Origin of the sequence: Syntrophomonas palmitatica JCM 14374 (genome assembly GCF_001311885.1) — a bacterium.
GTDB lineage: Bacteria > Bacillota > Syntrophomonadia > Syntrophomonadales > Syntrophomonadaceae > Syntrophomonas_A > Syntrophomonas_A palmitatica.
Map to the genome: position 1 here is coordinate 1 of NZ_BBCE01000008.1, position 57,671 is coordinate 57,671.

Below are 57,671 nucleotides of genomic sequence, written 5' to 3' on the forward strand. Positions count from 1 at the left end.
AAACAAAGAAACTGAGCATCAGCTTGTTTCTGATTTTGAGTTTATAAAACCAATGCACTGAAAATCCTCTCCTCCCTCATCTCATTAACGATATACATTATTGCTGCTGAAAATCGGCATATTCACTGCTTTCAACAATACGTTCGCAATCCAGTAAGAGCTTGACTTCATTAGCACTTTTGCCAATGCCCTTGATGTATTTGTGAAAACTCTTATTTAAACGAGGCGGCGGTGATATTTCTTCATCGCTAATGCTGGTCACTTCACTGACGCTGTCTACAACCAAACCCACTGAAATATTATCTTTATCGACAACTATTACGCAGGTCCTATCATCGTAACTGCGCGCTTCCTTACCAAAACGCAGTCTGATGTCCATTACCGGAATTATTTTACCCCGAAGATTTATAACCCCTTTAATATATTCCGGTAAATCGGGTATGGGAGTTATGGATTGAATTCCTATTATCTCGGTAACAAATTTAATTTCAATGCCATATTCCTCTTTATCTACCATGAAGACCAGGTATTTGCCCTTCATAGTATCTTCAATATCAAGTTCATCTGGGTCCATAATATCTTGCATAATTGTCCTCCTTTCCTTGTCGTTTATATCCATTAAAGTTTACTGTGCAAGGATGCAATATCAATTACCAGGCTTATACTGCCATCCCCAAGCAACGTGCAGCCTCCAATACCCTTTAAATTGGTGTTTTGCATTTTAATAAGTTCAGGAAGGGGTTTAATTACTACCTGCTGCTGTCCCAGTAAACTGTCAGCTAATAGACAGATTCCCTTTGAATCATCCTCAACCAGAATTAATATGCCTTCCCCCGGATTAGTGGTGCTGGGCGCAAGTTTGTAGAACTCCTGTAATCTAATCAGGGGATAAAAAGTGCCGCGTATCATCACAATTTCATTACCTTCAGGGTCTTTCATTATTAACTGTTCCTGGCTGCAGAACGATTCTTTGATTAGGTTGACCGGAATAGTGAAAGTATTATTTCCTGCTCCGATAACCATGCCGTCAATTATAACCAGGGTAAGTGGGATTCTAAGAGAAATTAAGGTGCCTTGTCCGGGAATGCTGTCAATAACTACCGTTCCTCCCAGCTTCTCAAGGTTCTTTTTTACTACGTCCATGCCCACTCCCCGCCCGGAAAATTCATTTACTTCATCCTTGGTGGAAAAACCGGGCAACAGTATCATGGAATATATTTCCCTATCGCTTAATTGGTCGGGACTCTTGTTTAACAGGTTTTTTGCCCGGGCTTTATTAATGATTTTTTCTTTATTAAGGCCGCGGCCATCATCCTTTACAGAGATCCATACGTCTCCCCCGGCATTTCTGGCATCCAAAACAATTATTCCGGTTTCATCCTTGCCCGATTTTTTTCTTTCTTCCCTATCTTCAATACCATGATCTATAGAATTGCGAATAAGATGCATGAGGGGATCGGAGATTTGATCAATAATATTTTTATCTACTTCCGTTTCTTGCCCACTAATAACTAATTGAATATTTTTATCTAACTTATGGCTCATATCACGAACCAGGCGGTTCATTTTCTGAAAGGTTGCTGTCAATGGCACCATACGTATAGACATCACGGTATCCTGTAATTCACGGGTTATCTTGCGCAGATGCCGACTGGCCTTATTAAAGCTGTCCAGTTCCATTTCAGCCAATTCAGGATTTCGTGTGACCATAGCTTCAGCAATGACTAATTCGCCAACCAGATCCATTAATATATCAAGTTTAGTAACTCCCACACTGATCATGTTCTGTTTTCTCGTTGCTGGCGAAACATCATTTTTTATTGCCTGTTTGCTCCGGATATCATTATTCATTGGCATCCGGTCAGACCGCATCAAACTTTTTAATTGTTCTATATGCAATTCCTTTATAAATGCGGTTTGGACTATAAATGCTTCTAATTCCTCAAAATCCAGATATGAATCAAATTCTATTTGGAAACCGTATTCTTTAATATAAATTGAGGTTTTTTCATTATCAGCAATGTCAGATGGAAAGAATTCGATATTCACCGCTATTTCCTGTATACGGTGGACTAACAAAAACGCCCTGACATTCTCCATACCGCTATCCGTCTCAAAGAACACAACACATCTGTAACGCCCTTGCATTAAGATTCCCGAATCAGCATTTTGTTTAATGCTCTCTTGCAGAGCGGTATTCTGTGATATTTCTACATCTTTCTGTCTATTGGGAGATGGTATCTTTAATGATTGCAGGTACTCATGACATAATGAAATAATCTGATCAGCACTGTCTGCTTCATTGTGTCCATTTGCTAATGATTCCAATGATGATCGAAAATAATCAATTACCATAAACAAAAGATCGGCTAACCGGGTATAATCAAGCTGTTTGTGGTTTTCTTCCCGCAAGATAGAGAACAAGTCTTCAGCAGCATGTGCTAAAGAGGCCATATTAGAAAAATTCATAACTCCAGCATTACCCTTAATCGTATGCATAATCCTGAATATTTCATTTGTGTTAATATCCATTTTTTGTTCCATTCCTAAAATTATTGCTTCCAGTGATTCGATAAGCTGATTTGTTTCATATATGAATGCATCAAGAAAAAATCCGGATTATACTGACTGCAGATCTTTATCACCTCCTATCATGGAGATTACATGATAATACCAGGGGTCTTTATATTACCAATATATTCTATTTATGTTATTTGGTCCTATGTTTTGCCGGAGCTTCGTTAAAAAAGCTGTTCCAACCCTTTGACAATCAACAAAGCCTATATTATAATGATTTCTGCGTGGAATGCGTTACGCAGCCGATTGGTGTAACGGTAGCACAACTGACTCTGGATCAGTTTGTCAGGGTTCGAATCCTTGATCGGCTGCCATATGGCCCCATCGTCTAGAGGCCTAGGATGCCGCCCTCTCACGGCGGAGACAGGGGTTCGATTCCCCTTGGGGCTACCAGCATATCCGAATTATGGGCTTTATGCCGTTGTTTTGTATATAACTCTTTTCTGGTCGCCATTACGGATATAGTTATACTCCTTTGGGGCTACCAGTGGAAAATTAAAAGGAGAAGGTTTTTGAAGCCTTCTCCTTTTTTAGGTTTCTATAACATAAAAAAACCACCCGCAATGAACGAGTGGTTCAGATATTTATTCTATTATCCTGCCAGGCCGCTCTCTTCGTAATGGGAAAACTCCATATTAAACCCGGCCCTCCCCTGGGTTAGTGAACGCAGTACGGTTGAATAGCCGAACAACTCCGCCAGTGGCACACAGCCTTTGATAACCTGTGTATTGTTGTATAGTTCCATAGATTCAAGACGTCCGCGGCGGTTACTGATATTATTTATAATGCTGCCGGTGTATTCTTCAGGCGAACTAATCTCCAGCTTCATTATAGGTTCCAGAATCCGCGGGGCTGCCTTTTTTAAACATTCCTTGGTTGCCATCATAGCGGCAGTACGAAAAGCCAGTTCTGATGAATCGACTTCATGGAAAGAACCATCTAACAGAATAGCCCTTACATTAACTACTGGATAACCCTTTAATATGCCTTCTTCCAGCCCCTGTTTTATACCTGCCTCTATGGCCGGGAAATACTCTCTGGGGATGGCCCCGCCTGTCACCCGGTTTACGAATTCAAAGCCCTCGCCTTCCTCCAGGCGCAGGACTACATGAGCAAATTGTCCGCGGCCTCCGGTTTGTTTAACATAGCGGTAATTCTGTTCCGCAGCACGGGTAATAGTCTCGCGGTAAGCTACCTCGGGTTCGCCTATATTAAAGTTTAGATTAAATTCCCGGGTCAGTCTTTCCGCCACTATCTCCAGATGCAGCTCACCCATACCGGAAATAAGAGTCTGCCCGGTTTCCTTATTGAAACTCATTTTAAATGTCGGGTCTTCAGCTGCAATTCGGGCCAGGGCTTCAGAAATTTTATCCTGATCCGACTTGTTTTGGGGTTTTATTGCAACCTGAATAACCGGTTCCGGAAAATCTATAGATTCCATTAGTAAAACCCGGTTTTCACTGCACAGGGTGTCTCCGGTCTGGGAATGCTTTAAACCGATTATGGCCACGATATCTCCCGCCTGCACCTGATTGATCTCCTCGCGGTGGTTAGCGTGCATTTTAAGCAGACGGCCAATACGTTCTTTTTTGTCCCTGCTGCTGTTATAGATATTGCTGCCCGATTTAATGGTACCGGAATATACACGGGCAAAAGCCAGTTTACCCACATGCCGGTCACTTACTATTTTAAAGATTAAAGCGCAGAATTCATCTTCAACATCAGGTCTTACTTCTACAATAGTCTCATCCAATTCGAGTTTGGCCTGCACCGCATCTACATCAAGAGGTGAAGGCAGGTAATCAGTAACCGCGTCTAAGAGTGATTGCACACCTATATTGCGGTACGAACTGCCGCATGATACCGGTACCAGATTGTTGTTCAGGGTATTTTCCCGTACAGCCTTTTTCAGAATTTCTGCAGGAACAGTTTCCTCTGCAAAATACATTTCCAGTATCTCATCATTGAATTCGGCCAGTTTTTCTACCATTACCTGACGCCACTCACGAGCTGTCTGCTGATAAACAGGCGGTATATCTCCTTCACGAACTTCCCTGCCATGTTGGCCGGTAAAGTTTAAATAGTTCATATTTATTAGATCTATTATGCCCACAAAGTTTTCTTTTTCATAAACCGGCATCTGCAGAACCAGCGGGATGGCGCCCAGTTGATTTTTAATCTGTTCTACTACCCGAAAAAAGTCTGCTCCAACAGCATCCATTTTATTAATATAGGCAATCCTGGGGATTCTGTATTTGTCGGCTTGCCGCCAAACAGTCTCTGATTGCGGTTCAACCCCGCCGCGTCCGCAGAATATTACGACCGCGCCATCAAGAATCCTCAGGCTTCTCTCTACCTCGGCAGTAAAGTCTATGTGACCGGGCGTATCGATTATGTTTATATCATAGCCATTCCAGGTACACCTGGTAGCGGCAGAAGTCACGGTGATGCCGCGCTCCTTTTCCCAGGCTAGAAAATCCATCACGCTTTCGCCGTCATGGGTTTCACCGATTTTATGGGTTAAACCGGTATAATACAATATTCGTTCGGTGGTGGTGGTTTTGCCCGCGTCGATATGGGCAATAATACCAATGTTTCGCAGGTTCTGCAGCATTATTCTAATTTCACTCCTTAAAAATCCAAAAAATAAGCGGCATAACCACTGGAATGCCGCACTATATGACTATCCTGGCCTTCTTAATCGGATGCTAACTTATAGTAAGCCCAAGTAAGAATTTTACACGCTCTATATTTATTTGTCAAATGAAATAAAAATTATTCCCCTTTAAATTCTGGCTTGCGTTTCTCAAAGAAAGCCTTGATGGCTTCGTTTTGATCATACGTTCCGCAGCAGAAGGTAGATTGGGCTTGTTCAAAAAGCAGCCCTGCCGCGACGCTGCTCTCAGCCGCCAGGTTAATCCCCTTTTTAGCAAAACGAACCGCCGCTGGAGGTAATCCGGCAATTCGCTTGGCCATTTTTAGAGCACGTTCCATTAACTGTTCACGAGGTACTACAATTTCCACCATGCCCATGCGCAGTGCTTCCTGCGCATCTACTTCTTCACATCCAATAATCATGCGCTTGGCCTGCCCTGGCCCAATCAGGTGCGTCAAACGAGTGGTTCCGCCCATATCAGGAGATAGGCCAAACCTGACTTCCGGAATGGCCATACGGGTATCTTCAGCCGCAATCCTTATGTCACACCCCAGGATTAATTCCATAGCCGAACCATAACACAAGCCATGTACGGCTGCAATAACGGGGATGGCCCATTCCTGCCAGCGGCTGTACACCCGCTGCAGCCAGGTCAGTTTATCCATAATAAAGCGAGAATCCACATCATTTACTAGTATATGCAGGTCAATACCGGCAGAAAAATGATCGCCATTGGCATTAATAATTATGGCACGCAAGTCCTTATCCTTCTCAATAACTCCTTGAACTTCGTCTAGCTCTTCCAGGAGCTGCCAGTTTACCAGATTGTAATTTTCCGGGTGGTTTAGAGTTATAATCCCAATACTGCCTTCTTTTTTAAACAAAAGCCAATCACCATACGACATAACCGCTTCCCCCTTAAATACTTCTCTATCTAGTTATTGTATATCTGCTATTTTACCAACGGCGATATGGCTTTAAACTCCGGAGTGCCGGCGCACTTCAGAAGATCAAAAACCACTGTCTCCGTATTAGTAACCACAGCACCCAGATCTCTCATCAGTTCCAGCCCGTTGTGATAATTTTCATCAAAACGGGAACAAACCGCATCATTAACAACTTGCACCTTATAGCCCGCTTCTACCAAATCCCGAACGGTTTGGAACACACAAACATGAGTTTCGGTGCCTGCGACAATATATGTCTGGCGTTTAATGTCAGTTAAAACCTTAAACAATTCATCAATACAGGCTGAAAATTGTACTTTTTCAAAATAATAATAATCTTTCAGTTCATCCTTTATCTCCGGTACGGTAGCTCCTAGGCCGCGAGGATATTGTTCTGTTACTATCACCGGAATGTTAAATTGTTTTGCTGTTGCTATCAGCAGCTTGGTGTTGTTAATCACCCTTTCCCGGTCTTTCATGGCCTTAAGCAGTCTTTCCTGGAGATCGATTATGACGAGTACTGCATCTTCGGCGATTACCTTGAATTTATTCACTTGGCCTAATTCTCCCTTCTGTCAGCTTTGAAAGTATTGTACCATTAAGAGCAACAAATAATAAACAGATAATATTACTAAATATAAAATTACTTTTACGCATATTATTATAACAAACTTGTTTAAATAATAATAATTATTATTTGCAGAGGTAATTTTTCATGCCTAGTATAAATACAAACCGGGCAGGCCTTGACATCTATGCCTGCCTTATACTATAATCTATTTCGCTGAGAGATTTTATGCGGTAGTGGCGGAATCGGCAGACGCGCTAGATTCAGGATCTAGTCTGTGTACGCAGGTGGAGGTTCAAGTCCTCTCTACCGCACCATAGAAAAAACGGGAGGTTGAAGCCTCCCTTTTATATTTTCTGGAGAAGAATGGATTAATTTTATCCAAAGTGCCGATCACTTTTTACCATGCATTAACGATTGTAAAAAGCCCAAGAAAAACCTAGAATTTGAGTATAATGAACTGCAAATAATGTTGAAAGCAGGGTGAGTTATGAAAAAACGCGATTACTTAATTATAATGGCAATTTTCGCTACGGTTTCACTAACCGGGCTTTGGGTAGCCAGGAACAGTACCCGCGTCCAGATTATATACCCTAAAGAAAGCCCAATCCTTTTAGAAAAAGACTTCACCGTCCATATTAATGATGGACATGTATCTATTGGCAAGACCAGTATGGAAGAAGTAATGTCTCTTCTGCCGGTGGTAAAACCCTGGGTATGAGCACCGTTTACAAAACTAGCAGCCCCGAATGCATCTTTACCTTTAATGGTGACAGGACAATATTGAAAAAAATCCATATTCCTAATAATCAAGTATGTACAAACCGAGGTATTAAAGTGGGAGATCCCTTGCAAAAGGTAACTGAGGCCTATGGCCCCAATTATATTTACAGCGGCAAAGGCAGGCAGCTTAAAGATTTTGAAGCTATATACAGCGCAGACAAGAAGCGCAGTATCATTCTTCAAATACGTGATTCAAAAGTGAACCAGATTGTTTTAGTGGAAGAAATGTGGCCTGAAAAAAATAAGCCATAAAGTTGAGGGGACAGGCGGACTGTCCCCTTGTCCCACCTTCTCTTAAAACTCTCCCAGCAGGTTTATCATTTCTATGGCCGTAAGTGCTGCATCCACACCCTTGTTGCCCGCTTTAGTGCCGGCTCTTTCGATGGCCTGTTCTATGGTATCAGCGGTTACCACGCCATATATAACCGGTATGCCGCTGTTAAGGCTCACCTGGGCAATACCTTTTGTTACTTCAGCAGCCACATACTCAAAATGCGGAGTAGCCCCTCTAATAACCGCTCCCAGACAGATTACTGCGTCGTAGCCTTTGCTCGTCATTTTCTGCGCGGCCAGGGGCATTTCAAACGCACCGGGAACCCAGGCCACATCGATATTATCCTCGCTTACATTATGTCTGATTAGAGCATCCATGCAACCAGACAGAAGTTTGCTGGTAATGAATTCATTAAACTTGATACGATAATGCCAATGCGTTGCTTCTCGCCAGTAAGTTTTCCCTGGAATGTTTTTCCCATCATTATTTACCTCCATTTTATATATTGGCCAGCATGTGACCCATTTTTTCCTTTTTGGTTTGTAGGTAACGCTGGTTTTCCGCCTGGCAGGATATTTCAATCGGTACCCGTTCCACTACCTCTAATCCGTATCCCTCCAGACCGTGCAGCTTTTTGGGGTTGTTGGTCATCATGCGCATCTTTTTTACCCCCAAATCAACCAGTATTTGCGCGCCGATACCGTAATCCCGCAAATCAGCAGGAAAGCCTAACTCCAGGTTTGCTTCCACCGTATCCCGGCCGTGATCCTGCAGCTTGTAAGCTCTTATCTTGTTGCAGAGCCCTATCCCCCGTCCTTCCTGCCGCATATAAAGCAGTACTCCCCTGCCTTCCTGTTCTATCATCTCCAAGGCTGCAGCCAGCTGATCCCCGCAGTCGCAGCGCCTGGAACCCAGAACATCACCAGTCAGGCATTCTGAATGAACCCTTACCAAAACCGGTTCATCTTCATCCCATTCGCCTTTAACCAGGGCCAGGTGTTCTTTGTTATCCAGTATGGATTGATAAGCAACGACCTGGAATTCACCAAACTTTGTAGGAAGTTTTGGCATCCGCCACCCGGTTAATCATTTTTTCACGACGGCGGCGGTATTCTATCAGATCGGCAACCGAAACAATTTTCATATTATGGACTTTGGCAAATTCCAATAATTCCGGAAGCCTGGCCATGCTACCGTCAGGATTCATTATTTCGCAAATAACTGCCGCCGGATATAACCCTGCCATTTTGCACAGATCTATCGAGCCTTCAGTATGCCCGGTGCGTCTTAAAACCCCGCCGGGCTTGTAGCGCAAAGGGAATATATGGCCTGGTTTTCGGAAATCCTCAGGCTTGGCGTTTGGATCGATCAAAGCCCGCACTGTATCCGCCCGTTCAAAAGCTGATATACCCGTACTGGTGGTTTTATAGTCTACCGAAACCGTAAAGGCTGTTTCATGATTATCGGTATTGTCCATAACCATAGGTTTGATGTTCAGTTCATCCAGCGTTCGCCCAGCATAGGCACACATACTAAACCTCGGGCATGGGTTACCATGAAATTAATTACTTCTGGAGTAGCCTTTTCGGAGGCTATTATTATATCTCCCTCATTCTCCCGGTCCTCATCATCCACCAGGATGAGCATTTTCCCTTCACGGATATCATTTATTGCTTCTTTAATACTATCAAACAATTAATACCCTCCTTACAGAAACCCGTTTTCAGCTAAGAATTCAAGGCTTACCGGGTTCCTGGTTTTTTGCTCTGAACTAAACAATAGTTTTTCAATATATCGTCCTAGTATGTCGGTTTCCAGGTTGACTAAATCACCTGCTTTCTTATTTCCGAGTATGGTTTGGGCTGACGTATGAGGGATCAGGGAAACTGTAAAGCTATCTTCAAATACATCCACCACAGTGAGACTGGTCCCGTCAATAGATACGGAACCCTTGGGAACAATGTATTTCATAAGATTAAGCGGGGCAGATATGCGAAAAATAGTTGAAATGTCAAGCATATTCTTCTCCATGACTTTTCCAATCCCATCGACATGCCCCTGCATAATATGCCCTCCCAGCCTGTCACTCAAACGCAAAGCACGTTCGATATTAACCAGGCTGCCGGGATTTAAACCGGCCAGAGTAGTCTTAAGCATGGTTTCCGGCATAACATCGGCAACAAAATGCTGGCGGTCAAAGTCTATTACTGTAAGACATACTCCATTTACAGCCATGCTGTCACCTATTTTTAGATCCTGTACTACCAATGAGGCCTGTACGTCAATCTGAGCTGACTTTCCACCTTTGCGAATATGCCTGACCTGTCCTATTTCTTCAACTATACCCGTAAAAATCGTTATCACCCGCCTTAAAGGTAAAGTTCAAAATTAATAGCTTAGATAACATAAAGGTTTATTATTTTAATCTGTGTCCATCTGTGGTAATTCGTTCCTAAAATACCCGCTGATAAGAATGTCTTTTTCAAAGAAGCGGTATTCTATATCGCACAGCATGACCGCATCATTCATAAATTCTACGCCCCTGCCGCCGACCGGGCTGGGAGCCTTGTTCCCGCCTGCAATTTTGGGAGCTACAAAGGCCAGATATTTATCAGCCAGTTTATTTTCAATAAGATTAGCATTAATCTGTGCTCCTCCTTCGACCAGGAGGCTTAATATCCCTCTATGCCCCAATTCATCCAAAACCTTGTCCAGAGGAATCATATCAGTATTGGTTTCTAAACATATCACTTCGGCCCCGGCCTGCCTAATCTCTTCCGCTTTTGCAGTGCTTGCTCCCGTTCCGCAAAAAATAATCGTAGCCTGGCTTTGACTGCTCTGTATGATCTTACTGTTCAATGGTATTTGCAAGCATCTGTCGATAATAACCCGAAGCGGATCACGTGTATCATCTGTATCCAACCGGGTATTAAGTTGAGGATCGTCCTTTAATACGCTGCCTATCCCCAGCATAATAGCATCATAAATATTTCTCAGTTCATGAACATGGCGCCTGGAATCTTCACCGCTGACCCAGCGCGAATCACCACTTGAAGCAGCTATTTTCCCATCCAGGGTCATGGCTGTTTTTACAGTTACAAAGGGTCTGCCGGTTCTGATATATTTAAAAAAGAACTCGTTAAGTTTTTGGGCCTCGTTCTGCAATATACCTGTCTTAACCTCAATACCAGCCTTTTGCAAAATCTTTATTCCCCGGCCCATTACCCTGGGATTAGGATCAACCGTGGCAATCACCGCGCGTTTTATCCCGGCTTTAACCAGAGCATCGGCACATGGTGGTGTACGACCATAATGGCTGCAAGGTTCAAGGCTTACATATACATCGGAGCCGCGAGCTGCTTCTCCCGCTTCGCGAAGAGCATGTATTTCAGCATGGGGAGTACCGGCCTGGCGGTGATATCCTTCGCCCACTATGATACCATCCTTGACTATTACCGCACCTACCACCGGGTTGGGACTGGTCCTTCCCATAGCCATAGCAGCCAGTTCCAGGGCTCTTTGCATGTATCTGCTATCCTCTTCCGTAATAATCCCCCGTCTCAGAAACACAAAAAACCCGATTTTTCCTCGGGTCAAATGGACACAAAGAGCAAATACAGGAGACAATAAACATGCTCCCGCCTGCCTTTCTCCTCCCATCCAGACTTTTACTGTCGGCCCCGGAGTTTCACCGGATCATGCCCCGAAGAGCTAGCGGGCTTTACCGCCGATAGGGAATTCCACCCATCCCCGAAGAAAGCTGTGTTATGTGATTTTAATATATACTAGCATGGTGATATTGCCGGGTCAAGTATTGTACCTTTATTTAGCGTTCAGTGCTGTATCCATAATCTAATTAGTTTTAGTGTTTATGTGTCTCATTATGATGGTGTTCACAACAGCCATCATGGCAGTGATGCGAATGTTGATTGCCCGGTTTAAAACCTGCAGCCTCCAATTGTTCAGTAACCTGCCGGCGAATTGTTGACAGATATACACTATATAGTTTCTTCTGTTCAACAAGTTCATCCGGAGTTAACCCATGGTTTTTCTTCTTTCTGGCCAGTTCATTTATTCGTTGTATTAGTTCATCTGTAATCAATGTTTCACCTCAATCAGAAAAAACTCGCCTTCCGTGCAAGCAGCGGTAGCGTTTTAGCACAGCCAATCGAATTACTCTTTGGAAAAGCTCACGGTTACAGCTGCTGCAATAACCTGACTCTGTCTGCAGGATCAGGGGCTTTGAATATGTATGAACCTGCCACCAGAACATTACAGCCTGCCTGTACTACCGCACGGCCCGTTTCAGCATTAATCCCTCCGTCTACTTCCAGGAAGGCCTTGCTGCCTAAAGCGTCCAGGCGGGATTTAATACTTGCTATCTTCTGCAGGCTGCCTGGTATAAATTTCTGTCCGCCGAAACCCGGATTCACACTCATAACCAGAATCAGATCCAGTTCTGTCAGTACATATTCCAATACTGATTCAGGTGTAGCAGGATTGATAGCTGCTCCGGCTCTGGCACCCAATTCCCTGATCATGTTCAGAGTACGATGCAGATGAGGACAGGTTTCGCTGTGTACAGTAATTAAATCCGCACCAGCTTCAATAAAGGCGGGAATAAGCTTCTCAGGAGATTCAATCATTAAATGCACATCGAGAAATAGACTGGTTTCTCTACGAATATCAGCAACAACCTGCGGTCCAATGGTGAGATTGGGCACAAAATGGCCGTCCATTACATCTATATGCAGCCATTCAGCTCCAGCCGCAGCTACTTTCTTTATATCTTCTCCCAAACAGGAAAAATTAGCCGATAAAATAGATGGAGCAATAATCAACGATAGCACCTCTCATTTTTCATGACTTCTTCCAACAAGACCAGGTAATTCTGATAACGAAAATCAGCTATCTGTCCAGCCTCTACGGCTCTCTTTACTCCGCAATCATTCTCCCGGTGGTGCAAACAATCCATAAAACGGCATCCTGTTCTATGGTCTTGAAAATCGGGATAATAGTCAGATAGTTCACGGCTTTCCACTCCCGGTAAATCAAGAATTGTAAAACCGGGGGAATCGGCAATCAATCCTCCGCAAGGAAGAGCGAATAATTCCACATGACGAGTAGTATGTTTACCACGGCCAATTTTTTCACTTATTTCACCGGTGCGGGTTTTCACACCCAGCAGGCGGTTGATTAAGCTGGATTTTCCGCTGCCTGATGGTCCTGCCAAAACCGCCGTCCGTCCTGCAGCCAAATCCAGTATTTTTTCGATGCCAATATCCTGAGTAACCGAAGTAGATATCAAATCAAAACCTGCTGAAGGATAATATTCACGCAGGCGCACCGTATTCCTGTCTTCTTTTAAATCACATTTATTCAGCACGATACAGGGAACGATATTATGATATAAAACTAAAAAGAGAAGTCGGTCAAGCAAAGCGAGGCTAGGCGCGGGCCGGTCATGGGCCATAACAATAAATACCATATCAACATTAGCGATTTTTGGCCGGTACAATTGATTTAAACGGGGCTGAATACTCTCAATTACACCCTGGCCTTCTTCAGTGGCGGTGAATAAAACGCGATCCCCCACAAGGATCTGATCCTTTATTTTGCCGCGCAGCTTGCATTCATAAAGCACTCCAGGCTGGTCTTTTACATAATAGAAGCCCCCGTATAGTTTTAGAACCAGACCTTCAGAAGTCTCAGCCTTCATATTCTTCCTCCCGGCTCATTGACTCCTCCTTTTAAATAAACAGGATTTAATTTATAAAGTAAAGGTCTTGTAAGTGCGGCCATTTAGCTGCACTTCCGCAGTTCCTTTTCCATAATAACTTGCCACCACGGTAATCGAATCACCGGCTTCGTGCAGTTCGTTATAAATGCTGCGGCTGCCTTTTGCATCGCGAATTATGATTACCACTTTATAATAGTCATTATCTTCAGGCAGTTGAAATTCAAGAGTCTTGGTCTGGGCAACCGGGCCAGGACCTTTGCTTATTACCAGGTTGATAGTAGTCTGTTCCTCTACCATTACACCAGCAGCTACATCCTGTGCCATTACCTGGTTGTTGTAGTATTCGTTGCTTTCCTGCCTGGTGGCATCGCCCAGAACCAGCTTGTTCTCTTCTAATTTTCTGCGGGCCGCCTCCAGGTTTAACCCTAGTAAATCAGGCATAGCTACCTTTTGCGGAGTAGGTCCTTTGCTGACCATTAAGTCAACGGAATCTCCCTTATCCGCCATTTGTCCTGCCAGGGGAGACTGAGATATAACATGGTCCTTTTCATATTTATCATCGTATATTTGATCAATACTGCCAACAATCAAACCGCTGTTCTGAATTCGAATTTCTGCAGTATCCTTAGATAAACCTACTATTGAAGGAACCTTAACTTGCTGCGACCCCTTACTGAGAATAACATTTATTACCCGGTCCTCCTTAACCTTTTGTCCTGCCTGCGGTGTTTGCGATATTATGGTGTCCTTTTCGTATTCATCACTATAATCATAGCCATGAACATTCATACTCAGGTTTACGTCTTTAAGCTGCTGATTGGCTTCAACAATATTCAGTCCTTGAATATTGGGTACCACTACTTCTTCGCCAAAAAAACTATCGCCCATAATATAAAAAATACCTGAGAATAAACCCAATAAGATAATAAGGCTTACAACCATCACGTTTCCATGTTTTTTCTTCGTCGGCGCATATTCGTCACCTTCATTAGAAATAGATGGCATAATAATGGTTTTGCCCCTTTCATGACGGCCATTATAATTACCTTTCTCCAGTTCAATGGCCAGAAGAGAATTGCGCATCTGTTCCGCACTGGCATAACGGCGGGACGGTACCTTATCCATAGCATGCAGAACAATATTTTCCAGGTTCGGTGGTATACGGTTATTAATGCTGCGCGGCGGGGCAGGATCATCGTGGATGTGTTTTAATGCCACAGTAATAGGACTCTCGGCATCAAAGGGGACTATACCCGTCAGCATTTCATAAAGCACACAACCCAGAGAATAGATGTCAGAAGCCCGAGTTACCGGCTCTCCGCGGGCTTGTTCAGGAGAAATATAATGCACTGATCCGACCATACTCTTACCAAAGGTTATAGTTTTAGTGCTGATAGCCTGAGCTATGCCGAAGTCCGCTACTTTAACAATACCGGTATTGGTCAGCAATATATTATGTGGTTTGATATCACGATGAATAATACCCCTTTCGTGGGCATGATGAATGCCGTCACATATCATAATGGAGATATTAACGGCCATTTCTAAACTAAGAGGCGCCTGTTCTGCAATAACTTCTTTTAATGTACGGCCTTCCACATACTCCATTACAATGTAGTATGTGTCGATTTCCTGGCCGACATCAAAAATATTCACTATGTTAGGATGTGATAACCGGGCTGCTGCCTGAGCTTCAGTCTTGAATTTTTCTACAAAACCTGGGGATTCCACATATTCCGGTTTTAATATCTTGATAGCAACTACCCGGTCCAAGATTCGGCATCTGGCTTTATAGACCAGAGCATACCGCCTTCGCCTATCAATTCCAGCAGTTCGTAACGGTCGCCCAGCACCTGGATATCCAAAAACAAATACCTCCTAATTATATCCTGATGAGTATGATACTTATATTGTCAAATCCTCCTCTGGCCAGAGCCTGTTTGAGCAACTCCTGAACGGCTTTCTCCAAATCCTGGCCATGAGTAATCACAATGTCCTTTATTTCATCATCCCATACGATATCACTCAAGCCATCGCTGCATAATAATATGATGTCGCCGGTTTTAATTTCTACCTCAAAATTATCAATATTTACACTGTGCTGAACCCCCAGGGCTCTAGTCAGAATATGATTGTACCCGCTTTTTCTCACATCCTCGCTTCGAAGCAAACCGTCCTTAACCATTTCCTGAGCCAGGGTATGGTCCCTGGTTATTTTTCTTATTTCCTGGTTGCTTATAATATACAAAGCACTGTCGCCAACATTGGCCACAGTGAGATGATTATCCCATATTACTGCCGCAGTCAAAGTGGTACCCATTTCAGACCATTCAGGATTTTCGCGGCCTTGTTCCCAGATCATACGGTTGGCCTTTTCGATGGCGAGGTTTAGTTTTCGAGCTATTTCTGGGCCTGGTAATTTGTGCAAATCATCGTCAATAGACTTTACTGCCATACTGGAAGCCACTTCACCGGCCTTGTGTCCTCCCATGCCATCACAGACTATAAACAGTCCCTGCTCGATACGCACAAGCAGACTGTCTTCATTATCAGATCGCACCAGTCCTATATCAGAAATAGCTGCTGCTTCCATCCCTACACCTCGTCTGCCAGGTTCTAGTACTTGGTTAAATTCCCGTTTTTAAACTCGGCCCGTAATTGCCCGCAAGCTGCTTCGATATCAGTTCCATGCTCTTCCCTTAAGGTAGCATTCAGACCCTCATTAAGCAGCCATTGGTGAAACTGTATAGCCGAATCCCGGGATGGCTTCCTGTAAGGAAGTCCTTCAACTTCATTATAGGGAATCAGGTTTATATTGGCTAGTAGTGGTTTAAGTAAATAGGCCAGCTTTTGTGCATCTTCGTGACGATTATTAACCCCATCCAACAACACATATTCAAAGGTCACCCGGCGTCCGGTTTCCAAAATAAAGTAATTTGCTGCTTGCAAAAGGCTTTTTAAGGGATACTTGCGGTTTAAGGGCACCAATTGATCTCTGAGTTCGTCACTGGTAGCATGCAGTGATATAGCCAGGGTTACTTGAAGTTTTTCCCGGGCCAATCTTTCAATGCCTTTAACCTCTCCGGCAGTGGAAATGGTTATATTCCTTTGCCCAATATTTATGCCGCGGTGGTCATTTATACGATGTATGGAGCTTATAACCGCTTCATAATTAAGCAAAGGTTCTCCCATTCCCATATATACGATATGATTGACCAAATTATCGGGACCGTTTTTAATCTTTTTGGATAACTCACGCCGGGAACTCAAAACTTCTCCGACAATTTCGTAATCTTTCAGGCTGCGCTGGTATCCGGAACGGCCTGTAGCGCAGAAGGCACAGTTGACAGGACACCCTACCTGGGTGGAAAGGCACAAGGTGAAACGGCTGTCCTTTTCGTAGCTCTGGGGAATTAGGACTGTTTCAACCCTTTTCTTGTCCTCAAACTCCATAAGAAATTTGCGGGTTCCATCACGGGAAACCCTTTGTTTTAAAACTCTGGGGATTGATACCACTGCAGTGCCATCTAATCTCTGCCTTAATTCCCGGGGCAGGTCGCTCATTTCGTAGAATGAAGCGGTATTTTTTTCATAAATCCACTTGTGTATTTGCCGCCCCCTGAAACCAGCCTGTCCGATCGAAACCAGATAATTCTCCAGCGCAGACATATCCATTCCCAGCAGTTCAGTTTTGACATTATCCGGATCAGGCAAGACTTGTCCTCCTTAATAAAGCATAGAACATACCATCGGTATCATATTTACCTGGCAATAAGGTTAGCATCCCCTGGCGAGCCCTGGCGCGGTCGGTGCTGTCCAGGGGAAAGAAGTCGATGTTATCAGCAAATCCCTGCAGCTTGTAATTATTATTTTGCAGGAATTCTCCAACTACCTTTTCATTTTCGCCCGGATTAATCGTACAGGTTGCATATAATAACAATCCATCGGTCTTTAAGAATTTTCCGGCCTGGCTTAACAATCGCAATTGCAGCTCTTGTAATTCCCTCAAATCTTCAGGATATTTTCGCCATCTCGAATCAGCCCGCCGGTTTAATACTCCCAGCCCAGAACAAGGCGCATCTAATAGAATCCGGTCTGCCTGGTCATTAAGCGTCAGCTGACATATGTCAGCAGCTCTCGCTTCTACTATAGATACCCGCAATCGCTGACAATTTCCCTGCAGAACATTTATCTTATGCGGATGCAAATCATAAGCCCTAATGACTCCCCGGTTTTGCATCAACTCGGCCATATGACTGGATTTTCCCCCTACCCCGCAGCAAAAATCATATACCGTTTCTCCGCTCTCGGGAGACAGAATGCTTGCGGCCAGCATGGAAGCTTCGTTTTGCACATAAAAGGCCCCCTGCCTGTATGCTTCCAAATTGCTGATTGGTTTTAATGATTCTGTAATGCGTATTGCCTGAGGATAGAGACTTGATTTAAAGCATTGCACCTCATCCGCTTGCAGTTTAGCCAGCAATTGCTGTGCATCACAAAGCATGGTGTTGGCCCTTAGCACCAGCGGTGGAGCCTGATTATTATACTCCAACATCCGCTTGGTTTCCGCAACTCCATAGACCTCAAAAAAAAGTTTAACCATCCATTCGGGATGAGAGTAGTAAACAGCCATAAATTCAGGTGTATCTTTTTCAGGAAAAACTATATTATCACGCTGCCGTAAAAGATTTCTCAAAACACCGTTGGTAACCTTGCTTAACTTATCATTAATCTTCAAACGGCTCATATTTACAGCATCATTTACGCAGGCAAAGACCGGAATGCGGTCCATAAACAACAACTGATAGGCTGATATACGTAAAATAGCCCGCAGCCAGGGATTCTGCCCTACAATTTTCTTCTGTAGAAATTGATTAAGCACCCAGTCCAGGTGCTTTATCATTCTAATAGTACCATTTACGATTTCGGTAAGCAGCCGTCGGTCAGGCAATGACAAATCAGTATTTCTCAGGGCTTTTTCCAGGGCCAGATTAGCGTATAAACCCTCTTCCATAATATCATGAACAATTTGCACCGCCAGAACTCGGGCCGGATTGACTGATTCTTTACTATTTATTGTCAAATTCACACCTTCGCCTAATGTATCTATTCGTCACTGCTGCTGCCTACAAACATTAGGATGTAGTAAAGCAGGTTGGACAAAGCCGCCAGAACCGCAGCCAGATAAGTAAACGCCGCTGCCCCCAGAACCTTTTTTACCATGGGAACTTCCGAACTGGTTATCAAAGCGGCTTCTGACAACTGAGCTACAGCACGCCTTGAGGCATTTAATTCCACCGGTAAAGTCACCAGGTGAAAAAGCACCACGGCTGAAAACAGAATAATGCCAACTAAAAGCAAATTGGCACTTTGTATAATCATACCCAGAAAAAGAATAAAATAAGAGGCACTAGACGCAAAATTCGTAATAGGAACGATAGCATGACGCAATTCCAAAGGACCATATTTTTGCTGATGTTGAATTGCGTGGCCTGCCTCGTGGGCGGCTACCCCAATAGCGGCAATGGAATTGCTGCCATAAACGCTCTCAGACAACCGTACTGTACGCGCGGTTGGATCATAATGATCCGAGAGGTTTCCCGCCACTGCCTCCAAACCTATTCCGCCCAAACCGTTGCGGGCCAAAATGGTGCGGGCTGCTTCGGCTCCGGTAATACCCCGGGAAGAACGCACCTCGGAATAGCGTTTGAAGGTGGAACTGACCTTAAACTGCGCATAAATACTGATTATCAATGCCGGTAATATGAACATCAAATAATACATTATATCATCCTCCCTTACATATACTCTTCAGAGCACTTTCGACTTCTTCCAGATTAACTCCCGTATCAACACAAGGTCCGTGGGGTCTGCAATTTAATACGCCTATTACCGGAAGAACTGTCATATCTTGAATCCCTAATGATAAATCCCTTTCACAAGCTACCGCTATCACAGCGGAGGGCTTGCGTTCAGTTATATATTTACGAGCCAGGGTTCCTCCGGTAGCCACTTTCAGTACCGCATGGTAATTATCTGCCAGTTTTTTTAGGTCGCCTACGCTGCATTTACCGCAGGCCTTGCAGTTTTTAACATCAACCGTTATTTTATGAGGACATTCCGAATTCTGCAGGCAGTGCGGCAGCAGTATCATAATCTGCTCGCCTCTAAGCCATAAACGGCGGCTTTTAACCAGGTAATTGTTGACCGCAATATAAGAACGCAGAATTTTTTCTTTGTTAATCCCCACAACCCCCCCTACCAGCAAAGCTAGGGGAAACAGCATTTCGTGAACCCGCTGGGCCAGGGATTCCAAAGAAGGTATGGTGCGCGAACGCAGAATCATAATAACCAGAGCCATGAGACCTATTCCCAGCATTAAAAAGATGACCAGAACTACAGCGGCTAGAATAATTATTATAATATGATTCACTAAAAGGCTGCGTTTGGTAATAAGATACCATATTAGAACCAGCAGCAAAAACATTATTAAGAGACTGCTGGCCAGCAAGCCAACATAAAGACGTTTCTTCGTATCCACATTGAACCCTCCCGGGTTAATGGAAAGATGCTCCCTTTGGCAGGGGGAATCCCTGCAGGAATTCTTTTACTGCCATACGCCGTTTGCCTTCTCTTTGCAATTCCAGTATTTCAAGTATGCCATTGCCCGTTTTTACCCAAAAATCATGGTCATGAATCTCAAGGATTTCCCCGGGCTTACCTGCTAATTCCTGGTCTACTACCCGGCTGCGATAAATTTTTATTTTAGTATCCTTGATCTGGCGTAAGCGCGGAGCGGGAGACAAAGCCCTAATTAAATTATGCAAATTTGCTGCGGGCAGCTGCCAGTTAATTTTTTCATCTTCCCTGGTCAAGCGGTGAGCATATGTAGCTCTGGAGTTATCTTGTTGAATCCTTGGGGCTGTTCCATTCTGAAGTTTCTTTATAGCCTCCATTAAGAGAGCCGCCCCTTTGGACGCCATTATATTTTCTAGATTGCCGTGGTCGATTCCATCTTCGATAGGAATGACTGATTGCAAAATAATATCGCCGGTATCCAGCCCCTCATCCATGTACATGATAGTAATCCCGGTTTCTTTTTCTCCTGCCATCATGGCTCGCTGTATAGGAGCAGCCCCGCGATATGCGGGAAGCAAAGAACCATGCACATTAACACAACCATATGCGGGATATTTTAATAATTCTCCAGGAATTATCTGCCCGTAGGACACCACTGCAATTAAATCAGGCTTCAAGTCACATACTATATTAATCGCTTTCGGGTCCTTTATTCTCTCCGGCTGAAATACTGTAATGCCGTAATCCTCAGCCGCCTGTTTAACCGGAGTAGGTGTCATTTTGCCCCCGCGTCCCCTGGGGCGGTCGGGTTGAGTTACTACCATCGGAATACTAATATCAGCTTGTACTAACGCTTGAAGTGAAGGTACTGCGAAATTAGAGGTGCCCATGAAAATTATATTCACTTGCATCTCTCCGTTCTATCTATTTTTCCCGTCGGATATCAGTGGCTTTATCAATAAACAGAATCCCATCCAGATGGTCTATTTCATGCTGTAAAACCCGGGCAAGAAGATCCGAAGCCTCAATGGTTACTTCCTCGCCCTGGCGATTAAGCCCCACAACGGTTACTTCCAGAGCCCGTTTTACCATTCCCACCGTTCCCGGTATACTCAAGCATCCTTCCCGGGCTGATTTTTCACCTGCGGATTTAATTATTACCGGATTTATCAATTCAAGCAAATTATCCCCTGGATCAACCAGTATCATGCGTTTGGAAATACCTATCTGCGGGGCAGCCAGTCCTACCCCATCCTCTGCGTACAATGTATCGCGCATATTGTCCAGAGCCCGTAAAACACCAGCATTAATTTTGGTAACAGGTTGAGCCTTGGCCCGCAGGGTTTCATGGGGTAAAGTCAGAACCTTGTATACTGCCATTGTTATCCTCCTTCAAATAGTAGATACTGGATCAATATCTATTTCCAGTTTGACTCTCTTTCTCCTGGCATATGTGGTTAAGCGTCTGCCTATGCTGCTTAACAATAATATATTATCGCATTTTGCTATCATCTGGTATCGAAAACGGTCTTTTATCTGTATAAAGGGCAGGGCGCCGGACCTAGCAGGGTAAAAAGTTCTTCCCTGGCATCAACCATTTCATTGATTTCTAAAGATATCATATCAGCAACCTGACGGGCAAATTCTTCCTGTACAGCGGAGATAACAATCCGCAGTAAATGAGTAAAGGGAGGGTAATTCAAAATCCTCCTCATTTCTATTTCCTGAAGATAGAACTTCTCATAATCCTGTTCCGCCGCCAGCCTGATAAGCTTGTCATCGGGCTGATAGCTTTGAATTATTACTTCGCCTGCTTTATCGCCTCTCCCGGCTCTACCTGCCGCCTGCACCATCAGCTGAAAACAGCGTTCAGCCGCACGAAAATCAGGCAGATTCAACATATTGTCCATATCAACGATTCCTACCAGAGATACATTGGGAAAGTCCAAACCGCGGGCCACCATTTGGGTGCCTACCAGAATATCTATTTGCTTTTTTTTCATCATGCTCAGAATTCCAGCCTGGCTGCCCTTTTGACGGCTCCTGTCTAAATCAAGCCGTTCTATTCTCGCCTGCGGGAATAAGCCTTGCAGTTCGAACTCAATCTTCTGAGTTCCGGTTCCCACTTGTTGAAGGTGTTTGCTTCCGCAGGCCGAGCAGCTCACCGGTACTCGGGCCTGGTGGTTGCAATAGTGGCATATATACATTTCCTGATCACGATGATAACTTAAGGCGATAGTACAATGCGGGCAGGAAGGAATATGCCCGCATTCGAGGCATATAGTCAACGGAGCAAAACCTCGCCGGTTCTGAAAAATAATAGCTTGTTCGTTTCGTTCCAGAATCGCTGATAACTTTTCCCGCAATAAAGGTGAAATAATGCTCCCGGTATTACTGCGGCTGGTTTTCATATCAGCGATATGAACTGTGGGCATTGATGCTGATCCTACCCGTTCAGGCAAACGCAACAACCTGATATCACCGGCACAAGCACGGTAGAAGCTCTCCACAGCCGGTGTGGCGCTTCCCAGGAGAAAGATGGCCTCTTCCATTTTCGCGCGTTGCCGGGCAACATCGCGGGTATGGTAACGCGGCTGTTCCTGTTGTTTGAATGTATTCTCCTGTTCTTCATCCATAATAATGAGCCCAATGTTATGCAAGGGGGCAAACACGGCCGAGCGTGCGCCCAATACCAACCGAGCTTCTCCATCATTTATACGCTTCCATGATCGGTAGCGTTCTCCGTCAGCCATACGGCTGTGTAAAACCTCAAGGTTTTTAATGCGGGTCGAAAAAATCTCCAGGAGATGACGAGTGAGGGCAATTTCCGGTATAAGCACCAGGACATCCCGCCCGCTGTTAAGCACTTTTTCCGCCAAACGAATATATATTTCCGTTTTACCGCTGCCAGTGACTCCGTAAAGAAGAAATTCTGCAAACCCGCCCATCTGCACAGCCTGATCGAGTCTTGCCAGCACTTCAGCTTGGTCCGGGCTTAATATATGGCCGTGCAGCAAGTTGGCCCGGTCACGGGGCACCATTTCAATGAAACCTTTGTCAATTAATGATCGCAGGCTTTGTACCGGGATCATCTTCTCCATGGTTTTCTTCTCAATACTGCCGGCCCGCAGCAGTAACTGCACAGCCTCAGCCTGGCGGGGAGCCTTCCTTATTAGACCAGGCAGGTCTATTTCGGGATCAAAGTCTTTAAGCACAAAATCAAATTCTTCAGCGGGTATTCTGGCCGCAGGTTCCTGTCCGCTTATGTGAATAAGTCCCATCTCTTGCCAAAGATTTAAATCATTCTGACCTGCTCTGCTAACTGCTTCACGGTAAGACAATTCGCCCCTTTCCCATAATTCATTCATAAACTCCATGAGATTCTGCTGGTTTTCTTCTATCCCTTCGATTTCATCCAGTGATAATAAGGGCAATACGATTTTCCGTCCTGCTGGTTTGGGTTTGCGCGGTAAAACCAGAGCGAGGGCTGTAGATAAGGAACAGGCATAATACTCGGATATCCATTGTGCCAGGATGTAGAGTTTATAATCCAGTAATGGTTCCGGGCTTAGAATCTTTACAAGCGGGCGTGTGGGTTTAAGCGGCACGGGAGCATCCTCATTAACTATTATGCCTTCATGTTTTTTTTTGCCCAATTCTACCAACACCCGCTGGCCAAACCTGATATCATTTTCCATATTAACAGGTACATGATAAGTGAAAACTGGTATTCCCGATTTTATGGGCAGGTTTATTATCACTTCTGCGCAGCGCATAGACCTTCCCCCAATGAGTAATCGAAATTCATAGAGGCGGGTCCTCCCGCCTCACAAAACTATAATTATCCAAATAATTTTTCGGAACAACTCAACACAGATACACACAGAGATTTCTCACAAATTTACATAGATGATTTATCAGTGCTAATCTGTGTTCATCTGTGGCTAATATACTCTATAACCCGGCTTGCTGCCTTATAGAATCGGCTTTATCAGTTCTCTCCCAGGTGAAATCCTCATCCGATCTTCCAAAATGGCCGTAAGCCGCTGTCTTCCTAAATATAGGTCTGCGTAAATTGAGGTCGCGAATAATCGCTGCCGGACGGAGATCGAAATTGTTTTTTACCAGCTCCACTATCTTTTCATCTGATATTCTGCCGGTTCCGAAGCTTTCTACCCTGATCGACAGGGGATAAGCCACGCCGATAGCATAAGCCAGTTGGATTTCCAGGCGGTCAGCCACCCCGGCCGCAACCAGGTTTTTAGCCACATACCGGGCAGCGTAACAGGCCGAACGGTCAACCTTGGTGGGGTCTTTGCCGGAAAAGGCGCCGCCGCCGTGACGTGCCATACCGCCATAAGTATCCACAATAATCTTGCGTCCGGTCAGACCGCAGTCACCCTGAGGCCCCCCAATGACAAAACGTCCGGTGGGATTTATATAGTATCTGGTTTTATCATCCAGCATACCTTCTGGAACAGTAGGCCTGACAACATGTTCTATTACATCTCTTTCTATATCCTTCATTGCCACATCAGGATGGTGCTGAGTGGAAACTACTACTGCATCGATCCTAACCGGCTTATTGTCGATGTACTCCACCGTTATCTGAGTCTTACCATCGGGACGAAGATAAGGAAGAACACCAGTCTTACGTACTTCAGTCAGCCGCATGGCCATCTTTGATGCTAAGTAAATAGGCGTGGGCATAAAACTTTCCGTTTCATTGCTGGCATATCCAAACATCATGCCTGATCACCGGCTCCGATAGCGTCCAGTTCGCTATCAGACATCTCACCCTTCTTAGCTTCCCAGGCCTTATTTACACCCATAGCGATATCGCCGGATTGTTCATCCAGAGAAGTGATAACTGCACAGGTCTCACAGTCAAACCCATATTTGGCGCGTGTATAACCTATATCCCTGATGGTACTCCTCACTAATCTGGGAATATCCACATAACATTCGGTGGTGATTTCGCCTGAAACCACGACTAGTCCGGTAGTAACCAGCGTTTCTGCAGCTACCCTTCCCATCGGATCCTGCGCCATGATAGCATCAAGGATAGCATCTGAAATCTGATCAGCCATTTTGTCAGGATGTCCTTCGGTTACAGATTCGGACGTAAAGAAATTCCTCGACATCTTCTCCATCTCCTTATTTTTTTAATTGTTAAGCAAGGATACCACCTTATCGATAATAGCCCTTGCTACCTCCTGCTTGCTCATTTTGGGCAATGAAACCACTTCACCGTCAAGCGATATAAGGGTAACTATATTGGTATCACAGGCAAAACCTGCCCCTTCCATAGTAACATCATTGGCTACCACGAAGTCCAGGTTTTTGCTTTTTAATTTCTTTTTCGCGTTATTTAGTACATCTTCGGTTTCAGCCGCAAAACCAACCATAATTTGACCCGTTTGTTTACTGGCTCCCAGGGTCTTTAGTATATCTGGCGTGCCAACCAGTTCTAAAACCAAACGTTGTGAACCATCATCAGTCTTCTTTATCTTCTGGTCCGCTGCCTGCGCTACTCTAAAATCACCCACAGCAGCAGCCCCAATTATAATATCACAATCAGCCTGGCGCTCCCGCATCACCTGACACATCTCCTCCGCGCCCCAAACCGGTATAAACTCCAGTCCAGGCGGAGGTTCAAGATGTGTCCGCCCACTGACCAGTATGACTTCAGCTCCCCGTTTCAGAGCCTCCTCAGCTATACAATATCCCATTTTTCCGGTGCCGCGATTGGCTATAAAACGCACCGGATCGATATCCTCACAGGTTGTTCCGGCATTAACCATCAATCTTTTACCCTGTAAATCCTGCGGAGGAGGGTTAAGCAAATTTATGATTTGTTCATAAATATCTTCTATTTCCGGCAAACGGCCTTGTCCGCTGACCCCGCAAGCCAAAAGACCGGTATCCGGATCCATAAAACGGTAACCGCGTGATATCAGCTTCTCTATATTCTCCTGTGTAACCGGGTTTAAATACATGTTGGTGTTCATAGATGGCACAACCAGTACAGGTGCGGTAGTAGCCAGAACTATTGTGGAAAGAAGATCGTCTGCCAGGCCATACGTCATTTTGGCGATAAAATCAGCGCTGGCCGGAGCGATAACCAGGAGATCCAGTTCTTCAGCCACTCCAATATGCTTAACTTTCCATTCATCATGTTGTTCCCACAAATCATGTAAAACTTCCCGGCCTGATAAGGTTCTGAATGTCAAAGGGGTAATAAACCTGGTGGCAGCCTCTGTCATAATTACAATAACTTCAATATCATTTTTCTTTAATTTACTGACCAGGTCGGCCATCTTATACGCAGCAATACCACCGGTAATTCCTATGCCAACTTTCTTGGTCATTCCTGTCCCCCCCTGGGCTTAGCACTCTGATCAACAATCCTTACTCTGCCATGCATGATATCTTCCAGGGCAGCAGTCACTACCGTAGATAACCGGTAATTCTCATCATTTCTTTTCTTTTCCGAGAGTACTCGGGCTCTTTTAGCCGCAGCCACTACTACAGCGTATTTGCTGTCTGCAACCTCCATTATATCTTTCGTTGAAGGAGGAATCATTTATTTATCACACCCCATATCCAGATTCCTAATACGGCAACGTTCCGCTTTTATAATACTTGATACCAGATTAACCGCCCGGTCCAACTGGTCATTAACCACCATATAATCATAATTTACTACCTGTTTCATTTCATCCTGGCAGGCTGCCAGACGTACATCTATACTCTCCCGGCTGTCCTTTCCCCGGGCCTGCAGGCGGGCTGCCAGAATCTCCACACTAGGAGGCGCAATAAAAATAAAAACACCCTCTGGAACTTTTTCTTTTACCTGCATAGCTCCTTGAATATCAATCTCAAGCAATACATCCTGGCCGGCAGCCAGGTTTTTCATTACAAAGTCCCGGGGGGTACCGTAAAAATTGCCGTAAACCTCGGCCCATTCCAAAAGCTGATGGTTATTAATCAATTCCTGAAAATCTTCAGCAGAGATGAAAAAATAATCTTTCCCATGTATTTCTCCCTTGCGGGCAGGCCTTGTAGTCGCAGAGATAGAAACCAGGATTTCTGACATAAAAGGCAGCATATTTTCAACTATGCTACCTTTGCCTACCCCCGAAGGACCGGAAATAACAAACAGGATTCCCTTTCTCTCCATCTCTACACCTTCCGGGATTAATCATCCTCTCCAGAATCTTTTGATACCAGACGGTTGGCTACTGTTTCGGGCTGAACTGCGGACAAGATGACATGCCCGCTGTCAACAATGATAACTGCCCGGGTTCTGCGGCCATAGGTCGCATCGATCAAAATGCCTCTTTCGCGGGCTTCCTGAATTATACGTTTGATAGGCGCCGATTCAGGACTTACAATAGCAACTATGCGGTTGCTGGCTACTATGTTGCCAAAACCTATGTTCACTAATTTAATGTCCATACTTTTTTCCGGTTTACCCGGCCACCTCCTGATTATTCGATATTCTGCAGTTGTTCACGTATTTTTTCTATTTCAGCCTTGGTTTCCACTACCAGACGATTCATCTCCAGATCATTTGCTTTAGAGCCGATGGTATTAATCTCTCTGAACATTTCCTGTACTAGAAAATCAGCTTTTCGGCCCACAGCATCTTCACTTTGCATTAATTCGTTTAGATGTTCAATATGGCTCTTTAAACGTACAATCTCTTCGGTAACATTTGAACGGTCGGCAAAAATAAGAATTTCCTGCAAAAGCCTCTGTTCGTCCATTTCTTCCGCCGGAATCCATTCGCTGATGCGTTTACGCAGTTTGTCCCCATATTCTTTGGTAACTTGCGGCGACCGTGTTTCCAAACTTTCCACCATGCCAAGAACCGTCTGGCTGCGCATGGCAATATCTCGGGCCAAATTCTGGCCTTCTTTAATTCTCATTGCTAGCAGATTTTCCATAGCAATATCCAAAGCTGATTTTATAAGCTCCCAAACCTCTTCGAGGTCTTCTTCCCGTTCCTGCAGACTGGATACTTCAGGAAGCCGAAATAGGTCAATAACCTTAATTTCCGCCGATAAGCTCAGATTATCTGCCAATTCCTTCAAATAGTTATAATAAGCTATTGCCAGTTCTTTGTCAACCTTGATATTACGCTGGGATTCACCGGTTTTTTCAATGTTTATGGATACCTCCAGGCGTCCCCGGGTTACATACTGCTTCATAGCCTCCTTGATTCTTTCCTCTAGAAGTCCGTAACGGCGGGGCATCCGGATAAAAGGATCAAAATACCTGTGGTTGACCCCTTTAATTTCACAAGTAATAAGATACCCTTTTTCATCGCTTTGGCCTCTTCCAAAACCGGTCATGCTTTTCATGCTAAAATTCTACCTTTCCTATAACCTTTTCAATGCGTTGGAAAGCCTCTTCTATCCTTGACTTGTCCACCGTAAGGGCAATGCGGAAATAACCTTCTCCGTGTTTACCATAGCCATTTCCGGGAGTAATAATTACCCCGGCCTTCTCCAAAATAAATTCCGCAAACGATGAGGATGTGTACCCTTTGGGAACCGGCACCCAAAAATAGAAACTGGCTTTGGGCGGCGTTATCTTCCACCCCAACCTGGTCAGCCAGGTCAAAGCCAAATCTCTGCGTTCCTGGTAAATGGCACGCATAACCTCAATGCTGTCTTGCGGTCCTTCCAGAGCTTCTATGCCTGCATACTGAATAGCCTGAAACACTCCTGAATCTATATTGGACTTGTATCGGCCCAGAACTTCTATGGCCTTTGCTTGTCCCGCTGCCCAACCTATTCTCCATCCTGTCATATTATAGGTTTTTGATAATGAATGGAATTCTATACCTACTTCTTTAGCACCGCGGGCTTCCAAAAAACTACAGGGGCGTAATCCGTCGTAGGCTATTTCCGAATAAGGAGCATCGGAACAAACCAGAAGATCATATGAACGTGCGAATTCTACAACTTTTTCATAAAATGATAGATCAGCAACCGCCCCGGTAGGATTATTGGGATAATTCATAAAAAAGATTTTGGCTTTTCTGGCTACTTCTTCGGGTATATCCTCCAGGACCGGCAAATATTTGTTCTTCTCCAGGAGAGGCATTATGTAAGGGTGACCCCCTGCCAGTGAAGTTCCGATTCCATAAACTGGGTAGCCGGGTTCGGGTACAAGATTTATATCGCCATGATCTAAATAAGCGGCAGATATATGTGCAATACCTTCTTTAGATCCTAACAAAGATACGATTTCCTTACGCGGGTCAAGTTCTACATTAAAACGGCAGCGGTACCAATTCGCAACCGCCTGGCGGAAGGCCAGCAGCCCGACAGAACTTGGGTACTGGTGATTAGCGGCATCATATATACTCTCGGCCATTTTATCAATTATATGCTTGGGGGTGGGCTGATCGGGATCGCCAATACCCAGGCTTATAATATCTATGCCTTTTTCCTTGGCTTCGGCAATTTTCTGTTCGATACGAGCAAAAAGATATGGGGGTAAGTTTTGCATAGCAGTGCTTTCTCTCATCATTAACACTCTCCTTCATAAATATGAAAATACCACATATTCACATAGATTTCTTGCTGTAGGATAAGGCTTTTGCAATGGGGAGATGATATCAAAATTAATTACTAAAGCTTTAGATATAAATGTTTCCCCGGAACACTTCAACCGCAGGTCCGGTCATATATACGTGATTGTCATCCTGATTCCAGGCTATCGATAGATCGCCACCCAGAAGGTGCACTACCGCCTCATTTGCGCTTTTGCGGTTCAAAACCGCAGCGACCAGGGCGGCACAAGCCCCGGTTCCGCAAGCCCGAGTAATACCAGCTCCTCTTTCCCAGACCCGCATAATCATCTCCCGGGAATTTATAACCTGTACAAATTCCACATTAGTGCGGGCCGGAAACAGTTCATGAATTTCCAATTCCGGTCCCCATTTTTCTACCGGAACCTGTTCAATATCGTCAACAAAAATTACACAGTGGGGGTTTCCCATCGATACCGCCGCGGCCTGGTATTTTTGTTCCCTGGTCTCAATATAAATACCCAGGCTGCTCCCCTCTCCCCTTACCGGATCAAAGAACGCTCCAATATAGGTTCACCCATATCCACTTTTACGGCTTGAACCTTTTCACCTTGCAGTATTATCTCAGGATAACGAGGACCAGCTTTAGTTCTCACCGACATGAAAGTTTTACTCGTCAAACCGTTTTCATAAGCATAACGGGCTGCGCAGCGGATACCATTTCCGCACATTTCGGGTTCCGAGCCGTCAGGGTTGAAAATGCGCATGAAAATATCCAGTTCTTCATCCCTTCCGGTCAGAATCAGACCGTCAGCACCTATGCCAAAATGGCGATCACACATTAAGACCGCGTTTTTCTGGCATTCAGCAGCATCGGTCCAGGAAGGCGCTTCAAGTATGATAAAATCATTTCCTGCTCCATGCATTTTAACAAAATTCATACTCTGCCTTGCCTTGCTGAAAACTGCCCGGCTAAGCATTTATTTTACCATATCTAAAGGAGGAAACAAAAATTCTTCGCCAAGTATACTGCATATATTTCCATAATAATTTAATTCCACTAACAGATATAATAAGCAGCCATTGCCAGAGGCCAAGATTCACTGTACCAAAAATATTTTGCATAACGGGAAGGTATACCACTGCCAGGTGCATCAAAGCTGAGCATACAACGGCTGCACTCAAGAATGGATTGCTGGTAAAACCCAATTCAAAGGGTGAATGTGTTTCAGAACGGCATTCAAATACATAAAACAACTGAGAGAACACCAGAGTACTAAGAGCCATAGTACGTGCGGTTTCCAGTCCCGATATTCCCTGCCAACGACTGTAGATCAGGCCAATGGTAAATACTGTCAGGGTAGCCAGGGCAATATACAATCCTCTTCCACACACAGTCCACCCCAAACCCCGAGCAAATATACCTTCACTTTTTAACCTGGGCTGGCGTTCCATAATACCCGGTTCTGGCGGTTCCACTCCCAGCGCCATGGCGGGGAGCCCGTCAGTAATGAGATTCACCCATAATATCTGAATCGGCATCAAAGGCATGGGCATGGCCAGCAAAGAAGCTAAAAACATTACCAGAACTTCGCCGATATTGCACCCTAAAAGGTAGCGTATAAACTTGCGTATATTATCGTATATGGCTCTGCTTCGTGGACGGCCATAACAATGGTGGAGAAATTGTCATCGGCTAAAACCATTGAGGCAGCTTCCCGGCTGACTTCAGTTCCGCTTATTCCCATGGCTACGCCTATGTCCGCGGCTTTTAAAGCCGGAGCATCATTTACCCCATCCCCAGTCATCGCCACGACCTGCCCTCTTTTGCGCAAAGCCTTTACAATACGATTTTTATGCTGGGGGGAAACCCTGGCAAAAACCCTTTCAGACAACGCCTTATCAGCCAATTCTTCATCATTCATTGCATCTATCTGGCTGCCGGCAATTACATTGCTCCGTCCGCCAATCCGATTTGCCTGGCAATAGCTCCAGCTGTTACCGGATGATCGCCAGTTATCATTATGGGTATAATCCGGGCTTTTCTGCACTGCCTTACAGCTTCTGCCACTCCCGGTCTGGGAGGGTCTAACAGTCCGATTATTCCACATAATACTAGTTCCTGTTCCATTTCCACCCCAATGGTGATACCTTTGTCAGCAGCGGGCAGAATCTTGAAGGCAAATCCCAAAACCCTCAGCCCATCTGCGGCCCATTCAGTTTGAATTTCCTGTATTTTTTTCCGATCGCTATTGTCTAAACGAGTTGTCTTATCTTCTTTTATAACCGCCGTACAGGATGAAATAAGTACTTCCAGAGCGCCTTTAACTAATAGAACCTGCTGACCTTCTTTTCGCACCAATACACTCATTTTCTTGCGTTCGGAGTCAAAGGGAATTTCACCTATACGTTCATAGGTTTGGCTTAATCCGTTATAGTGCGCCATCTCCAGTAAAGCAATTTCAGTGGGATCGCCGTTATAAACCCATTTTTGACCTTTTTTTTCACGCGCGGCATTATTACAGTTTAAAGCTATGTCCATTAACCAACGGGTGCCAGGTTTTTGCAGGGGATCACAATATTTGTTTCCGTGCACATTAAGCCAACGCTTATTTTTGGAATTAGTATCAAGCCGCAGCACCGCATCCATACTTGCCATTTTCACAACCGTCATTTTGTTCTGGGTAAGGGTACCGGTTTTGTCAGAACAAATAACTGTAGTACAGCCCAGTGTTTCCACCGCCGATAAGCGGCGAACGATCGCGTTTTTGTCAGCCATACGCTGTACACCCAGAGCCAGTACTACGGTCACTATAGCTGGCAGTCCTTCAGGAATAGCAGCTACTGCCAGACTGATGCCTGCCATTAACATGGTCATTATCGCTTCGCCGCGAAATATTCCCATCAAACTAACTACAATACATACCGCTATACAGATAATAATGAGATATTTTCCCAATTGATCAAGTTTTATCTGCATGGGTGTCATTTGCTGTGTTTCTTCCTGCACCATCCTGGCAATCTGCCCCATTACTGTATCCATACCTGTATTGACTACTACCCCGCTGCCCCTTCCCCTGGTGACAGAAGTACCCATAAACAACATATTGGCTTGTTCTGCCAGGGATGTTTCTCTATCGTAAAGTTGTTGTGCTTCCTTATAAACCGGTACAGATTCTCCGGTTAATAATGATTCATCACTTTCCAGCCCGGTAGTTTCCAAAAGCCTTATATCGGCTGGCACCCTATCTCCCGTTTCAAGAAAGACAATATCACCTGGCACCAGTTCACTGGCAGGCACGGATATTTTATGGCCTTGCCGCAATACCCTGGCCGAGGGGGCTGACAATTTCTTTATGGCTTCCAGGGAACGTTCCGCTCTATATTCCTGTATAAACCCTAATATGGCATTAATTATTACGATAGCCATTATGGTTACAGCATCAGCCATAGCCCCAATTAACCCGGATACAACTGTAGCTGCCAATAATACCAATACCATAGTATCGGTAAATTGATTTATCAAAATCTTAACCGGATTGGATCTGGTCATGGTTTGCAGCTGATTGCTGAATCTTTGCTGACGCTGTTTAACCTCTGCCTGATCTAGTCCGTAATCAACCCGGGTGGCAAGAAGGGCCAGGGTTTCTTCCCTGGTTTTCTGATACCAGTTGGTATTTGACAATTAAACACCCCCAGCCTTTTTGCCAAATGCTTATTCAAAAACAATCCTTAAAAGAACAGGAGACAGGCTGTAAAAACCTGTCTCCAAAATTGACGCGGATAATGCGGACTTTAATATAAACGCAGATTAATGCGTATTGTCTTATGATCTCTCTTTTAACCAGTTTCCTATGGCAGGATAAACCTCTTTTTTGGCCAGACTGCCAAAAACCAGTCCTCCATGACCGACAGGAAATTCTTTGAATTCTTTGTCTTTCGAACTTACCGCATCGAGTATTGCCCGAGCCTGCCCCGGCAATACTATGTGGTCCTGTTTGCCTGCCAGGGACAGAATATTGGCTTCAATACGCGCCAAGTCAACCCTATGACCTCGCAGCTGCAATTCTTTATTAATTAATTTATTCTCCACGTAGATGTCTTTAATCCACTGGCGATAGGCTTCACCGGGGAAATTCATGTTGTCATTTACCCATTTATTCAATACTTTCCAGGATTGCACCGGCACATCTTCATCAATCATTTTCCACAAACGGGTATAAGTCCCCCAGAAGTTATTGACGGGATTTAACATTTTCACCCCGTAATCAATAAAATTACTGGGAATAAGCTTAAAGGTATCAACAATTTTATCAGGGTCAAATTTGTCGCTGGCAAACCAGGCTGAAGAGGCGCCCGCATCACTGAAATCTACAGGTGCGGCAATAAACGTAATATTTTTAATGTGGGGAAAAGGAAACAGCGCTGCGTACATAGCAGCCATAGTTCCGCCCATACAGTAACCGATTATACTGAGTTCGTCACAACGCGAGAACTGGCATACCTTGCGTACGGCCATGGCAATATAATCCATGACCAGATCGGCAAATGACAGGTTGCGGTCTTCCCATTCAAATTCTCCCCATTCCAGCATGTATACATCTAGGCCCTGCTCTACCAGGTATTCCACCAGGCTCATTCCTGGTGTCAAATCCAGGATGTATGCTTTGTTGATTAAAGCATACAGTATTAAGACCGGGGTTTTGTAGCGCGGTCCATGCGGGGATACGTATCGGTATAAGCGGCTTTTATTTTTTCTCCATACCGTTTCTTTGGGTGTCATTCCGGTCTGAGGATCGGGGTCAAAGGTAAGAATCTCCGCCCATTTCCTGGTGTTTTCCAACATCCGGTCATAGCGTTCCTGTAATTTCTCACCCACTTCATCGGCAGAACCTGTAAAGAACATTTCTTTATTCATAGAAACCTACCCCTCGTTAATCTGCTTAAGTGTCATTTCGATAACGTGTTCGCGAGGTGGAATTACTACAGCTTCCCCATCAAGTATGAGTTCATCATTCTGGTTATAGCACGAGGTTCTCAGTTTTACACGGCCTCGCGGCAGCTTTTCTATCACTTCGGTTTGTGCTCTGATGGTATCATTAATAAAACACGGCTTTAAAAAAGATATATTCTGGGTTTCATAAATGGTACCTGCTCCTGGCATACGATTGCCAACAACATTGGATATCAATCCAATCAGCAGCATACCATGAACCACCCGTGTCTTAAAATGGCCTTTCTTGGCTCTCACTTCATTAACATGCAGCCAGCTAAAATCACCGGTGATACCGGCATAGAGGTAAACATCGGTTTCCGTAATGGTCTTCTCTATATAACCCCGATCACCGATTTCGAGTTCACTGTATATTTTTTCTATCAAAAGGAACTCCTCCTTGTACGATTAGCCTTGAGTTTACTTGGACTCATCTGTCTCGTTTTTTTTGCGGGATTTTCTTTTAGGCGCCGTGTTAATTTCCACCCTACTTTCATATGAAGCGGCTGGTTCATGCAAACCCTGTACCGCCCGCAACAGGTTATCCAACTTTTGGCTGATCGCGGTATTTTCTTGTCTTAAAGCCGCAATTTCGTCTTTAAGAGCAGTCTGGTAGTCTACAAGTTTTATCAGGCTGGTGGTTATTCGATTTATATTGCTGGCAAACTGCAGATCAAGCTGGTCAATTTTGTCTTCCAGCCCGATAACCAACTCGGCCACCCGTGCCAGGTCGCGTTTGGACGGCACAGGATTTAATTTAAAGTATTTATCCAGATTTTGTTCAGATACTTTATGGTATGACAAATACTGGTCTCTGATTTGATCCAGCATAGCGATAAAATTCCTGGTGGTTATTAATTCTTTAGTGGTATTAGTCCAGGATTCTTCAGTTTTAAAATACATTTCTTTCCACAACTCAATAAAATCAGGCATCATGATATTATCCTGTTTTGTGTCTGATTGCTCTTTTCCGCCAGTTGTCTCCTTATTTTTTTCTTCAGGCAATCCATTACCCCTCTTTCGTTCGTAGTAACGAAAAATCCTGGGAAAGAATATAAGGCGGCTATAGCGTTGGCCATAACCGCAATCTATTTTAGGCAGGGTATTAGAGGTTCGCAGTTTTTTTAATAAGCTCTTCTACTTTTTTATTGAGTTCATCAATGTAGCTAAATGTGGGTATATCAATATTCTCAAAAGCACTGGCAACGGCTTCCTGGATCATCTTTTGCATTTGCTGCTGGTTTTTCTGTGCCTGGCTCATTAATTCCTCAACCAGCTTATTGCTTTCTTCACGAGCCATTTTACGTTGGTCTAAATACTTTCTGGCCATGTTTTCTATTTGTTCTTGGCTCCAGGACAGGCTGCCCAATGTTACCAGCCACATATCCCACATTTTCTCCGCTGAAGTTTCTGCCAGAGCAAAGGACTTTACCAGGTTTTCTTTAGTGCTCATACAAACGCTCCTTTCAAATTAACTTTTTAAATTGCCGCTGAAAATGTTTGGTTTATCACCTCCTAACAGGATAACGATTAAAACTATATGATAAATAAAAAAATGGATTTCAATAATACTATCGTTGATTGGCCCCGTAATAATCTTATTTTAATTCTACCAAATACGTACCATAATGTGGTAAATTTTTTGTTTTAGTTTTGTATAATTTGGCTTAAAAATACGTGAGAATGACAGTTGAAAGGTTAAGACACTACCAGCGGGAGTAATTTATGACAATCATCGGCTTGAAAATCTTCTTCTACAGGAGCAACCATAAACTGCATACCGTCATTTTTGTATATCTGCCCCAGCTTCACAGGTTCAAAATAACCAAATGACTTCAGAACAAAGTTTCCCACCCTTTCACCAAAAAGGATCAGGTAATGCGGTTTAAGGATTTCCAGCTCTTCAATTAAAAAAGGTAAACAAGCGAGAATTTCTTCATTGTTAGATCTGATAGGTATGCCCTGACATTTTTGATTGTTCAGTAAACAGTTATGTTCTTTATCCAGAAAGCGAGTATCTCCATAATCGCTGAAATTCTGACGAATCGTACATGCTTTAGGTTGACAGCGTACCATAAACGTGTGATATAAACGCTGTAATTTGAATTCGTTCTTTATCAAATTCCGTAATTTTATAATACGATCAATATCACGAACAAAAGCACTTTCTGATTCAAAAACCATAATCATTTCGGGATCAAGTTCACCCTTGCCCATAGAAGGTTTTCTAACACACTGTAAGAGGGAAGGACACCGTCGGCATCGGCTTATACGGTCTTCCATGTCAATTACCCGACGTATATTAGTTTCGCGATTACCGGTGGTCATTTTCCCCCCCCTAAAAATACTTCTTGATCTGATAGTCTAATATTCCCTGTTCTGCATTTTGATAAGGTATTCACGCGTATTAGAATTAATGCCCCAACTAGCGTCAGCCAGCTTTGAGCACAGATAACTGCGCATATTGTCGTCTATTTCCGGATCCAGGAAATCAAACAGCAGGTAAAAAACCCTTAATACGTCATTCATATTCTGTATTATTCTTTCTACAGGGGCGCTGTGCAGAAAAGATTTCCTTTGACCATAATAGAAAACCATCCTTTTTAAAACCCATACAACTTCAGCATTTGACCAGAGCTTCTTATCCAGTATTTCTTCCAACAAATTCTCGGGGCCTATCTTAAATTCGCGTTCTTCAAGTTCGACCCATTCTTTACTGCCAAATACAGTTTTGGGCAGAAATAAACCGCCTAGTTCTTCCATACTTAGCCTCCTGCTGAATATAAAATATTATTGCTTGCAAAAATAATACCTGCCCTAAAGAAAAGAGTCAAACATGAAATCAAAACAAAGCTTTTTATGCAATTTTCCAAATTGTTTCTTAATTACCTGCTACATTCTACAAAAGCATCTGCTATTCCTGCCAAAATTATATTTATTTTGCTTTGGTATTTTCTGAATTTCCTCCTCATGTCAGCAGGTCCGCAAGCACTTATAAGCTGCCGCTCATATTCTGTCGTCTCGGTATTGTGATTTGCCAGTGGCTATTTCTTAATTAGATTTTTTATATTATTTAAAGCCTCCTGGGATATACCTGACGACCCCAGTAAACCCCTGTTTTCCGGGCTATCATAACCATGAAAATCAGATCCGCCGGTTATAAACAAATTATTTTCATGGCACAGGTTCATAAAAATATTAATCTGTTCAGGTTTGTGTTCGGGATAGAACACTTCCAAGCCCTCAATTCCCATCTTTATTATTTCTTCTATATGTTTTGTTCTGATCAAGAGACCGGGATGTGCCAGTACGGCAACCCCCCCGGCTTGATGAATCAATTCAATAGCCTCACGGGGCTGAAATTTGTAACGCGGCACATAGGCGGGTTTTCCCCTGCCGATATATTTTTCAAAAGCATCTTTTATATTTGCGGCATAGTCCTTTTCTATTAATGCCCTGGCTATATGCGGTCTGCCAATTAATTCGCCTTTAGCCAGAGCGGCAACTCGTTCATATTCTATGTCGATGTCCAAATTCTGCAGCCTTTCCACCATCTTATAGGCCCTGCTGCGTCTTTCCTGGCGGATTTCCTGCAAACGCTCCAGCAAGTCCTTTTGGGTATGGTTTATATAATATCCCAGTATATGTATTTCTTCGCCCCAGTCCTCAGTGTTCATCTCAATACCGGGAATAAAAACCAAATCGTATTGCTGTTGTTTTAAGTAATTCAAGGCGGGTTCTATACCATCAACCGTATCATGATCAGTAATAGCCAATCCTGTCAGGTTTGATTTTATTGCCAAATCCAATATCTGAGCCGGGGTATATGTGCCATCTGAAGCAGTGGTATGCACGTGCAAATCGTAGATCAATAAATAAATCTCCTTTAATAAGCAAAAATGATTTCGATGCAATTTAGTTTTTGGCAACAGCGGAACCTTCCTTTGACTTCCTGCTGCTGTATTAAATCAATGTTCATCTGTGGTATTAGGTTTATACTAAAACATTTTCCAAAAACCGCAAGGCGTTGCCCTGCAAAATCAAGTCAATATCTGCAGCAGAAAATCCACGCGAAGTGAGCAGGCTGTTCCAATCCTGATAGGATTCAATTCCCGGCATCAGCATGTCATCTGATCCGTCAAAATCAGAACCCAGAGCAAGGTGATGCACCCCAATTAACTCAGCTATATATACTACATGATCAAGCAGGTCTTCAATCTTTGCATGGTTGTATCTTACAAATTCGGGCACCAGGGTTACGCCTATTATGCCGTCAGCATCAGCCAGCTTGCGCAGTTGAACATCATCCAGGTTGCGGGGATGATTGCATAAAGCCCGTGCATTAGCATGACTTACCATAACCGGACCACCATATAATTCCATCGCCTCATAAAAAGACCGGGGAGCTGCATGCGCCAGGTCAAGGATCATATTAAGTTTTTTAAGTTCCTGAACAAATAACTTGCCGGCTTTGCTTAGTCCAGCTCCAGGATCTTCGCTTACTCCATCGGCCAATAAATTTCGGTGATTCCAGGTTAGGCCAAGACTGCGCAGTCCTAATCGCTGTAATAAATGAAGTATTTCCAGATCAGCCCCCAGGGAATCGCCGCCTTCCAAATGCAGTATAGCAGCGACTTTATTGCGGTTGGAAGAATTCAATATATCCGTATAACTTTTCACCAAATATACCGCCTGGTTTTCTTTTTCTAATTGTTTATGGAAGTATTCCACTTGTTTAAGTATCCAGCGCAAACAACCTTCCCCGCCCAAGGAAAACAACGCGCAGAATTGCACTTTTAACTGAGCGTTCTTGGCTCTATCTAGATCCCATTGCAGTTGATTGGAACGCAGCGACAATCCCCGGCTGGCAGCCGCAGATATAGTATCGCAATGTAAATCGACAATTCCCATTTTTCCTCCTCAGCAGGTTGCTAAATAGGCACAGATAACCCTGGATAACAGCGAGGGATGATACTGTATATATTTGTTTATTGCTAAATCCATGTCAAATCATTATTTGTCTGCGCTTATCTGTGCTTGAAATCAGCCTTATCAGCATTTATAAAAAGAGCAAAAATTAAAAACCTGCCCTTAAACAAGCAGGTTATTAATTCATACTTGTTAATGATAATTATCTGGGTTCGATTATGAGTTTAATAGCCGTTCTCTCTTCCCCATCTATCATTATATCAGTGAAAGCAGGAATACATATGAGATCCATACCACTAGGTGCGACAAATCCCCTGGCAATGGCAATAGCTTTAATGGCCTGGTTAATGGCACCAGCCCCAATAGCCTGAATTTCAGCAGCTCCTTTCTCGCGTAAAACCCCTGCCAGCGCGCCTGCAACTGAATTTGGACTGGATTTGGCTGAAACCTTTAATACCTCCATTAAAAAACCTCCCTCAATTCATAGTAAACAAGATTAGCTGCTCTCATAAATGTATATTCTAACTTAATACACTAATTCCTGCTAAATGGCAAAAACTTTTGGATAATTTTTCTTGTTTATTGAGAAAGCACCTGGGAGATACGTTCGATTCCATTAACTTTATTGGTATTTTCATCCATATTTAACACCACGGCTTCAATCTGTACTGGGCCTTTGGCCACTTCTAAACGCACCGGTCTTTGGCTCATAATCTTTTGTATAACCATGGCTTTGTCCATTCCCAGTATAGAATCATAAGGCCCGGTCATACCCAAATCAGTAATATAAGCCGTTCCCCCCGGAAAAATTCTTGCGTCCGCAGTCTGCACATGGGTATGTGTACCCAAAACAGCGTCGAGCCTGCCGTCAAAATAATGAGCAAAGGCCAATTTTTCGGAAGTTGCCTCAGCATGGAAGTCTACAATGATAATGTCGGCCTGTTCCTTTATTTCCTGCAGTAATTCTTCCATCACGCGAAAAGGGCAGTCCAAAGGTTGCAGAAACACCCGGCCCATTAAGTTTACCACCGCGATCTTTCGGTCAATACCGGCCCTGTATATACCATAACCCTGCCCCGGGCAATCCGGAGGATAATTGGCAGGACGGATCAGACGTTTTTCATTCTCTATAAAATTATATATTTCCTTGTTGTCCCAAACATGGTTGCCCATAGTTAATACATCAATTTCCAGATTAAACAACTCGTCCATAACCTCATGGGTTAAACCTCTGCCGCCTGCGGCGTTTTCCGCATTGGCTATGATGAATTCAATTTTATGAGTTCTTTTTATATCAGGTAATAATGATCGCAGGGCTTTTCTGCCTGGTTTACCTACTACATCGCCAATAAAGAGGATATTCACCGGTGATTCTATGCCTCCAGATTTCTTATTTTTCTTGATTATTATACCATTATTTTCCCCAAAAACTGTTGGCCATAAAATATAAACAGAGCTCAGACGAGCTCTGTTCAAAAAATTTTTCAGGTTAATTTATTTTGCGTATTCCACCGCGCGTGTTTCCCTAAGAACCACTACTTTGATTTGACCGGGATAATCCAGATCATCTTCTACCTTGCGGGCAATGTCTCTGCTGAGTTTAATTGCTTGAAGATCATCAATCTCATCAGGTTTTACGGCAATTCTAATTTCTCTGCCTGCCTGTATGGCAAAAGATTTGTCGACACCTTCAAAAGATTCAGCCAGTGTTTCAAGTTTTTCCAGACGTTTTATATAAGCTTCCAAAGTCTCTCTGCGGGCTCCAGGACGTGAGGCTGAAACGGCATCCGCAGCTTGCACCAGCATAGCTTCAATTGATTCAGGTTCTACATCCCCATGATGCGCGGCTATAGCGTTAATGACATCTTTATGTTCCTTATATTTACGGGCCAGTTCTACACCAATTTCAATATGAGGTCCAGAGACTTCATGATCTACCGCTTTGCCGATATCATGCAAAAGACCACCGCGTTTGGCAAGAGTAATATCCACTCCCAGTTCTGAGGCCATAATGCCTGCGAGGTGCGCTACTTCCACTGAGTGTTTGAGAACATTCTGTCCATAACTGGTGCGGTATTTTAATCGTCCCAACAGTTTAATAAGTTCTGGATGGAGATTATGAACTCCTACTTCAAAAGCGGCCTGCTCGCCTACTTCACGAAGTTCCTGCTCAATATCCTTCTGGGCTTTTTCCACCATCTCTTCAATGCGAGCCGGATGGATACGCCCATCAGAAACCAAATTATCCAGGGCTACCCTGGCAATTTCTCGACGAATAGGATCATATGACGAAAGAATAACTGCTTCTGGCGTATCGTCAATAATCAGGTCAACCCCGGTGAGAGTTTCAAAAGCTCGAATATTACGACCTTCACGTCCAATAATCCTGCCTTTCATCTCATCATTGGGAAGGGCCACAACTGATACGGTAGTTTCAGATACTACATCTGCAGCGCATTTTTGAATAGCTAATGATACTATGTTTCTAGCCCGTTTATCAGCTTCTTCTTTAGCTTCCGCTTCCAAGGTCTTAATCATTACTGCAGTTTCTTTGCGGATCTGTTGTTCGACATTGCTTAGAAGTAATTCTTTGGCATCATCCGAACTTAAACCCGAGAGACGTTCAAGCTCCCGTAATTGCTGGGTAAGCACCATTTGCAAATCCTGTTGGGTTTTTTCTATTTCTCTTTCTTTTTCCTGGAGACTATTTTCCTTTTTTTCTATATTTTCTGTTTTTCTATCCAGGATTTCTTCTTTTTGCAGAATCCTTCTTTCTATCCGGTCCAGTTCACGCCTGCGATCCCGAATATCTTTTTCGGCTTCCTGACGATTGCGATGAATTTCCTCCTTGGCCTCCAATAATATTTCCTTTTTTTTACCCTCGGCCTCTTTGGCAGCTTCTTCTATTAACCTGGCAGCTTCATCTTCCGCCGCACCGATCTTATTTTCCGCAATAAATTTTCTGCCGTAGTAACCGGCGGTTAGCCCCACTGCCAGAGAAATAATAATCACGATTAGCGCAGTAATTGATCCTATCTTTTTCACCTCCTTTATCAGATGCTTACAAATAAAAAAACCGAGTTAAAAACCCGGTTCTTATTGAAGTCCCACTATTCCCGACCACAGCTACTAAGCTACATTCGCCAGCTCATTCAGCGCCTGCTTTCAGGCGATATAGCTGAACCAAATGAGTACATCGCGTCTTAAGTTGAACCCGCTATGCAAATAATGGTTTTGTAGTTTCAAAACCTTTATCTCAAATTTCATTGATCTATATCAATAATCAGCAGTTCACAGGGTCAAGTTATAAGCTGTGACTTCTAACCAGATTCTGATATAGATTCTAGTTATTTTACGTTCCAGTGTCAAGCTTCATCGGAGTTCTTATCGATTAAGCCGCGTCTTTCCGCCAGACTATTTCTTACTTTTGTTTCCAATATAGTAAAGAATTCTGGATTGTTTCTTATGTATTCCTTGGCATTTTCACGTCCCTGGCCCAAACGTTCACCCTCATATGAATACCATGAACCGCTTTTTTGTATGATATCGAGATTAGAGGCTACATCCAGCAAATCACCTTCCCGCGAAATACCGTTTCCATACATAATATCAAACTCAGCAATTTTAAATGGCGGTGCTACTTTATTTTTAACCACTTTTGCCGTAGTCCGGTTACCAATAAGTTCAGTACCTTGTTTGATGGCTTCTCCTTTTCTGACTTCTATACGCACCGAAGAATAAAACTTTAAAGCCCTGCCCCCGGTGGTTGTTTCCGGGCTGCCATACATTACTCCTATTTTTTCACGAACCTGGTTGATAAATATTGTACACGCCCTCGATTTACTGATGTGAGCGGTTAATTTTCTCAGAGCCTGAGACATCAAACGAGCCTGTAAACCCACATGAGCGTCTCCCATTTCCCCGTCCAATTCAGCTCTGGGTACCAATGCGGCAACAGAATCGATAACTACTATGTCAATGGCTCCGCTGCGAACCAGGGCTTCGCATATTTCCAGGGCCTGTTCACCGGAATCCGGTTGAGCGACCAGCAAATCATTGATATTTACTCCAAGTTTACGGGCATATAACGGATCAAGAGCATGTTCTGCATCTATAAAGGCTGCCATACCGCCCTCTTTTTGTGCTTGGGCTACTGCATTCAGGGCCACGGTAGTTTTGCCTGAAGATTCGGGACCAAATATTTCAATTACCCTGCCCCGCGGCAATCCTCCTACCCCCAGAGCCGTATCCAGAGAAACACAACCGGTGGAAATCACTTCCACATTCATGGAGGCTGCTTCACCCAATCTCATTATGGAACCGCGGCCAAATTGTTTTTCAATATTTTTGATGGTATTGTTCAAGGCTTCCATCCGCCCGGAATTGTTTTGCTGGTTGTCCATAATAGCCCTCCCTCAAACATATGTTCGCTTTTTAAAAATTATAGCCTGTCCCTAGTAATACTGTCAATATATATCCATCTTTTTACACAATTAGCCTTGTAATACATATTCCTTTTTTAACAGGTATTTGGGCCCCTGCGGCGACAACTGACTTTCCATCAAGTAAAATTTCTTTACTTTATATGGTATGGATTGGAAATCTCTTTCTATTTCCCCGGCTTGAATTTGAATCGAATCAAGGTTCTTATCAGACCTAATTCTGCCCAGGGTTAAATGAAAGTTCCTGCTCTTTTCAGGTTCGAAACCGATCTCGCTCAGATATGTATCGATCCTTTCTCCTAAAAACAACGCTTTATCGATTTCTCCTCCGGTACCTATCCATATTACCCGCGGACGATGACGGCTGGGAAAAAATCCGATACCGCAAAAAGTTAAATCAAATTCAGGGCATGCCTGAGCAGCCAGAGACAGTTTATCATTTATCGCAGATAGAGCTGTTTTCGATTCACCTAAAAATTTAAGGGTAATATGATAATTCTCATATTCTACCCACTTCACATCCGGCGACCCCTGGGCGAATTTTTTTTGCGCTTGGCAGCCAGATCTTTTATTTCTTTGGGAACGGGAATAGCCACAAATAATCTCATTTATTTCACTCCCGATATGCTTTTTCTCAAGAAGTCCAAAGCTGTTTTTGCGGACAGCATGCGTACACCGTCTCTTCCGCCAGCAAAATGCATTTCCTTAACCCGGCAGTTCCTGGCATCTGCCAGTGCAATATACACCAGACCTACAGGTTTGTCCGCACTGCCGCCATCAGGCCCTGCAATACCGGTAATTCCAATACCATACGTACTTTGGGCTTTTTCCCTGATTCCCCTGGCCATTTCGGCAGCGGTTTCGCGGCTGACGGCCCCGTGTTTTTCCAGGGTTGCTTTTTTAACCCCTAAGAATAACTCTTTGGCTTCATTGCTGTATGAAGTGACAGATCCCCAAAAGTACCTCGAACTGCCCGCGACATCGGTCAGCATTTTGGATAAGAGTCCGCCGGTGCAGGATTCTGCCACAGCCACAGTTTCATTTCTATTTAATAGTAGTTTTGCGGTCACAGTAACCAGGTCGTCTTCCTCATTATCAGTGAAAACATAATCGCCCATTTTATCAGTTATCCTGCAGCACACTTCATCAAGTATTTTCTGACTGCCTGCTCTGTTTTCCCCTTCCGCAGTTACCTTAATATGCACCTCACCTTCTTTAGCTAGTAAAGCCAGGCTGCACCCCCTAGGCTCTTTAATGATCTCAGCCAGCATTTCATCTACCTGTGATTCACCCGGTCCTATAACCTTAATACAACGCATCAGAACCCGATCTGCTGCCGGCCCAACATCGCGGACTAGCAGAGGCCCAATTTCTTTCACAAACATGGGCATCATTTCCCTGGGCGGACCTGGAAGTAAAACAATGGTTTTCCCGCCTTTATTTAAGTACATTCCCGGGGCAGAACCCATTTCATTTTTAACGATAACTGCTTCGGGCGGAAACATGGCTTGTTTCAAATTGCTTTCAGGCATAGGTTTCCGGCGACGTTCAAAATATTCCCTTAATCGTGTTGCTTCTTCTTCCACTAATATCATCTCACAGCCCATTACCTGGCAGGCCACTTCCTTGGTAAGATCATCCAGAGTAGGCCCTAATCCCCCGCTGGATACAACCAGATCGGCCACATCCAGGCCTGTCTCAAATGCCTTCCTGATCATTTCCTTATTATCGCCAACCACGCTTTTTCCCACCACCCTGATACCAAGTTCAGCCAATTTCTCAGATAAAAATACTGAATTGGTATCCATGGTAGAAGCCAGCAAAAGCTCAGTCCCGGTGGAAATAATGTAAGCTTTCTTCATTCTGAAGTTCTCCTTTGTTTTGTTGCTTTTATTATAAGCAGTTTTTGGTACTAATATAGAGGCAGATTTCTGTATAGTGAAAAAAACAGAATTACCAAAAGATAACATTGATTATCATAGTATTTTTAACTGTTGGGTAAGACAAAAGACTGAAGATTAATTCGAATTTTCCTGTATTTTTGATACTTAATAGCGGCTGTCTCTTCAGGACAAGGTAGAGTAGTATGAAAAAACGCCAGGTAATATATAATTACTGGCGCCATATTTTCGTCTCCACAATTTTGTAAACCAGTGTTATCTGCTTACTCTTCTTGATTTCGCATGGTTTCCCGCTGTCGTTTTATTATCCAGTTGACAATCTGATCAGTTTGCCCAGGGGTTAGCTGGATGAACTGGATGGCCGCAGTATATTTTACGTCTTCTCCATTCTTATCCTCGACAGTTCTTATTACTCGTCCCTTAATATTCAAAGGTTTAGCTCCTCCGGTATCGAGAATCAGCACAATCTCATCATCGGATTGAAGCTCCTCTGCAGTGACGAACGACAGCCCTCCCCCGCTAATATCCACCAGTTGATCTTTATGATACTTATTTGGTTTGGCATTTTCAGCTTCAGAAGCCAGTATCCAACTAAACTCAGCCCGGGTACGCAATCTGAACCATTGGCGATGCTGTTGCTTTCCCGCTGAAGCCGCTATAGTACGTTCTTTATACTCTGCAAAGGAACGCTTCATTTCATTGGTCTTTTTAGCATCCTGGGCGCGGAAGATAGCAACAACTATAAGACCTACCAAAATTATGACCATTAAAAGTATAAAATCATCGAAACCAAAGACTTGATTTTCATGAAAACCCTTATTAACCGCACCCGAGAATTCATCCCAGTTTATGGCAAGGGTTTGGTCAGGAAAAACCAACATACCCTGCAGTAAAAAAAGCACTGTTGTTATCGTCTTTAACCCCCGTACTTTCAATGGCATCCCTCCCCAAAAAAGCCGCAGCCCTTTATTAATTTATGTTTTTTATACAGGATAATTATAACACCTTAAACAAAATAAGAAAAAGCCGCAGAATAATTCCCGCGGCTCATAGCGCCGTTAAAGCATATAAAAGTAAAGTAAGGATACAATAAGCTTCAAGATTGCCACGCTTCCGGTTAGCAACAGCTCAGCTGCATTATAGTCAAGCGATGCGTCAATCTAAAGCCTGAATTACGATTAAACTTCTTTGTCAGTCTGTAATCTGCCCAACTTTATCGCCGATTTATGCTTGGTAACTTCCCGGGTTGAATATTTCGTAAAAGCGGTTGCGGTCCATGTTCTCTTCTTCAATAATGGTCGCCGATAAGGTGTTTAAAATATCCCGGGAATTATTTAAAATAATACGCGTTTTATCTTCCATGCGCTGCAGAATTTCTTTACATTCCTCATATAGTAAACGCGAAGGAAGATCATCCCCGTTGACAACCCCCAAACTGGACAAACCGGTTTCAACAATCTGGCGAGCCTTTTCCCAGGCCTGTTCAAAATCATTTCTGGCTCCGGTGCTGCGATCCTCCAGAACCAGTTCCTCTGCTACAGCTCCTGCCAGCATAATCATTATCTGTTTTTCCATTTCATCCAGGGTATACAGGTATTGATCATCACGAGGAGCTTTACGCAAAAATCCTAGAGCTCTTCCCCTGGGTACAATAGTTAAAGAAGATACCGAACCAGGTTCAACTGTTTCACTTACAATAGCATGACCGCTTTCATGCACCGCCACCCGCCTGAGTTCAGCTTCACTAGGCCGACGCTGCAGCTTTTCACCCATAATGACTTTATTCACCGCCTCAGAAAAATGATGGCTCTCGATAAGAGAAACATCTTCACGTAAAGCCAGTATAGCCGCTTCATTAGCCAGACTTTCCAAATGCGCCCCGGAAAATCCGAAAGTGGCCCGAGCTATTTCATCCAAAACCTTGGGATCAGCCAAAGGTTTATTGCGGGTATGAATATCCAGTATGCGGCGCCTGCCCTCTCGGTCCGGCAGGTTTACCTGCACCTGGCGGTCAAAGCGTCCAGGCCGCAGCAAAGCAGGATCGAGCATATCCGCCCGGTTGGTAGCGCCTATGACCAGAACCCGCGGTTCAACCCGGCTGTCTATACCATCCATCTCTACCAACAGTTGATTCAAGGTCTGGTCATATTCCATATGACTGCTGTGGGTTCCTCGCTTGGCCCCCAATACTTCCAACTCATCAATAAAAATAATGGCACTTTTGCTTTTTTCCCCGCTGGCCTTCTTGCGTGCGTCTTGAAACAACTGTCTGATACGGCGCGCACCAACTCCGGCGTATATTTCCACAAATTCTCCTCCGGAAGCGGCTATAAAACTTGAACTCGTATATGCTGCCGCAGCCCTGGCTAATAATGTTTTACCGGTTCCGGGAGGGCCTACCAGGAGTACCCCTTTTAAAGGCCGGATGCCCATCTGGGCAATCTCTTCGGCTTTAACGATAAACTGCAGGGCTTCCTGCAATTCTTTTACCGCTGTATCCTGCCCGCCAATGTCAGCAAAACTAATCGGACTGCTAATCTTGACCCCCTGACCAGCGTTTTTTAATTTCAAACCTCCCTGGCTCTGAATAAAAAAATAGAAAGTTCCTATGAGAGCTAATAAAAGCACCAGGGGAGTAACATTAAAACCCATAATACCCAGAACCATTAGCAAGGCCAGGCTGGAACCAGCTACTACTTCTTTCAATCTGTACACCCTTTCGTGTGGATTTCAATGGTTAAAAGGCTGAATAAATAATGAATAAAGCGCAGATTATTATCCGTCATTTATCCCTGGTATAGCTATCGGCAATAGATGCCTTATGCCTCTTGCGTCTTGGCATGATTTTCCCGTTTGATTACCTGATATAGATAATAATTGCCCTGTTCCATTTGCAGATAGAGATTCTGATCATCTATATAAAGCCGGTAGTTTATGTTTGTTCCTTCAAGGGCCTTATCGATCTCCTCTTTTAGCCATACATAATGGTCCTGGGCCAGAGCTTCGTAAATGGCAGGCTGCAGCGTTTCATAACGCAACTGCAAAACACGGTTGGGCTGGTCTTTAATTACAATCCGATAATTCTTTCCCTTGAGCTGTTTTTCCAACAATGTATTCATTTCAGTCCAGCTTTGCTGGAGATTTTCCAATTTGCGCGGCTCAACCATTACCTCGTAGATTCCGCCGTTCTTTTCTATATTAGCCTGCCCCTTGATTAAAGAAGAGAGCTTGGCTACAGCAGGCTGTTCAACACCTATTTGCTTATATAAGTAGTATCCGCCCAGAAAAACTATAAAGGATACGATTAGAGCCAATATGAAGGTTTTAAGACGAAAATCGTTACTTTTCATCAATTATCGAGCTCCTTTCCCCTGCAATTATAACACAGGTTCCAGGAGCTTAAGGCAGGCAAAATACTGGAAAGAACGGGTTTTAAGGCCAAAATGAAAGGAACGCGGGATGAGCTTATTCTGCGATGCGAAAACGCAAGAAGTATTCCACACCGGAAATAATGGTAATAACTACGGCAATATACATAGCCCACATACCAAACTTGATTCCCGTTAAAGGAAGGTACAGCTTCTGCATAAGCAATAAAATTATGGCGATTACCTGGGTGAGGGTTTTTAATTTGCCCCATATGCTGGCAGGTATAATAACGCCTTCTTCGGCCTTTACCGCTCTCAGACCTGAAACGGCAAACTCACGGCCGATAATTACAATGGCAATCCAGCCCGGCATTTGCCGCAATTCTACCAGGCTTATCAAAGCGGCTGTAATCAATAACTTGTCTGCCAGGGGATCGAGTATTATACCCAGTTTGGTAATCTGCCGCCAGCGCCGGGCCAAATAACCGTCCAGGCTGTCGGTAAGTGCGGCGACAATAAATATTAGGGCCGCAAAGTATTCGCCATAAGGTATCTTAACCAGTAAAACAAACACAAAAACCGGGACCAAAATAATGCGTAAAATTGTAAGCTTATTCGGTAGATTCATAAACCGCTTCTCCAATCAAATCCATATTATTACGAACAGCCTGCAATTTTACCAGAGCAAAGTCTCCCTTTTTTAACTTCTGCTCACTGCGTATTAAGGTGACGCCATCAACTTCAGGGGCTTGAAAACCTGCTCTCCCCAGGTAAAGGCTATGATCAAGCTGAGAGGAAACGAGCACTTTTTCCAAACGGTTAATACGGTCAATGTTTTTTTGACGGCTTATCTTGCGCTGCAGGCCTAAGACTTGTTCCAGCCGTTCCTGTTTGATTTCTTCCGGAATCTGCCCTGCCATACGAGCAGCAGAAGTGCCTTCTTCCGGCACAAAAGCAAAGGCTCCTAACCAATCAAACTTTATTTCCTCAATAAATTCCAGCAGGGTATTAAATTTATTATCATCCTCACCAGGAAAACCTACCATTATAGTAGTGCGTAATACCGGAGAGTCAAGTTCAGAACGCACTTTTTTTATTAGTTTGCGAAGAAAACCGGCATCATACTGACGATTCATCCTTTTTAGTATATCGCTGTCAGCATGCTGCACAGGAATATCAAGATAAGGCAAGACCTTGTTATGCTGAGCAATGGCTTCAATAAGTTCGCTGCTTATATGGCTGGGATGAAGATACATAAGCCTTATCCAGGCCAGCCCGTCAATATTATTCAACTCATGCAGCAAGGTCGGCAATTGCGGTTCTGAACCCTGATCCAAGCCATAAGCGGCCGTATCCTGGGCTATCAGAACCAGTTCCTTTATCCCCGATGCCGCCAATTTTTTAGCTTCCCGCCATATATCTTGATGTGACCTTGAACGTAAAACACCTCTGATATTGGGAATTGTGCAGTATGAGCACCGGTTGTTACAGCCTTCGTTTATTTTCAGGTAAGCTGAACCTGGAGGAGTGGTCAGAACCCTCAAGGCAGCTTCCTCATAAAATGCAGAAGTTGGTCCGACTTGCATGAGACGCGAACCTTTTTCCAATGCAGCGATAATATCATTAATACTTGTAAAATACGAAATGCCTACCACTGCATCCAGCTCAGGCATCTCTGCAAACAACTCTTCTCCATATCTCTGACAAAGACAGCCGGTGGCTAATAAATATTTTAAGCCGCCTCTATTCTTTAAAAGGGCTGTATCCAATATGGTGTCTATGGCTTCCTGTTTAGCTTCCTCAATAAAACCACAGGTATTGATGATAACCGCTTCCGCCCTCTCCAGGGTATTTACAATGCGGTGACCTTCTTTTTTAAGCAAGCCCATCATTACCTCGGTGTCCACGCGGTTTTTGGCGCAGCCCAGACTTATAAATCCAATATCCAAGGTTCCAACTCCTGATTGCTGCTATTTCTTGACTGTAAATTCTCTTTCTACTACTTCTCCGTTTTTACCGAGGGGCGGAATATCTTTGCCATCGACTTTAATATCGATTCCTCCGGCATTTCCAGCTCTAATATATATAGAATTTTACCGGTAAAAGACAGCTTCTGTCCGGGAGGCATGATAGCGGAATACGTGGTCTCGCCATCTACCTTCACTTCCATCCAGCAGGCCTGGCGGCTGGCAATCACCAACTGCACATCTTGCTTTTTGACCGGCTTAACCGGTTGCGGCGGAACGTGAACCTCATTTTTCTTGGGCGCGGCTGGCTGCTGATTCGTGGGGGTACGTTCAACTTCATTTTCCCGGGTGGCATAACCGCCTATAATAGGCACAAGCATACTGCCCAGCCAAATCACCACTCCCAGAAACAACAATCCGGTTAAGATACTAATAGGCCTGATACGTTTAGTTTCATCATAATTAGTGGTTCTAAAATGTTCTGTTTCTTCTCTTGGTGATTCATTCCCATAAGCCAATATCTGAAATTCTTCTGTCAAAGCCCGTTCATCCAGATGCAGGAACCTGGCGTATTTTTTCACAAAACCGCTGGCGTATACCCGGGGAGGAAGTACCGAAAAGTTTTCCATTTCCAAGGCTTCGAGATAATACCGTCTTATCTTGGTTTCTTCCTCAACATAGTCTAGAGAATAACCAAGAATCTCTCGTGCAGTTTTTAATTTGTCGCCGAATTCCAATATTCCACCCCCTGAAAGCCATTATTCATTGCCAGAGGCAGCCCCAATACCTATTCTTAAAGATTGCCGCGTGGGATAGCCACATGACAAACCATACAGTACACCCGCTAATAAAAATGGTAATCTTTCTGCAGTATCAAATACCTGATTGGGCAGCAGCGGAAAATCACTTATACCTGATCCATTTACACACACAACCCGGCTGCGACCATCGCTGATAATCAAATGCTTTCCAGGCTGCAGATTAGTCGCGGCCTGTTCGCTGTAATAATCCAGTTCCTGGGGACCAGCAGCACCGAGAACCAGCAGTGAACACCAGGACAGCGTTTCCGGTATAGGTTCAGGAAAAGTAATCTGTTGCATAGTGCATAATCGAGGCATGAAATCTTCAAAAGCCGGATTTCTGCGAAAAACTATCTCTTCCATGCCGGGTTCTATGACCAGCCATTCACAGTTTAAGACTATCCACTCCCTTATGTCGGTGGCTTTTTCATAGTCTTCAACCGTAAACCCTTCTTTATAACGCAGTTCACCGTTAATAGCCAGTTTACGACAGCTTCTTCTTTCAGCATGACGCAAAACACTGCCAGTATCAATACCCTTTTCCTGGAGCATGCCTATTATAGTACCTGATAGTTCATCATTTCCAGTCACTGTTATTACTTTAACATTAAGTCCGAAATTAGCAAGAGCCCGGCTGACTTCTAAAGCAAAACCCCCATAGTCATAATCTATTCTGGTTCCCTGATTATCTTCTTTTACCCTTATATCAACACAGCTTTCCCCGATTACTACAACTGATACCTGTTCATTTATAACATAGCCTTTGCCTAATACTATTCCCTTTTTCATCAGGTTGGAAATATGCACCGCGGCTGATGAACGGGTTATGCCAAAACGATTTGCCAACTCCTCCTGGGAAATCAGCGGTTCTTTTTTTATAACCTCATATATTTCCTTTTCACGCGAAGTAAGTCTCATCATTCACTCTCCCGGACCAACTATATGAGCAGATCACTAAACTGGTTACAGCACAAGATTGCGGGATTGTATTTTTTCGAGCTGGGAACGATCAATAAGGACTTCACGTTTTTTATTATTGTCCAATTCGGATACAATACCTCTCTCCTCCATCAAATCCACCAATCTGGCAGCCCGGGCATAGCCAATGCGCAATCGTCTTTGCAGCATGGAAACGGAAGCTTTGCCGCTGTCCACAAACAGGTCTACCGCCTGCCAAAAAAGTTCATCTCCTTCATCATCTTCCGCCTGTGCCAGTGAAAATTCTATTTCCTGCATTTCAGCTTCATTGTCGTTATCGCTATTCTGCGTCTTAATGTATTCAACCGTCTGCTCTATATCCTGGTCGGAAACGTACGCGCCCTGCACCCTGAAGGGTTTTACTGCCCCTACCGGAAAGAAAAGCATGTCCCCCTTGCCCAAGAGTTTTTCCGCCCCGGCATTGTCCAGTATAGTACGTGAATCAGCCTGGGATGAAACGGCAAATGCAATGCGCGAAGGAATGTTGGCTTTGATAATTCCGGTGACAACATCAACCGATGGTCTCTGTGTAGCCACAATCAAGTGCATACCGGCAGCCCTTGCCATCTGGGCCAGGCGGCAGATAGAATCCTCCACTTCAACAGGTGATATCATCATTAAGTCAGCCAGTTCATCTATTATTATAACTATGAAAGGCAGTTTTTCGCGAGACACCTGATTATAACGCTGGATATCACGTACTCCCTTATCAGCGAACAAGCGATAGCGTTTTTCCATCTCATTTACCATCCAACGCAGTACCACTGAGGCTTTTTTAACATCTGTAACCACTGGCGTAAGCAGGTGCGGTATACCATTATAGACTGCCAATTCAACCATTTTAGGATCTATAAACACCAGGCGCAGTTCTTCTGGACTGGTATTATACAAAAAACTCATGATAATGCAGTTTAAACAAACACTCTTACCAGAACCAGTTGAGCCGGCAATCAGTAAATGCGGCATATCGCTTAAACGCGCCACCACCGGGTTGCCGGTTATATCCTCTCCCAGCGCAAAAGACAGCGGGCTGGCCATACGAATGAAAGCCGGCGAAGAAAGCAGATTACGCAAACCCACACTAAGTATTTTACTATTAGGCACTTCTATGCCTATAGCAGACTTTCCTGGTATTGGAGCTTCTATCCTTATCCCCGCTGTCGCCAGATTTAACTGCAGGTCATCGGTCAAACTCAGAATACGGCTAATTTTCACACCAGGAGCGGGACTGAGTTCATAACGGGTTACCGCCGGTCCGCAGCTAACCTGGTTGACCTTTACCTTAATGCCAAAACTGGCAAAGGTATCCTCTAATACAGATACGCTTTCCTTAATATTTTTCTTATCAATAATGCGTTCACTGCTGAAATTATTCAGCAGGTCCAGAGAAGGCTTTACATAAACCGGAGCAGCATCATTAGCAGAGCGGACCAGCTTTATGCTGGCCTTGTTTTCCCTGGGCTTTTCTTTTATTTCCGGATTATCGGGCAGTAATGGCTCCATAGCTGGAGGCAAATTTGTTTCCAAATCAAACTGTCTTTCGGGGGCAGTTTCAATTATCACTGGCGCCTTGGCGGGAACGGGAACGGCTTCAGGTTCATTTTCATCCGTATATGCCACAGTGTTCAAATATTTCCCCGCCTTTTTGGCCGCATTTAACAAGGACTTAAATAAATGAACCAGCGGCTGGTTAAGAATCAGTGATATAGAAACCAGGAAACCAATAAATATCAAAATCGCAGCCCCAATACTGCCAACCAGATTTAGGATTACATACCCCGCGGCGCCGCCCACATAACCGGCTCCCAATCCTTTGCTCCCTGCTTCCAGAGGATTTAGCCCCCCGGGTATGTAGTAAATGCTGATATCAATCAATATTGCCAGGGCCAGAATGCTTACACCCCACATACGCTGTGACCAGTATTTCTTAAGCACCCCGATATGTATAGACCAGGCCAATAAAAAAAAGGCAACCATTAAAGCGGCCTGTCCAAATATATAAGAAAGGCCTTTAAAAATCCAGGTCCCTACAAAGCCAATGAAAACAGTTTCTTCTGTTATCCCTTCAGAATGGCTGACGCAAATATAAACAAAAACAGCCAGCATAAAAACCAAAAGCGAAACTATTTCCATACGAACCCCGTTGAACTGGTTTTTTTCTGGAGGTTTTTCCTTATTATTTGTATTCTGTTTAACATCCCGGCCATGCTTAGATTTATTGTTCTTATTAGTACCGGAACGAGATCCCCTTTTTTCCATAGGCAATAAACTCCAGTATAATATTGACAAAATATTTCGCCTGTTCTATGGCAAATTCCTGCCAGGAAATAAAATATCCCCAAATTAATCTGTGACTATTTACTTAAAGAAATAATAAATCAGTGTTAATAGTCCCACTGTCCAGCAATAATAAGAGAAAACCGACAACCGTCCGCCGCGTACCAGGCGCAGAACAATTTTAATAGCCAGGTATCCGAACAGGGCTGCAGCCATAGGTCCAATTATATATGGCAAAAGCAAATTATGAGGTATGCCGGTTTGCAAAGCATCCTTTAATTCAAACACACCTGCTCCCAGTATTACCGGTATAGATAGTAAGAATGAAAAACGCGCCGCAAAATCTCTTTCCAAACCTGCTAAAAGCCCCCCGGCAATCGTTGATCCCGATCTGGAGATTCCAGGCACTATCGCCAAGGCCTGTATTATCCCAATGGTAATAGCATCCCAGTAGCTGGTCTCATATACTTCCTTCAAACCAAAGTTCCGGTTAGACATAGTTTCCGAGAATTTTAAAATAAGCCCGGTAAATATGAGCCCTATTCCTACCACCAGCAGTGATTCAAAAGCCTTTTCAAATATAGGGGCCAGCAGGAATCCTGCCAGAGCAGCTGGAAGGCAACCTGCAATAATTAAATAGGTCAGCTTGTCAAAAGGCCTTTTGAGAATAGTGACTATGTCATTCCAGAAGGCCACAAATACTGCCAGCAGTGTCCCCATATGTACCAGGACATCAAAAGTCAGCTGGTTTTGAGTTATATTAAAGACGTGTTGAAAAATAACCAGGTGCCCCGAACTACTAACCGGAAGAAATTCAGTTAATCCTTGTACCGTCCCCAAAAATATCGCATGCCAGATATCCATAAAAAATCCCCCTAAAAATGACGTTCCGAACGTTTTGCGCAAATTATCCGCATAGCCAGTGATAATTATACCATACCGGTATTAAATTAATTCAGCATTAAGCTGCCTGTGAAGCAAAACAAAAGACGGAATTTGATCCGTCTCCTACTCGCTTTATTATTTTATTACGGAGTCCTTTATAATATATCTGGTATCTTCCCAACATAACATTATACTCATTTTGCATAGTATCTCTGTACAGGCAACATACTGCCGCTGAATATCACAACATACGGATACGGATACATATACATATAGATAATAAAAAGCCAAACAATCAATCATATTTTCGGTTATGGACTTTATGAGATAAAACCTATTTTGCTTCGTTAATACCGTATTTCATCGGACAAATCATCCTGCATTTGTTACAATTCACAGTATCAAATCCTCTGGCGTTGATGCCATATGTATTTTGCCTGCACGCTTTCTGATTTACAGGGCTGCTATACAGTGCACCAACCGGGCAATTGCTAACACACAAGCTACAGTCCTCAATGCAAATACTATTTGCAGGCGGATCAGAACTCAAATCCAGGTCAGTAAGCACCGCACCCAATATGAGCATGTTCCCATATTTGCGGTTTAAAAGCAATGTGCTCTTGCCGAGTGTTCCCAAACCGGCTGCTACAGCCGCATGCTTTAAGGAAATAAGGCCCCGGCCTTCCATCTTTTCAGCATCCCAGTATTCGTAAGGACCATCCGAGGGAAGCGGGACAGCATATCCGCCATAGTGTTCTTCGATATGCTTCGCAGTGTGAAACGCAATCGAATCAATTTGGTAACATATCTTGTAATTGAAATGTCCATATATAAGTTGCTCTACTTGTGCAAGTCCTCTCGGAAGTGCGATGCCAAAAGCAATTACAGATTTGCATTTTGTAAAAATATCTGTGGGACGAAAACCTTCGGGAGCGTCGCTAAGGTCTTTTACAGCCGCAAAGCCGCAAACATCTGCACCCAAGCCCAATACCGCTGACCTTATAGCATTTTTCACACTTTATCACTCTAATCTTAGGTTATATGGATTGTTTGGCCCGTTCAGTTTATTTTGGTTTAAAAACCTTTACTTGCATGCTTTATATTTATTTTTGATTTATTATATTATAATTGCGCATTACATAATTGAAATCAAATAATTAAATCTTTAACTCAAGTATTTGTCCCGGAGCAAGATTTACATCCATATAATCCATGGGATCAGTGCTTAAAACCGAAACGACTCTTGCTCTGTTATCGGGCAGCAGTTCCGCGGTTACTATTCCGCCAGAGGGAAGTATATAGTTTCTCTGTGGTCTGGATATATTATTTTGCAGCAATTCAAACGGATCGGCCATGTAGTAAATCACTGTAACATCCCTCCTGAACTTTCGCGCAGTTCGTTCAGTTTGGCCAGAGCCTCTTTTAAACCTCCAACAGCATCAATCAGTCCACATTCTACA

General features: G+C 43.9%; 55 protein-coding genes, 3 tRNA genes, 5 pseudogenes and 1 riboswitch (1 of these 64 running past the window's edge). Of the genes and pseudogenes, 5 read left to right on the forward strand and 58 right to left on the reverse strand.

The window, feature by feature from the left end:
- Window positions 1-97 precede the first annotated feature (97 nt).
- Entirely contained in the window at window positions 98-586 is a 489-nt protein-coding gene (locus JCM14374_RS05640) for a chemotaxis protein CheW (protein WP_054694609.1), read from the reverse strand.
- A 32-nt stretch (window positions 587-618) separates the two neighbouring features.
- Entirely contained in the window at window positions 619-2,595 is a 1,977-nt protein-coding gene (locus JCM14374_RS05645; RefSeq protein ID WP_242848858.1) for a chemotaxis protein CheA, read from the reverse strand.
- A gap of 222 nt (window positions 2,596-2,817) precedes the next feature.
- Here JCM14374_RS05645 and JCM14374_RS05650 point away from each other — a divergent pair.
- Window positions 2,818-2,891 (forward strand) — tRNA-Gln (locus tag JCM14374_RS05650).
- A 3-nt stretch (window positions 2,892-2,894) separates the two neighbouring features.
- A tRNA-Glu gene (locus JCM14374_RS05655) sits at window positions 2,895-2,970 on the forward strand.
- Window positions 2,971-3,169: 199 nt separating this feature from the next.
- On the opposite strand, the gene fusA is transcribed toward JCM14374_RS05655, so the two are convergent.
- From fusA to JCM14374_RS05670, 3 genes are all read right to left on the reverse strand, one after another.
- Window positions 3,170-5,191 carry an elongation factor G gene (gene fusA, locus JCM14374_RS05660; protein ID WP_054694614.1) on the reverse strand — a complete coding sequence of 674 codons (2,022 nt, stop codon included), beginning with the start codon at window positions 5,189-5,191 and terminating at the stop codon, window positions 3,170-3,172.
- A 161-nt stretch (window positions 5,192-5,352) separates the two neighbouring features.
- Window positions 5,353-6,138 carry an enoyl-CoA hydratase/isomerase family protein gene (locus tag JCM14374_RS05665; protein ID WP_054694617.1) on the reverse strand — a complete coding sequence of 262 codons (786 nt, stop codon included), beginning with the start codon at window positions 6,136-6,138 and terminating at the stop codon, window positions 5,353-5,355.
- A gap of 47 nt (window positions 6,139-6,185) precedes the next feature.
- The gene (locus tag JCM14374_RS05670; RefSeq protein ID WP_054694621.1) at window positions 6,186-6,734 is read right to left on the reverse strand and encodes a hydrolase; all 549 of its coding nucleotides are present in this window, start codon (window positions 6,732-6,734) and stop codon (window positions 6,186-6,188) included.
- Window positions 6,735-6,978: 244 nt separating this feature from the next.
- On the opposite strand from JCM14374_RS05670, the gene JCM14374_RS05675 reads away from it, so the two are divergent.
- The 3 genes from JCM14374_RS05675 to JCM14374_RS13445 all read left to right on the forward strand — a co-directional run bounded on the left by JCM14374_RS05675 (window position 6,979) and on the right by JCM14374_RS13445 (window position 7,783).
- A tRNA-Leu gene (locus JCM14374_RS05675) sits at window positions 6,979-7,065 on the forward strand.
- Between the two features lie 173 nt (window positions 7,066-7,238).
- A complete protein-coding gene (locus JCM14374_RS05680) occupies window positions 7,239-7,469 on the forward strand; it encodes a hypothetical protein (protein ID WP_054694624.1) in 231 nt (76 codons plus the stop codon).
- Between the two features lie 62 nt (window positions 7,470-7,531).
- Window positions 7,532-7,783: a hypothetical protein gene (locus tag JCM14374_RS13445; protein WP_172674163.1), complete on the forward strand. Its 252-nt coding sequence runs from the start codon at window positions 7,532-7,534 to the stop codon at window positions 7,781-7,783.
- A 42-nt stretch (window positions 7,784-7,825) separates the two neighbouring features.
- On the opposite strand, the pseudogene ribH reads toward JCM14374_RS13445, so the two are convergent.
- From ribH to JCM14374_RS05940, 53 genes and pseudogenes are all read right to left on the reverse strand, one after another.
- Window positions 7,826-8,289, reverse strand: a pseudogene (gene ribH, locus JCM14374_RS05690) (6,7-dimethyl-8-ribityllumazine synthase).
- Between the two features lie 14 nt (window positions 8,290-8,303).
- Window positions 8,304-9,452 (reverse strand): annotated as a pseudogene (locus JCM14374_RS05695) (bifunctional 3,4-dihydroxy-2-butanone-4-phosphate synthase/GTP cyclohydrolase II).
- A 60-nt stretch (window positions 9,453-9,512) separates the two neighbouring features.
- Window positions 9,513-10,160 (reverse strand): riboflavin synthase, encoded by a 648-nt coding sequence (locus JCM14374_RS05700; RefSeq protein ID WP_054694879.1) that lies wholly within the window; start codon window positions 10,158-10,160, stop codon window positions 9,513-9,515.
- 66 nt (window positions 10,161-10,226) lie between these two features.
- Window positions 10,227-11,375, reverse strand: a complete 1,149-nt coding sequence (gene ribD / locus JCM14374_RS05705) for a bifunctional diaminohydroxyphosphoribosylaminopyrimidine deaminase/5-amino-6-(5-phosphoribosylamino)uracil reductase RibD (protein ID WP_278279239.1) — start codon at window positions 11,373-11,375, stop codon at window positions 10,227-10,229.
- A 74-nt stretch (window positions 11,376-11,449) separates the two neighbouring features.
- Window positions 11,450-11,567: riboswitch (FMN riboswitch) on the reverse strand.
- Window positions 11,568-11,667: 100 nt separating this feature from the next.
- A complete protein-coding gene (locus JCM14374_RS05710) occupies window positions 11,668-11,907 on the reverse strand; it encodes a DUF896 domain-containing protein (RefSeq protein ID WP_054694631.1) in 240 nt (79 codons plus the stop codon).
- 94 nt (window positions 11,908-12,001) lie between these two features.
- The gene (rpe, locus tag JCM14374_RS05715; protein WP_157048981.1) at window positions 12,002-12,655 is read right to left on the reverse strand and encodes a ribulose-phosphate 3-epimerase; all 654 of its coding nucleotides are present in this window, start codon (window positions 12,653-12,655) and stop codon (window positions 12,002-12,004) included.
- Window positions 12,643-13,524 carry a ribosome small subunit-dependent GTPase A gene (gene rsgA, locus JCM14374_RS05720; protein ID WP_054694638.1) on the reverse strand — a complete coding sequence of 294 codons (882 nt, stop codon included), beginning with the start codon at window positions 13,522-13,524 and terminating at the stop codon, window positions 12,643-12,645. Before rsgA ends, rpe begins: the two co-directional genes overlap by 13 nt.
- A gap of 51 nt (window positions 13,525-13,575) precedes the next feature.
- Window positions 13,576-15,318 carry a protein kinase domain-containing protein gene (locus tag JCM14374_RS05725; protein ID WP_054694641.1) on the reverse strand — a complete coding sequence of 581 codons (1,743 nt, stop codon included), beginning with the start codon at window positions 15,316-15,318 and terminating at the stop codon, window positions 13,576-13,578.
- Between the two features lie 109 nt (window positions 15,319-15,427).
- Window positions 15,428-16,138 carry a Stp1/IreP family PP2C-type Ser/Thr phosphatase gene (locus JCM14374_RS05730; protein WP_054694645.1) on the reverse strand — a complete coding sequence of 237 codons (711 nt, stop codon included), beginning with the start codon at window positions 16,136-16,138 and terminating at the stop codon, window positions 15,428-15,430.
- Window positions 16,139-16,161: 23 nt separating this feature from the next.
- Window positions 16,162-17,259, reverse strand: coding sequence for a dual-specificity RNA methyltransferase RlmN (gene rlmN / locus JCM14374_RS05735; RefSeq protein ID WP_242848848.1), 1,098 nt, complete (start codon window positions 17,257-17,259; stop codon window positions 16,162-16,164).
- Entirely contained in the window at window positions 17,252-18,634 is a 1,383-nt protein-coding gene (rsmB, locus tag JCM14374_RS05740; protein ID WP_157048983.1) for a 16S rRNA (cytosine(967)-C(5))-methyltransferase RsmB, read from the reverse strand. The genes rlmN and rsmB overlap by 8 nt, the downstream gene beginning before the upstream one ends.
- Before the next feature lie 17 nt (window positions 18,635-18,651).
- Entirely contained in the window at window positions 18,652-19,329 is a 678-nt protein-coding gene (locus JCM14374_RS05745) for a zinc metallopeptidase (RefSeq protein ID WP_054694652.1), read from the reverse strand.
- A 4-nt stretch (window positions 19,330-19,333) separates the two neighbouring features.
- Window positions 19,334-20,086 (reverse strand): DUF116 domain-containing protein, encoded by a 753-nt coding sequence (locus JCM14374_RS05750; RefSeq protein ID WP_054694655.1) that lies wholly within the window; start codon window positions 20,084-20,086, stop codon window positions 19,334-19,336.
- A 16-nt stretch (window positions 20,087-20,102) separates the two neighbouring features.
- Window positions 20,103-21,029 carry a methionyl-tRNA formyltransferase gene (gene fmt / locus JCM14374_RS05755; protein ID WP_054694658.1) on the reverse strand — a complete coding sequence of 309 codons (927 nt, stop codon included), beginning with the start codon at window positions 21,027-21,029 and terminating at the stop codon, window positions 20,103-20,105.
- A 19-nt stretch (window positions 21,030-21,048) separates the two neighbouring features.
- Entirely contained in the window at window positions 21,049-21,504 is a 456-nt protein-coding gene (gene def, locus JCM14374_RS05760; protein ID WP_054694661.1) for a peptide deformylase, read from the reverse strand.
- A 152-nt stretch (window positions 21,505-21,656) separates the two neighbouring features.
- Window positions 21,657-23,900 carry a replication restart helicase PriA gene (priA, locus tag JCM14374_RS05765; protein WP_054694664.1) on the reverse strand — a complete coding sequence of 748 codons (2,244 nt, stop codon included), beginning with the start codon at window positions 23,898-23,900 and terminating at the stop codon, window positions 21,657-21,659.
- Between the two features lie 178 nt (window positions 23,901-24,078).
- Window positions 24,079-25,268 (reverse strand): annotated as a pseudogene (gene metK, locus JCM14374_RS05770) (methionine adenosyltransferase).
- 21 nt (window positions 25,269-25,289) lie between these two features.
- Complete coding sequence (gene coaBC, locus JCM14374_RS05775) at window positions 25,290-26,495, reverse strand: bifunctional phosphopantothenoylcysteine decarboxylase/phosphopantothenate--cysteine ligase CoaBC (protein WP_054694667.1); 1,206 nt, start codon at window positions 26,493-26,495, stop codon at window positions 25,290-25,292.
- Window positions 26,492-26,710 (reverse strand): DNA-directed RNA polymerase subunit omega, encoded by a 219-nt coding sequence (rpoZ, locus tag JCM14374_RS05780; RefSeq protein ID WP_054694670.1) that lies wholly within the window; start codon window positions 26,708-26,710, stop codon window positions 26,492-26,494. Before rpoZ ends, coaBC begins: the two co-directional genes overlap by 4 nt.
- Window positions 26,711-27,307, reverse strand: a complete 597-nt coding sequence (gmk, locus tag JCM14374_RS05785) for a guanylate kinase (RefSeq protein ID WP_054694673.1) — start codon at window positions 27,305-27,307, stop codon at window positions 26,711-26,713.
- Window positions 27,308-27,324: 17 nt separating this feature from the next.
- A complete protein-coding gene (gene remA / locus JCM14374_RS05790; protein WP_054694675.1) occupies window positions 27,325-27,585 on the reverse strand; it encodes an extracellular matrix/biofilm regulator RemA in 261 nt (86 codons plus the stop codon).
- 32 nt (window positions 27,586-27,617) lie between these two features.
- Window positions 27,618-28,493, reverse strand: coding sequence for a YicC/YloC family endoribonuclease (locus tag JCM14374_RS05795; RefSeq protein ID WP_054694678.1), 876 nt, complete (start codon window positions 28,491-28,493; stop codon window positions 27,618-27,620).
- A 1-nt stretch (window position 28,494) separates the two neighbouring features.
- Window positions 28,495-29,667 carry an LL-diaminopimelate aminotransferase gene (locus JCM14374_RS05800; RefSeq protein WP_054694886.1) on the reverse strand — a complete coding sequence of 391 codons (1,173 nt, stop codon included), beginning with the start codon at window positions 29,665-29,667 and terminating at the stop codon, window positions 28,495-28,497.
- A 112-nt stretch (window positions 29,668-29,779) separates the two neighbouring features.
- Window positions 29,780-30,142 (reverse strand): diaminopimelate epimerase, encoded by a 363-nt coding sequence (dapF, locus tag JCM14374_RS15695; protein WP_369397311.1) that lies wholly within the window; start codon window positions 30,140-30,142, stop codon window positions 29,780-29,782.
- Between the two features lie 71 nt (window positions 30,143-30,213).
- The gene (dapF, locus tag JCM14374_RS15700) at window positions 30,214-30,612 is read right to left on the reverse strand and encodes a diaminopimelate epimerase (protein WP_369397312.1); all 399 of its coding nucleotides are present in this window, start codon (window positions 30,610-30,612) and stop codon (window positions 30,214-30,216) included.
- 31 nt (window positions 30,613-30,643) lie between these two features.
- A pseudogene (locus JCM14374_RS15950) lies at window positions 30,644-33,314 on the reverse strand (calcium-translocating P-type ATPase, SERCA-type).
- Window positions 33,315-33,497: 183 nt separating this feature from the next.
- Window positions 33,498-34,589 carry a class III poly(R)-hydroxyalkanoic acid synthase subunit PhaC gene (gene phaC / locus JCM14374_RS05815; RefSeq protein WP_083453893.1) on the reverse strand — a complete coding sequence of 364 codons (1,092 nt, stop codon included), beginning with the start codon at window positions 34,587-34,589 and terminating at the stop codon, window positions 33,498-33,500.
- A 6-nt stretch (window positions 34,590-34,595) separates the two neighbouring features.
- Window positions 34,596-35,051, reverse strand: coding sequence for a MaoC family dehydratase (locus JCM14374_RS05820; protein ID WP_207641598.1), 456 nt, complete (start codon window positions 35,049-35,051; stop codon window positions 34,596-34,598).
- A 33-nt stretch (window positions 35,052-35,084) separates the two neighbouring features.
- Window positions 35,085-35,669 carry a hypothetical protein gene (locus JCM14374_RS05825; RefSeq protein ID WP_054694681.1) on the reverse strand — a complete coding sequence of 195 codons (585 nt, stop codon included), beginning with the start codon at window positions 35,667-35,669 and terminating at the stop codon, window positions 35,085-35,087.
- A gap of 100 nt (window positions 35,670-35,769) precedes the next feature.
- Window positions 35,770-36,117: a phasin family protein gene (locus JCM14374_RS05830; protein ID WP_054694683.1), complete on the reverse strand. Its 348-nt coding sequence runs from the start codon at window positions 36,115-36,117 to the stop codon at window positions 35,770-35,772.
- Between the two features lie 245 nt (window positions 36,118-36,362).
- Entirely contained in the window at window positions 36,363-36,992 is a 630-nt protein-coding gene (locus tag JCM14374_RS05835; protein WP_054694685.1) for a uracil-DNA glycosylase family protein, read from the reverse strand.
- Between the two features lie 36 nt (window positions 36,993-37,028).
- Window positions 37,029-37,427: a hypothetical protein gene (locus tag JCM14374_RS05840; protein ID WP_054694688.1), complete on the reverse strand. Its 399-nt coding sequence runs from the start codon at window positions 37,425-37,427 to the stop codon at window positions 37,029-37,031.
- A 281-nt stretch (window positions 37,428-37,708) separates the two neighbouring features.
- A complete protein-coding gene (locus JCM14374_RS05845) occupies window positions 37,709-38,536 on the reverse strand; it encodes a PHP domain-containing protein (protein ID WP_054694690.1) in 828 nt (275 codons plus the stop codon).
- Window positions 38,537-38,657: 121 nt separating this feature from the next.
- Entirely contained in the window at window positions 38,658-39,575 is a 918-nt protein-coding gene (locus JCM14374_RS05850) for a dipeptidase (RefSeq protein WP_054694692.1), read from the reverse strand.
- A gap of 220 nt (window positions 39,576-39,795) precedes the next feature.
- Window positions 39,796-40,056, reverse strand: coding sequence for a stage V sporulation protein S (locus JCM14374_RS05855; protein ID WP_054694695.1), 261 nt, complete (start codon window positions 40,054-40,056; stop codon window positions 39,796-39,798).
- A 116-nt stretch (window positions 40,057-40,172) separates the two neighbouring features.
- Window positions 40,173-40,958 (reverse strand): TIGR00282 family metallophosphoesterase, encoded by a 786-nt coding sequence (locus tag JCM14374_RS05860; RefSeq protein WP_054694897.1) that lies wholly within the window; start codon window positions 40,956-40,958, stop codon window positions 40,173-40,175.
- Window positions 40,959-41,087: 129 nt separating this feature from the next.
- Entirely contained in the window at window positions 41,088-42,605 is a 1,518-nt protein-coding gene (gene rny, locus JCM14374_RS05865) for a ribonuclease Y (RefSeq protein ID WP_242848850.1), read from the reverse strand.
- A 353-nt stretch (window positions 42,606-42,958) separates the two neighbouring features.
- Window positions 42,959-43,996: a recombinase RecA gene (gene recA / locus JCM14374_RS05870; RefSeq protein WP_054694698.1), complete on the reverse strand. Its 1,038-nt coding sequence runs from the start codon at window positions 43,994-43,996 to the stop codon at window positions 42,959-42,961.
- 90 nt (window positions 43,997-44,086) lie between these two features.
- Window positions 44,087-44,554, reverse strand: a complete 468-nt coding sequence (gene thpR, locus JCM14374_RS05875) for an RNA 2',3'-cyclic phosphodiesterase (RefSeq protein WP_054694701.1) — start codon at window positions 44,552-44,554, stop codon at window positions 44,087-44,089.
- A gap of 89 nt (window positions 44,555-44,643) precedes the next feature.
- The gene (locus JCM14374_RS05880) at window positions 44,644-45,897 is read right to left on the reverse strand and encodes a competence/damage-inducible protein A (protein ID WP_054694704.1); all 1,254 of its coding nucleotides are present in this window, start codon (window positions 45,895-45,897) and stop codon (window positions 44,644-44,646) included.
- A gap of 302 nt (window positions 45,898-46,199) precedes the next feature.
- Window positions 46,200-46,871 carry a PilZ domain-containing protein gene (locus tag JCM14374_RS05885; protein WP_054694707.1) on the reverse strand — a complete coding sequence of 224 codons (672 nt, stop codon included), beginning with the start codon at window positions 46,869-46,871 and terminating at the stop codon, window positions 46,200-46,202.
- A gap of 289 nt (window positions 46,872-47,160) precedes the next feature.
- Window positions 47,161-48,651 (reverse strand): AAA family ATPase, encoded by a 1,491-nt coding sequence (locus JCM14374_RS05890; protein ID WP_439646067.1) that lies wholly within the window; start codon window positions 48,649-48,651, stop codon window positions 47,161-47,163.
- Window positions 48,652-48,755: 104 nt separating this feature from the next.
- Complete coding sequence (locus JCM14374_RS05895) at window positions 48,756-49,289, reverse strand: hypothetical protein (RefSeq protein ID WP_157048984.1); 534 nt, start codon at window positions 49,287-49,289, stop codon at window positions 48,756-48,758.
- Between the two features lie 112 nt (window positions 49,290-49,401).
- Window positions 49,402-49,932, reverse strand: a complete 531-nt coding sequence (pgsA, locus tag JCM14374_RS05900; protein WP_054694712.1) for a CDP-diacylglycerol--glycerol-3-phosphate 3-phosphatidyltransferase — start codon at window positions 49,930-49,932, stop codon at window positions 49,402-49,404.
- The gene (rimO, locus tag JCM14374_RS05905; protein ID WP_054694715.1) at window positions 49,916-51,253 is read right to left on the reverse strand and encodes a 30S ribosomal protein S12 methylthiotransferase RimO; all 1,338 of its coding nucleotides are present in this window, start codon (window positions 51,251-51,253) and stop codon (window positions 49,916-49,918) included. Before rimO ends, pgsA begins: the two co-directional genes overlap by 17 nt.
- Before the next feature lie 21 nt (window positions 51,254-51,274).
- Window positions 51,275-51,391, reverse strand: a complete 117-nt coding sequence (locus tag JCM14374_RS15705) for a RodZ domain-containing protein (RefSeq protein ID WP_369397313.1) — start codon at window positions 51,389-51,391, stop codon at window positions 51,275-51,277.
- 17 nt (window positions 51,392-51,408) lie between these two features.
- Window positions 51,409-52,008, reverse strand: a pseudogene (locus tag JCM14374_RS05910) (helix-turn-helix domain-containing protein); the annotation flags it as partial.
- A 21-nt stretch (window positions 52,009-52,029) separates the two neighbouring features.
- Window positions 52,030-52,989, reverse strand: coding sequence for a PfkB family carbohydrate kinase (locus JCM14374_RS05915; RefSeq protein WP_054694720.1), 960 nt, complete (start codon window positions 52,987-52,989; stop codon window positions 52,030-52,032).
- Between the two features lie 45 nt (window positions 52,990-53,034).
- Window positions 53,035-55,308: an FtsK/SpoIIIE family DNA translocase gene (locus JCM14374_RS05920; protein WP_083453899.1), complete on the reverse strand. Its 2,274-nt coding sequence runs from the start codon at window positions 55,306-55,308 to the stop codon at window positions 53,035-53,037.
- 99 nt (window positions 55,309-55,407) lie between these two features.
- On the reverse strand, window positions 55,408-56,190 hold the full coding sequence (locus tag JCM14374_RS05925) for an undecaprenyl-diphosphate phosphatase (RefSeq protein ID WP_054694723.1): 783 nt from the start codon (window positions 56,188-56,190) through the stop codon (window positions 55,408-55,410).
- Window positions 56,191-56,545: 355 nt separating this feature from the next.
- Window positions 56,546-57,226 carry an epoxyqueuosine reductase gene (locus JCM14374_RS05930; protein WP_054694726.1) on the reverse strand — a complete coding sequence of 227 codons (681 nt, stop codon included), beginning with the start codon at window positions 57,224-57,226 and terminating at the stop codon, window positions 56,546-56,548.
- A 142-nt stretch (window positions 57,227-57,368) separates the two neighbouring features.
- The gene (locus JCM14374_RS05935; RefSeq protein ID WP_054694728.1) at window positions 57,369-57,578 is read right to left on the reverse strand and encodes a YlzJ-like family protein; all 210 of its coding nucleotides are present in this window, start codon (window positions 57,576-57,578) and stop codon (window positions 57,369-57,371) included.
- On the reverse strand, window positions 57,575-57,671 hold the 3' end of the coding sequence (locus JCM14374_RS05940) for an ATP-dependent Clp protease proteolytic subunit (RefSeq protein ID WP_083453900.1). It continues 626 nt past the right edge of the window; 97 of the gene's 723 nt are visible here — the last part of the coding sequence; the start codon falls outside the window, past its right edge — the gene reads right to left on this strand; its stop codon occupies window positions 57,575-57,577. Before JCM14374_RS05940 ends, JCM14374_RS05935 begins: the two co-directional genes overlap by 4 nt.

Excerpts from the sequence above, each read along its gene's own strand:
- JCM14374_RS05640 (WP_054694609.1), bottom strand. The coding sequence starts at position 586 with ATGCAAGATATTATGGACCCAGATGAACTTGATATTGAAGATACTATG.
- fusA (WP_054694614.1), bottom strand. The coding sequence starts at position 5,191 with ATGCTGCAGAACCTGCGAAACATTGGTATTATTGCCCATATCGACGCG.
- JCM14374_RS05665 (WP_054694617.1), bottom strand. The coding sequence starts at position 6,138 with ATGTCGTATGGTGATTGGCTTTTGTTTAAAAAAGAAGGCAGTATTGGG.
- JCM14374_RS05680 (WP_054694624.1), top strand. The coding sequence starts at position 7,239 with ATGAAAAAACGCGATTACTTAATTATAATGGCAATTTTCGCTACGGTT.
- rsgA (WP_054694638.1), bottom strand. The coding sequence starts at position 13,524 with ATGAAGGCTGAGACTTCTGAAGGTCTGGTTCTAAAACTATACGGGGGC.
- JCM14374_RS05730 (WP_054694645.1), bottom strand. The coding sequence starts at position 16,138 with ATGGAAGCAGCAGCTATTTCTGATATAGGACTGGTGCGATCTGATAAT.
- JCM14374_RS05745 (WP_054694652.1), bottom strand. The coding sequence starts at position 19,329 with ATGTATTATTTGATGTTCATATTACCGGCATTGATAATCAGTATTTAT.
- def (WP_054694661.1), bottom strand. The coding sequence starts at position 21,504 with ATGGCAGTATACAAGGTTCTGACTTTACCCCATGAAACCCTGCGGGCC.
- priA (WP_054694664.1), bottom strand. The coding sequence starts at position 23,900 with ATGCGCTGCGCAGAAGTGATAATAAACCTGCCCATAAAATCGGGAATA.
- coaBC (WP_054694667.1), bottom strand. The coding sequence starts at position 26,495 with ATGACCAAGAAAGTTGGCATAGGAATTACCGGTGGTATTGCTGCGTAT.
- rpoZ (WP_054694670.1), bottom strand. The coding sequence starts at position 26,710 with ATGATTCCTCCTTCAACGAAAGATATAATGGAGGTTGCAGACAGCAAA.
- gmk (WP_054694673.1), bottom strand. The coding sequence starts at position 27,307 with ATGGAGAGAAAGGGAATCCTGTTTGTTATTTCCGGTCCTTCGGGGGTA.
- remA (WP_054694675.1), bottom strand. The coding sequence starts at position 27,585 with ATGGACATTAAATTAGTGAACATAGGTTTTGGCAACATAGTAGCCAGC.
- JCM14374_RS05795 (WP_054694678.1), bottom strand. The coding sequence starts at position 28,493 with ATGAAAAGCATGACCGGTTTTGGAAGAGGCCAAAGCGATGAAAAAGGG.
- JCM14374_RS05800 (WP_054694886.1), bottom strand. The coding sequence starts at position 29,667 with ATGAGAGAAAGCACTGCTATGCAAAACTTACCCCCATATCTTTTTGCT.
- dapF (WP_369397311.1), bottom strand. The coding sequence starts at position 30,142 with ATGGGAAACCCCCACTGTGTAATTTTTGTTGACGATATTGAACAGGTT.
- dapF (WP_369397312.1), bottom strand. The coding sequence starts at position 30,612 with ATGAATTTTGTTAAAATGCATGGAGCAGGAAATGATTTTATCATACTT.
- phaC (WP_083453893.1), bottom strand. The coding sequence starts at position 34,589 with ATGAATAAAGAAATGTTCTTTACAGGTTCTGCCGATGAAGTGGGTGAG.
- JCM14374_RS05830 (WP_054694683.1), bottom strand. The coding sequence starts at position 36,117 with ATGAGCACTAAAGAAAACCTGGTAAAGTCCTTTGCTCTGGCAGAAACT.
- JCM14374_RS05835 (WP_054694685.1), bottom strand. The coding sequence starts at position 36,992 with ATGACCACCGGTAATCGCGAAACTAATATACGTCGGGTAATTGACATG.
- JCM14374_RS05840 (WP_054694688.1), bottom strand. The coding sequence starts at position 37,427 with ATGGAAGAACTAGGCGGTTTATTTCTGCCCAAAACTGTATTTGGCAGT.
- JCM14374_RS05850 (WP_054694692.1), bottom strand. The coding sequence starts at position 39,575 with ATGGGAATTGTCGATTTACATTGCGATACTATATCTGCGGCTGCCAGC.
- JCM14374_RS05855 (WP_054694695.1), bottom strand. The coding sequence starts at position 40,056 with ATGGAGGTATTAAAGGTTTCAGCCAAATCCAGTCCAAATTCAGTTGCA.
- recA (WP_054694698.1), bottom strand. The coding sequence starts at position 43,996 with ATGGACAACCAGCAAAACAATTCCGGGCGGATGGAAGCCTTGAACAAT.
- JCM14374_RS05880 (WP_054694704.1), bottom strand. The coding sequence starts at position 45,897 with ATGAAGAAAGCTTACATTATTTCCACCGGGACTGAGCTTTTGCTGGCT.
- pgsA (WP_054694712.1), bottom strand. The coding sequence starts at position 49,932 with ATGAATCTACCGAATAAGCTTACAATTTTACGCATTATTTTGGTCCCG.
- JCM14374_RS05915 (WP_054694720.1), bottom strand. The coding sequence starts at position 52,989 with ATGAGACTTACTTCGCGTGAAAAGGAAATATATGAGGTTATAAAAAAA.
- JCM14374_RS05920 (WP_083453899.1), bottom strand. The coding sequence starts at position 55,308 with ATGGAAAAAAGGGGATCTCGTTCCGGTACTAATAAGAACAATAAATCT.
- JCM14374_RS05925 (WP_054694723.1), bottom strand. The coding sequence starts at position 56,190 with ATGGATATCTGGCATGCGATATTTTTGGGGACGGTACAAGGATTAACT.